The organism is Bradyrhizobium sp. Bra78 (genome assembly GCF_024519855.1).
Lineage (GTDB): Bacteria > Pseudomonadota > Alphaproteobacteria > Rhizobiales > Xanthobacteraceae > Bradyrhizobium > Bradyrhizobium japonicum_G.
In genome coordinates this window covers 1-57,127 of sequence record NZ_JALJRE010000003.1, presented here as the reverse complement: position 1 = coordinate 57,127, position 57,127 = coordinate 1, and the positions used below count along the sequence as shown (strand labels likewise).

The window sequence follows — 57,127 nt, the reverse complement described above, 5'->3', positions numbered from 1 at the left end:
ATAGGCGGCAGCGAGATCAACCGGCTTGGAGATCACGCCATATTTCAGGAAGAAGTCGTGGGCGGTCTTGACCGCGTCGGCGTCGATCCAGAACAGGCCGTTCTTGCCGGCCGCGCCGGCCGTCATCAGGCGCTTCACCTCGGTGAGCATGAATTCCTGCTGCGCACGATCGAGCGTCGGGGCTACAGCCATCACAGTGTCGACGGCGCCCTTGGGATCGGAGAAGGCGTCTTTCCAACCCTTGAGCGAAGCCCGCAGGAACGCCTTGACGAGCTCCGGCTTTTCCTTGGCGATCGCCTCGGCCACGATGAGCGTGTCGCGCGGGAAGGTGATGCCGTAGTCCTCGGCGACGAAGGTCTTCAAGCTGTCCTTCGGCATGCGCGACTGGATAGTGTAGAACTCGTTGTAATAGGTCGCCGTGACCACATCGATGCTGCCGTCGACGAAGGGCGTCACCGAAACCTGCTGCGGCTGGATCTTCAGCTCATCCGGCTTGATGCCTTCCTTGGCCAGCATGCCGGTCAGCACGTGATTGGCGCCGGTGAACCAAGTGGTGACGGTCTTGCCCTTGAAATCCTGGATCGTCTTCACCGGCCCGTCCTTGCGGGCGACGAAGATGAAGGGCGTGATCTGGTGGGACACACCGATGCAGACGATCGGCAGCCCCTTGTCGCGGGCTGCGAACACGCTGTCGGTGCCGCCGGAGAGGCCGAACGTGTCGGCACCGGTCGCGACCAGGTTTTCGGTCAGCAGGTTGGGCCCGCCGGGATTGATGGTGAGGTCGATGCCCTCGGCCTTGTAGTAGCCCTTGGCGGCTGCGACGTAGAAACCGGCGAACTGCGCCTGTGGCAGCCATTTCAGGCGCAGGCTCGCCTTCTGCAACTCGGCGGCGGGCGCAGCCGTGACGAGCGAGCCCGTTGCCAGTGCGATGGCGGAAAGGACGGAGAAGGCGTGGCGTCGGCTCAACATGGTGATGCTCCTGGCGGTGAAAATCAATTGCGGTAGGACGGATCGGTGCGGTCGAGCTGACGCATCAGCGCTGGCCATTCGCGTTCGCCGGGCACGAGGATGTCGCCCTGCAATTCCCAGAACTGGCGCGCGGCCTTCTCGCAGACCTCGGGCGGCGGCGTCACCAGCGTGGCGCCGGCCGCGGCGGCGGCCTGCATCTGGAACTGGATCCGCGCGGCGCGCTCGAAATAGTAGAGCAGCATGAAAGCCTCGCCCGGGGTCCGGCCGACGGTGAGGATGCCGTGGTTGCGCATCAGCATCACCTTGTGCGGGCCGAGATCGCGCACTAGGCGAACCTGCTCGTCCAGGTCGATGGCGACGCCTTCATAGTCGTGGAAGGCCTGCCTGTCGTAGAACCGCATCGCGAACTGGCTGAGCGGCAACAGGCCTTTCTCCTGGCCGGAGACCGCAACGCTCGCGTCGGAATGGGTGTGCAGCACGCAGGCCGCGTCGTGGTTCGAGGTGTGGATCGCGGCATGGATCACGAAGGCCGCGACGTTGACGGCCTGTGGCGTGTCGTCGAGCTTGTTACCCTTGGTGTCGATCTTCACCAGGCTCGATGCCGTGATCTCGTCGAACAGCAGCCCATAGGGATTGATCAGGAACTGGTCGTCGTGGCCGGGCACGCGCAGGGAGATGTGATTGTAGATCAGGTCGTCCATTCCGAGCCTGGCGACCATGCGATAGCAGGCTGCAAGCTTGATGCGCGCGTCCCATTCCGCCGGTTCGATCCCGCGCGGCGCGGGCTCTCTCGCTGACATCGCGTTCATTGCGGCTTCTCCTGCGCGATGGAGGATTGGAACGATTTCATGCTTTCCTCCTCGATTGCGTCGAGCAGCGTGCGCTTGAGGCGCACGAATTCGGGGGAGGTGACGATCTCGGGCCGGCGCGGGCGAGGAAGATCGACGACCTGTTCGAGCTTCACGGAGCCGGGGCGCGCCGTCATGACCAGCACGCGGTCGCCGAGGAAGATCGCCTCGTCGACGTCATGGGTGATGAAGAGAATGGTGCGGCGGTATTTCTGCCAGACATCGAGCAGCCAGCGCTGCATCATGGCCCGCGTCAGCGCATCGAGCGCGCCGAACGGCTCGTCCAGCAGCATCAGGTCGCGCTCGAACAGGAAGGTCCGCATCAAGGCGACGCGCTGGCGCATGCCGCCGGACAATTGATTGGGATATTGCTTCTCGAAGCCGGCCAGCCCGAACTCGGGCAGCATCTTCAGGGCTTTGGCGCGCGCCTGGTCGCGCGGCATGCCCTCGACCTCGAGCGCGAGGATGGCGTTATCCACGACGTTGCGCCAGGGAAACAGCAGGTCGCGCTGCGGCATGAAGGAGACGCGGCCGAGCAGATCGGCGGCATGACAGCTCTTGCCTTCGAAGCGCAGGATGCCGCCGGCGTCCGGCTCCTCGAGCCCTGCGACGATATTGAAAAGAGTGCTCTTGCCGCAGCCGCTGGGACCGACGACGGTGACGAACTCTCCGGGGGCCACGCTCGCCTGAAGTCCCGACAGGGCCGCGACGGGACCGAAGGTTTTGTTGAGCGCGCCAAGATAAAGCAGCGGCTCCGGCCGAGCCTGTGGGGCTTCGGTGGTCGGTCCGGGATTGGGGAGGCGGGCAGCCTGCACCGGGATGTCCTTGTATAATGGCGGCGGCCATTCGCATACGAAAGCGGGCCGCGTCGAAATCTCGTAGCAACTCGTGTGCCAGTGCGATTTTCAGGCAAATCAGGCATAAGACTTGCGAGATCGACAGCGAATAGGTGGGCGCCGCGCGCATCCCTTAGGAAAAACGGGGCGTTTCGCTGGAGAGTGAGTGTCAATATGTATACTTGTATTGGCATTGGAGAAACATGATGGCGAATATTGGTGCACAAGGCGGCGCCGGGCGCGTGAAAAATGGGCAGGAGACCCTCACGGCAGGCTCCGGCATGACGCTCGCCGAGAGTCTGCGCCAGAAGCTCGAAGGCGCGATCGCGGCGGGTCATCTCGAGCCGGGCAGCCGGCTCGACGAGCAGGAGATCGCGCAGCGCTTTGGGGTCTCGCGCACACCGGTGCGGGAGGCGTTCCGCCTGATGGCTGCCAACCATCTGGTCGAGCTGCGCGGGCGGCAGGGGGCAACGGTTCGCAGCATCAAGGCGCAGGCACTGATCGAGATGTTCCAGGTCATGGCCGAGCTCGAAGGGCTTTGCGCAAGGCTTGCCGCGCGGCGTGTCCCGCAGGCCTGGGGGACTGAAATTGGCGAGATTCACCAGCGACTTGTAGCGGCGGGCGAAACCGGCGACATCGACGTCTTCTACGACATCAACCAGGAATTCCACGAGGCGATCTACGAGGCCTCGCGCAACGCCTTCCTGGCCGACCAGACCCGCAAGTTGCGCAACCAGGTGGCGGCGTATCGCCGCCGGGTGACGCGCATGCCGAACCGGATCGCCGACACCATTCGCGAGCATGAGGCGATCATGCAGGCGATCCTGGCCCACGATCCGGAGCGGGCGCACAGTGCCATGCGCGATCACGTCAACCTGCTCGGCGACAACCTGCTGGACTTCCTCGCCGCCTTCGAATGACCTTGGGATCGCTTGGTATGCAAATTGCTAGACATTGTATATCTAGCTTGCATCCTGGAGACCCGGAGTGGACCTGAAGCTGACGAACAAGACCGCCCTGATCACCGGCGCGTCGAAAGGAATTGGACTTGCGGTGGCCGAGCTCTTCGCCGCGGAAGGATGTCATTTGCATCTCGCCGCCCGCAACGGCGAGGCGATGCTCGAGGCCAAGAAACAGCTCGAAGCCCGCCATGGCGTGAAGATCACCATCCACGCGCTCGACCTGTCGAGCACGGCTGCGATGGAGAAGCTCGCGGCCGAGGTCGGCGACATCGACATTCTCATCAACAATGCCGGCGACATCCCGGCCGGTTCACTGGAAATTCTCGATGACGCGGCCTGGCGGCGCGGCTTCGATCTCAAGGTGTTCGGCTACATCACGCTGTCGCGTCTCTATTATCCGCGCATGAAGGGCAAGGACGGCGTCATCATCAACATCATCGGCAATTCCGGCGAGAACTGGGACGCGAGCTACATCGCGGGCTCGACCGGCAACGCGGCGCTGATGTCCTTCACCAAGGCGCTCGGTGGCCGCAGCCTCGATCACGGCGTGCGCGTCGTCGCGGTCAATCCGGGACCGGTTGCCACCGACCGCATGCTCAAGATCATGAAGCGCAAGGCGATCGACATGCTCGGCGACGAAAGCCGCTGGGAGGAACTGTTCGACAAATATCCGGGCAAGCGGCCGGCAACGTCGGAGGAGGTCGCCGATCTCGTCGCCTTCCTGTCCTCGCCGCGGTCCGGCTACATCACCGGCACCGTGGTGACGATCGACGGCGGCATCGCCGCACGCGGCTCGGTGATCTGAGGCGTCGATGTCAGGGACTCAATCCGCGGCGCTGGTCCGCAACCGCTATTTCGACGAGCTCTCGGCGACGCCGGGACTCTATTGGCTCGGCCAGAATACCAACCACGTCGAGAGCCATCCCGCCGTGCGCGAGGCGATGCTGCGCTCGATCGAGGCCGGCGAGTTCAATGCCTATGCTCCCCCGCTCGGCTTCGAGGCGCTGCGCGCCGCGATCGTTGCGGATCTCGGCGCACCCGGTGCGGAGGCGCTGGTGACCGAGGGCGGCGTCAACGCGCTGGCCATGATATGCCGTGCGCGCTGCAAGCCCGGCACCACGCTGGTGACGACCGATCCGACCTGGAAATGGCCGTGCCTGTTCGCGCGCCAGCAGGGCGCCGAGGTGATCGAGATTCCGATCTACGATCCGGCCTGCAACTACCGCCTGACGCCCGAGGCGTTGAAGGCGAATGTCGACGAGCGCACGGCGATCATTTATCTGGTCGATCCCAACAATCCGCTCGGCATCCGCTACACTCGCGAGGAGATCGAGAGCTTTGCGGCGATCGCGCGCGATTGCGGCGCGCTGCTGGTGCATGATTGCACCTATCGTGATTTCGCCGACGGCCACACCCCGGCGCTTCACGTGGCTCCGCAAGGCTCGGTCGTCTCGACCAGCTTTTCGAAATGGCTGGGCCTTGCCGGATTGCGGATCGGCGCTCTCGTTGCCGCGCCTGATCTGTTCGAGGAGTTCGCGCAGACGTCCACGAGCGTGCTCGGCGCGAGCGTCATCGCCCAGCGCGCGGCGCAGGCGGGGCTTTCCGTCAAGGCAGAATGGATGAAGAAGGTCCGCAGCACCGACCGGGCCAACAAGGCGATGATCCAGCAGGCGGCGGCCGCGATCGAAGGGCTGGCGCTGCCGATCATGCCTTCGCACGGAAACTTCCTGGTGCTGGAGACCGTTGCGGCGGGCATCCGCCCCGAGGCGCTGGTCGAATGCTATCGCCGCCAGGGCATCATGATCCGCCAGGGCACCTATCACACCCAGCGTTTCGGCGACCGCTTCGTCAAGATCAGCACCTCCGTGCCGCAAGCGTGGGTCGAAAAGCTCTGCACACTGCTGCCGGAGATGGTCGCGCAGGCGCGCACGCTCAACGACCTGCCGCCGCAATTCTAGGAACGATGCCGATGACGATGATTACAGCGAAGGACGGCGTGAAGCTTCATGTGGAGGAGGCCGGCGAGGGCACGCCGATCCTCTTCATCCATGAATTCGGCGGCAATCACGCTAGCTGGGAGCCGCAGCTCCGCTATTTCAGCAGGCGCCACCGCTGCATCACTTACGCCGCCCGTGGCTATCCGCCGTCGGATGTGCCTGATAGCGTGGAGGCCTATTCCCAGGCGATCGCCGCGGACGATGCGGTCGCCGTGCTCGATGCGCTCCGAATCGAGAAAGCGCACATCGTCGGCCTCTCGATGGGCGGCTTCTGTACGGTGCATTTCGGCCTGCGCACGCCGGAGCGCGCTCTGTCACTCACGGTGGCCGGCGCCGGCTATGGCTGCGAGAAGGAGTTCGAAGAGTATTTTCGCGGCGTCTCGCTGGAAGTCGCAGACAATTTCGAGACGCAGGGCGCGAAGGAGTTCTCCAAAGTCTATGCGCTCGGCGCGAGCCGCGTGCAGTTCCAGAACAAGGACCCGCGCGGCTGGCAGGAATTTGCCGATCGCCTCGCCACCCATTCGGATCGCGGCGCCGCCAACACCATGCGCGGCGTTCAGGCGCGGCGGCCGTCGTTCTACGACCTCGAGGACGGACTGAAGTCGATGATTGTGCCAACGCTGGTGGTCGTGGGCGATGAGGATGATCACTGCCTCCAGCCCGGCATCTTCCTGAAGAAGACGATTCCGGCCTGCGGGCTCTCGGTCTTCCCCAAGACCGGTCACACCCTCAATCTGGAAGAACCGGCGGCGTTCAACGCGCTGCTTGCAGAGTTCATCGCCCAGGTCGAGGCCGGCCGCTGGCTGCCACGTGATCCGCGCGCGCTGCCGGGCCAGATCATGCGCACGAAGTAGTGGATCGATGACCAGCCAGCCCCTGATCAACGCCGATCGGCTCTGGACCCGCTTGATGGCACTCGCCGAGATCGGCGCGACGCCCGCCGGCGGGGTCAACCGTCAGGCGCTGAGCGACGGCGAGATCGCCGCATGGCGCCGCGTCATCGGCTGGGCGCGCGAGGCGGGCTTGACGCCGTCGACGGATGCGGCGGGAAACCTGTTTCTGACACTCGCCGGGCGCGATGGTGCCGCACCGCCGTTCCTGCTCGGCAGTCATCTCGATAGTCAGCCGACCGGCGGCAAATTCGACGGCGCCGCTGGCGTGATGGCGGCACTCGAGGCGGCGATCTCGCTGGCTGAGCGAGGCGACCGGCCGGTGCGCGACGTCATCGTCGTCGCCTGGATGAACGAGGAGGGCTCGCGCTTCGCGCCGGGCATGATGGGTTCGGAGGCCTTTACGGGCGAGCGTGACATGGCGGCGATCCGCACCGCGCGTGATGCTGACGGCGTCAGCGTCGGCGAAGCGCTAGACCGCCTCCATCAGGCTTTCCCTGATGTGCCGCACAGAATGCTCGGCTTTGCCGTCGGATCCTATCTCGAATTGCATATCGAGCAGGGACCGCTGCTGGAGGCGGCCGCCTGCACGATCGGCGTCGTCACCGGCATCCAGGGCAAGAAGACCTTTCAGGTGTTGATCGAGGGAGAGGAAGGACACGCAGGTACGCTCGCGCAGCAGGAGAGGCGGGATGCGCTCGCGGCCTTTGCGCGCATGGCAGCGGCGCTTCACGCCGAGATCGGCGGAATCGATGCCGACATCAAGTTCACGATCGGCCGGGTTGCTGCCGTGCCGAACGCGCCGTCAGTGGTGCCGTCGCGCGTCGTCTTCAGCATCGATCTGCGCCATCCCGACAATGCGGTACTCGATGCGGCCGGCGCTCAGATTTCGGTCCTTTGCCGCGAATACGCCCCACCTTGCGCCGTTACGTTAACGCCGCTCGTCGATGCGCCGTCGAACGCCTTCGATCCGCGCCTGCGGGCGAGCATCGCGGAGGCGTCGCGTCAGCAGGGGCATACCAGCATGGCCATCCTCTCGGCCGCCGGCCACGACGCCCGCCATCTCGCCAAGATTTGTCCAGCGGCAATGATCTTCATTCCTTGCCGGGATGGTGCAAGCCATGTCGAACATGAGTGGGCCGAGCCTGATCATGTTGCCGCCGGCGCGTCCGTCCTGGCTACGGTGCTGCGAGAGGTTGCATTCGAGACGCAGTCCTTTGCTGCAGGCGGTCATGAGAAGGGATGACGGAGATTTTTCGGGAGGCCTATCGCAACGCGACGGCAGGTCCCGACGCCGCGGTCGGCATCGTCAAGCCTTCGAAGGTCAGGACCGGACCGTCGGAGAGACTGGAACGAAAGAAGACAAGCGACTCTGTCTCGCCACGGGCGACCATCAAAGCGCTTGCAGAAATCGTTCCCCCATCGCGGCGGTTCCATCGGTGCGATCCAGGCGCGCTCGGACCTGATCTCGACGGACGTATGGTAGCCGGTCCGGCTGCACGCGCAGCACCAGCCTCCGTCCAGACGCCGGGTCCCGCGCCAGAAACGTCGTGTTCTCGGAATGGCTGAGGAAGGAGACCGTCGATCGTGACGACAGACCCCAGAGCGGCAAGGCCGCGCCGAGCTCGGTCTGCATGCTCTCGATCGAGCTCGGAGTCATCATGAGAGCGGGCCGGCCCTCTCGGAAGTGGCGTCGAGGAGATCGAGAAGGCTCGACACGACACGATCGGGGACGACCCCCGTGGCCGCATTGAACGGGACGTCGCTGGCGAGCAGGACGGAGCGCAGGCCGGCGGCGTTGCCGGCCGCGATATCGGTCGCGAGCTGGTCGCCGATCATGATCGTTTCGTGCTTTGCGGTGCCGAGATGCTCAAGCGCCCGTTCGATCAGGAAGGGCTGCGGCTTGCCGACGACGACCGGCTTCGCACTCGGTACCGCGGCGACCACCGCCGCAGTCATCACGCCGACGCAAGGGTCATATCCATCGTGCCCCGGCGTGAGGACATCGGGATTGGTCGCAACGATCGCCGCTCCCGCGAGGGCGGCTCGTATCGTCGTCCGCAGCTTGGCGTAGTCGAGTGTCGAATCGAATCCGAGCACCACGACCTCCGGGTCCTCGGAGGTCAGATCGTATCCGGCTGCCTCAATGGCTGTGCGCAGCGGCTGCTCGCCGATCGCAAAGACCGGCGTGCCTTGCGGCCAGCGTCTTGCGAGCAGGGACGTCGTCGCCGAGATGGTGTTGAAGACCTGCCGTGCTTCCGCCGGAATGCCGATGCTGGTCAGCTTCGCCGCAAATTGCGCGGCAGATTTCGTCGAGTTATTGGTGACGAACGCATACGGCAGGCCCTGCTCATGCCAGGTGCGAAACGCTCTTACCGAACTCGGGATCGCTGAATCTCCTCGATAGGCCACGCCGTCGAGGTCCGAGATGATGCCGCGAATGATGTGACTGGTCGGAGGCTCCTGTATCTTCAAGGCCGCGATTCCGCTCGTTTCGAAACACGGAAATATAGGCCCATCGTCTCCGAAACGTTGTTCCGAGCGTCCATCATTCCTGTCCTGCACAGCGGAGAGGCGCGGCTGCCTCGGAGTTGGGCGGCGTGCTCTGGCGGTCTGGAGTCGAGCGCGCAATCGGCGCATCCGGGAGTGTCAGCAACGGAATCGTGGAGCAGCAGGAATCGGGCAAGCGTGGCCTTTGGTCTACGCTTTGCAAGTTACGCGAGACGATCGAAACGGCTGAGTGCCCCGCGCCCTCGGCAGCAGTTTCAGCGTTGCCAAAATCATCGAGGGATAGGACATGATCAACCGTAGAGACGTGATGTTAGGGGGGCTTGCCGGTGCCGCAGCGTTCGGCTTCGGACGGGTCAATCCGGACTTCCTGGTAAATTCCGCTTTTGCGGCCGAGGGCAAGGCGCTGCGTTTTCTCGGCGCCGAAGCACTGTCCGGCAATTGGGATCCAACCACGCACACCAATCTGGGTCAGTTGATCGTCGAGGGATTCGTCTTCGGCTATCTGACGCGGGCGCCGATGCGGCCGGACAAGCCGGACGAGCTGATCTTCGAGCTGGCCGAGTCCATGACGCCGATCGATGCTTCCACGATGGAGGTCAAGCTTCGGAAGGGCGTCAAGTTTCATGACGGCACGCCGTTTACGGCAGCCGACGTCAAGGCGACCTACGAGTATGGCTGTCAGCCCGACCGGCCGGCGCAGTGGTATCCGGGTCTCGTCACCATCGACGTCGTCGACGATTTCACCTGCCGCATCAATACCAAGGCGCACGGCTATCCGGCGGCGCTCTACTATTATCTCTCCTCGTTCCTGCCGATCATGTCTGCCAAGGACGTCGCCAACAAGGCGCAGTTGTCGGCTCGCATGAACGGCACCGGGCCGTACAAATACGTCGAGCAGAAGGGCGACACGACCGTTCTCACCGCCAATGCCGACTTCTTCCTCGGCGCGCCGAAGATTCCCGGCGTCGAGTATCATTTCGTCGGCGACACCACGACCCGCACGCTGTCGTTGCTGAATGGTTCGGCGGACATCATCGAGCGGCTGGAGCAGGAGCAGGTCGAGACGATCTCCAAGGATGCTCGCTTCAACATCCACAAGGCGGTCTCGGTCGAGAACAAATATCTGTTCTTTCGCTGCTCCAAGAAGCCGTTCGACGATCCGCGCATCCGGCTGGCGGCCTGCCACTCCATCGACCGCAAGCAGGTGCTGGAGGTGCTTGGCGTCTCGGGGACCTATTCCAAGGCGCATATTTCGCCGGTGAAGTTCGGCTATGCGGAGGTCGCCGAATATCCGGAGTTCGATCCGGCCAGGGCCCAGAAGCTGCTGGCGGAAGCCGGCTTCCCGAAGGGCCAGGGCCTTCCCGAACTCACCTATTACACCTCGGTCGGGTTCTATCCGAAGACCAAGGAATATGCCGAACTGATCACCGGCATGCTCCAGGAGCAGGGCTTCAAGGTCAATCTCCAGACCCTCGAAGTCGCGGCCTGGGGCAACTTGCTCTATGACAAGCCCGGCGGCGGCGAAGGCAACATGATCGACTGCGGCTGGTGCACGGGGTCGCCCGAGCCGGATCTGGTGCTGCGCACCCACTTCCACTCGTCGTCGAAGCGCATTACCGGCATCGTCGACAAGGACATCGACGCGGTGCTCGACAAGGAGCGCAATGCCACCTCCATCGAAGAGCGCAAGAAGATCATCCAGACCGAGACACTGCCGACCATCGCCAAGAAGGCGCCGGCACTCGCGTTGTTCACGTCGGTCTTCATCCACGCCTACAGCAAGAAGCTGGACGGCCTCTACATCTATCCGAACGGCATGCAGGACATGACCAAAGCCACGCTGGCATGATGATTGCTCAAGCAGGTCGGACTTGTCCGATCTGCCTGTTTTCTGAGGTCAGGTGCAGGTCGGACTTGTCCGGCCTGCCGGTCTTCTCGGGTCGGCGGCAGGCCAGACAACCCGGCCTGCCGGAACTCCCGACGAATGCAAGGGTAGCTCTTCCCGATGTTGATTCTGGAATTCCTGGTCAAGCGGATCGCGCAGGGTCTCCTGATCGTCTTCATCACCTCGTTGATCATCTTTACGCTGCTGCGCGTGGTTCCAGGCGATCCTGTCCGTCTGATCGTCGGCGGAATGGCGCCGCCCGATGTGGTCGAAAAGGTGGCGACCAAGATGGGGCTGCGCGACCCCATCATCGTTCAATATGGCCGCTATATGAGCGGTCTGCTCCAGGGCGATCTCGGACAATCCTATCTTCGGCCGCGTAGCGGCATGATTGCGGCCGGTGGGCAATATGTCGATCCGACCAAGTCGGACATGGCGCTGGTGACCGACCTCATTCTCGAACGCTTGCCGTTCACGCTGCAATTGGGCGGTATGGCCTTGTTGTTCGCGCTGCTGATCTCGTTTCCGGTCGGAATTGCCGGCGGTCTGCATCAGCATCGATGGCAGAACGCCCTGGCGTTCGGCATGCAGTCGCTGTTCGTGTCGATCCCGAATTTCTGGCTTGCGATCGTTCTGATCCTGTTTCTGTCGATCAAGCTGAAGCTGCTTCCGGCGCTCGGCTACCAGGGCTTCTCCTATGTCATTCTGCCGGCCCTGGTGCTGGCGGTGGAGATCGCGCCCTTCATCATCAGGACGCTGACGACGTCACTCGGCGAGGTGATGCAGGCGCCGTTCATCGACGAAGCCCGGGTTCGCGGCCTGTCGCGCCGCCGCATCGTCTATTCCCATGCGCTGCGCAATGCCGCGGTGCCGCTGGTCAATTTGCTCGGCATCCAGCTTTCGACCCTGATCGGCGGCGTGCTGGTGATCGAATACATCTTCGATTACCCGGGCCTCGGCAATCTGACCGTCGTCTCCGTGGTCGGGCGTGATTTCCCGGTCATCCAAGGCATCGCCATCACGACCAGCGCGGTGTTTGTCTTCATCAATATCATCGTGGATCTGGTCGCCTATCTCATCGATCCTCGCGTGGAGATCTGACCATGACGGCGACCACGGTCATCGCTGCTGAGCTTGAACCTCGATTGGCCCGTATCCGGTCGGTCAACCGGCGAATCCTGGCCGCGGCCTGGGGCATGTCGAGCTTCAAGATCGGCTTCTTCGTCTTCATCGCACTGCTGCTCGCGTCCGCGATCTATCCCGAAGTGTCCTCGGTCAGCGCCACCAAGATGGTGGTGAAGGACAAGTTCCTGGCGCCGGTCTATCTGGGCGACAAGTGGACCTGGGATCACGTGCTGGGCACGGATCAGCTCGGCCGCGACATCCTGATGCGCAGCCTGATCGGGCTGCGGTATTCGCTGCTGGTCGGCATCGTCACGGTGCTCCTGATCTTCGTCATCGGTTGCGGTCTCGGCCTGTTCGCAGGCTTCAAGGGCAAGTGGTGGGACACCATCATCATGCGGATTACCGACGCTCAGCTGTCGATTCCAATGATCATCCTGGCGATCACCATTCTCGGCGTGTCGCGGCCGACCGTCCCGACGATCATCATCGTGCTGGCGCTGTCCGGCTGGCCGCTCTACGCGCGAGTGGCCCGTAGTGCCGCAGTCGCCGAGCGCGGCAAGGAATATGTGCGCGGTCTGCGCGTGCTTGGGGCCGGGGACTGGCGGATCCTGTTGCTGTTCGCGGCGCCCAACATCCTGCCCCCGATCGCGTTCGTCGCGGTGCTCGATGTCGCCCGCATGATGATCTTCGAAGCGATCCTGGGTTTCCTTGGGCTCGGCATTCAGCCGCCGACCCCAAGCTTTGGCAGCATCATCGCCGATTCCCGCAAATATCTGCTCAACGCCTGGTGGATCGGAACCGTCCCGGGAATCTTCCTTGCCGTCGCGCTCACCTCGATCAATCTCATGGGCTCGGCGCTGGAAAAGGCGCGCAACCGCATCTATGGAGGTCTCTGAGATGGATCTCTCGCTCATTCTCGAAATCGACGATCTGACGGTCGGTGCCACGACACCGGGGGCGGCTCCGATTCTCGATCACATCAGCTTCCGCCTCAGCACGTCGGAGATCTTCGGTATCTACGGCGAGAGCGGTGCGGGCAAGACGGTGCTCAGCCGCGCGCTGGCGAACTGGTTGCCGGAAAGCCTGCAGTATCGGGCCGGACGGGTCGCCTTCGCCGGTCATGACATCCTCGGCGCCGGAGCGCGGGAGGTCCGGGTCGGACGCGATATCGCCTATATCGGCTCCAAGCCGCAGAGCGCGCTTGATCCGACCGTGCCGGTTGGCGTCCAGATCGCGGAGAAGCTGCACAGCGTCAGGCCTGAATGGAATGGCCGCGAATGCCGCGACCGAGTCATGCAGCTCCTCGGCGAGGTCCGAATTCCCTCGCCAAAGGAGCGCTACTGGGACTACCCGTCGAAATTTTCCGGCGGCATGATGCAGCGCGCGATGATCGTGGATGCCATTTGCGCCGAGCCCGCCGTGCTGATCGCAGACAATGTGACCCAGCCGCTCGATGTGACCATTGCCGCGCAGATCGTGGCTTTGCTCCATGACCTCTGTACGCGCCACAAGATGGCGACGATCTACCTGTCCTCCTCCTTACCGACACTTGGCCAGTTCGGAGATCGAACGGCCGTGCTGTACCAGGGCCGCTTCGTCGAGCAACAGCCATTCGACGAGCTATTGGCTTCGCCGCAATCCGATTACACGCGCAAGGCGATCGCGAGCGTGCCGCGAATGTGGGAGACGGCGGAGGGGCCGCTTGCCCGCCGTCAGGCTCAAGGCGAGGCCCCTTTGATGAAGGTGGAGAACGTCCATCGCACCTACCGCGCCCGCAAGCGCGGGACGTTCAACAGCCACAGCAACATACAAGCGGTGCGCGGCGTCACGCTCGACATCATGCCGCGCGAGAATTTCGGCATTGTCGGTGAATCCGGCTGCGGCAAGTCGACCCTGACCCGGCTGCTGGCCTGGCTGGAGACCCCCGACAGCGGCAGCATCGTCTTGAACGGGACTTCGCTGGGCGCGCTGTCATCGCGGGAGCTGATCCGCAAACGCAACGAGTTCCAGCTTCTCTTGCAGGATCCCTACAATGCCTTGCCGCCGCGTACCACGGTCGGCCGCATGATCGAGGAGAGCCTCCTGATCCGCGGGAGTATCAAGCGCGCCGATTTGCGAACGCGGGTGATCGCGGCGATGGCCGAAGTCGGTCTCGCCGCCGAGCTTTACGACCAGCTGCCCAACGCGCTTTCGACCGGCGAGCGGCAGCGCATTTCGATCGCGCGAGCGCTGATTCTCGATCCCAAGCTCCTGATCCTCGACGAGACCTTGTCGGCGCTGGACCAGCGCGAGCAGGGCAGGCTGATCGAGCTGTTCTCGAAATTGCAGGAAAAGAACGATCTCACCTACGTCTTCATTTCGCATGATCTGGCGATGGTGCGGAAGGTCTGCACGCGGATCGCCGTGATGTATCTCGGCGAGATGGTGGAGATTGCCGACAACCACGATCTCTTCTTCGATCCGCAGCATCCCTATACCAAGGCGTTGCTGTCGGCGGCCCCGACGCTGGAGCAGAAGCCGTTCGATCCCTCCGATTTCCTGCTGGAGGGCGAGCCGCCCAGTCCGATCGACATCCCGGCCGGTTGCAGCTTTGCGTCGCGCTGTCCGAAGGCGTTCGGCCGTTGCCGGATGGAGACGCCGGCGCTCGTCGAGCATTCGCCCGGACGTTTCGCCGCCTGCCATCTTCTCGATGGCGATCAGGCGCAGGCGGCGGCGTAGAGATGAGGCCGTGAGCTGCATAAACCCACTGGATGGCAGCTTGTCAGTGCCGGCTATGCTCCGATAGCTGACTTATTGTTGCGTGGCAGCGAAACGACGCTATGGGCCAATCGCAGCAGAAGTCGCCATCCTGCAGAGATCCGAGCGTCCGGTATTGTATCAAACTCGCTTCACACCCGGCGGCTGCCAAGTGCCTTCGCCTGCCGGAAGGATAGAAGGCGGCGTTGTTTTCGGCCAGTAGAGTCGCATCACCAGATAGATCGGACCGTTCGGAGCCGGCAGCCAATTGGCTTCCTTGTCGGCCCCCGGTGATTTGTTCTGGACGAATAGCGTCAGCGACCCATCCGGGTTTGCTTTCATGGCCGGCAGCATCGGTGAGTTGACCAAATACCGGTTGATCGGATTTTCGATCAGTAACTGCGTCTTGCCGTCATACATCGTAAGAGACCAGAAGGCATTTACCGGCGGCTGCTGACCCGGCGGGAATGTCAGCGTGTAATTGTGTTTGCTGCCATCGAGCGTTTGACCCTCGCTGTCGGAGCGGGTCAAAGGATACATCGCCTCCACCGGGTCGTTGCCGTATATGCCAGCCTTGGCGGCGGCGGCGCGCTTCAACCAATCGCCGTTGTAATGGGCGCTGTCACCCGGAAGCCCACTCACCCTCCAGCCATTGATCGCCTTGCCGGCATTGGCCACCGCCTCATCGACTTTTCGTTCGCCTTCTTTCATGCCCAAGCCGATCTCCAGCTTGTCCTCGATCGAGAGGTCCTTGAAGTTGAGCGACTTGCCTGGCCCGATGCCGATACGCGCGAGCTGGGCGCGCATCTCTTTCTCGTTTGCTTCCGCGGGTGCGAACTGCAGAGCAAAGTCGAGGAAATCGAAGAAATTCGTCTTCACGAGTTCCTTGTCGATTTTTGGGAAATCGATGGCCGGCGCGGCGGGCGGCGGCGCCTGCTTCAGATAGCCGGAGAGTGTCTGCACGGTGTAGCCGGCCTGAACCTTCTTGACGTTATCGAGGTCGTCGGGGCTGAAAAGTTGGGTACGATATCCCGCCACCGAAAACTGCGTGCCCGATCGGAAGACTTTCTTGATCCCGTGCGGGGTAGCGCCTTTCCAGTCGGGGCCGACGACCATGTAATCGCCGGCCTCGCTGCCCGTTGCCCGAGTACCGATATAGCCATAGTTGTAGGTGTTACCGTCGCAGAGCATGACCGAGTAGTAGCGCTTAGGGTCCACCGCAGGGACGGAAAGGATGATCGGCTCCGCCCGCAAGTCCATCCAGACGAACGAATAGGGCGTGTCGCTGTTCGGCGTAGGAATGGCCGTGTCCTTGTAGGTGAACACGTTGGGTTCGTTCTTGAGCTGATTGAAGGGCGCCTTGAACTGCCCGGAATTGCGATCAACTGCGTACTCGTACATGACGGCGTAGTTCATCACGATAGGCAGGCCATATATGAAGCCCGCCTCGGCAACGTCTTTTGCTTTCAGGAAGCCGGGGCGGTCGGCAGTTGTCTGCGCCCATACCGGGAGCGACGTCGTCGCAATTGAGACGCCGGTAAATGCCGCGCTGCGTAAGATTTCGCGTTTCGTAAACAAGGGTGCACTCCTTACGGCGTTGGTCCCCCGGTCCGGCAGCGTGCTGAGTTCGCGCGGCATCGAGGCCGTTTGGTCCTTAGACGGATACTGAGTACTTACAGAAACAGAGCAGCAGTTCGTCCGGGTTGACCTAAATCAAGGATGGCCGCTTAGGGTCATTCGCGTTGGTTGGCCGGACCTTGGGCGACTTCCGGTCTGCCCGAGTGAACGGACATTCTCAGGATAGTCGCGCATGTCTCAGAGGGGCCCATGAGCGGACATGAAGTGTTATTCGATGACCTTGTCAGCGCGTATGAGTAACGGCGCACGGCCCTCTTGGGGAGTCCCGAAACAAAAAGGCGGAGATTGATTATCCGACCTGGAGCATCTTGAAAGTAAGCTGCAATGAGTTGATCAGGAAGGATCTACTCCTTCCAGCCGGCCTTACGCAGCCCCTCCAGCAAAGGCGAGTATTCTGCGCTGCAGAATTGTGGCGGTCGCTGCCTAACATACATTTCGAACGAGGACGGCGATATCGCCTGCAAGGTTTGCAGTACCTTCTGCGCTTCGCCTGCACTGCCGAGCTGGCCCAAAGATGCCGCCAGCCAGCGATAGGCAAATGGGTGGCTCGGATAGTGCCGTATGACTTGTCGCGCGGTAAGCGCCGCTTCCTCGTAGCCGCCGTCGATATAAAGCGATGATGCGATCTGCGTAAGCCGGATCGGACGCGCAATATCAAAGGGGTTCAGGCTGAAATACCGCTTGATCGCGTCGCGGCCTTGCTGCCGACGCCCGGCATATCCCAGAGCTGCACCCTTGACTCCCCAGGCGTCTGGGCAACTCTCGCGTACGGAGAGTATCATATCCGCCTCCCGGATAGCACCTTCCAGATCGCCCTTTAGCAGGGCGAGTAGCGCCAGGCGCGAGCGCGCATCCGTATCGTTCTCGTCGAGCCCGATGGCCTTGCGGACCAGGGGGGCGGCCAACTCGCAACTCTCGGCAATGGACATTTCGCTGAAGGCCGATGAGGCGGCCGTGTATGTGAAGGCGATGGCGCCATAGCCCCTGCCAAAATTTGGGTCGAGATCGACGGCACGCTGAAAGAGCGACCGGGCCAACGCGTTGTTGGCAGCATCGGATTTTGACATATGCCAGAGGCCACGCTGGTAAGCCTCCCAAACCTCAAGCTGTTCGGATGACTTGTGTTGGGAGCGCTTCAGGTCGGCGTGGCGGATTGCCGGCAAAATCGCTGAGACGACGGCCTCCGCAAGCTCGTCATGGAAAGCCGGATCACGGCCGCGATCGAGGTCGTAATGCTGGCCCCAGATTTGCGCGGCCGTCGTTGTGTCAATCAGCCGCCCGGTGACACGCACGCGAAATCCCGCCGCGCGCACGCTACCATCCAGCACGTAGCGCGCGCCAAGCGCGCGGCCGATCTCCCGCGCATCGCGTGTTTCGGAGGCAGCGGACCGGGGCTCGCTTGCAATCAGGACGAGCTCACGAAACTTCGACAGTTCGGTCAGCACATCCTCGGTGAAGCCTTCGCCGAAAATTTTAAGGCTGGGGTCGCCGGACAGGTTGTCGAAGGGCAAGACGATGATTGAGGGTCGACCGGAAAAGTCTCCCGCCAATGCCGGCGCCTCGTGAGAGATGTCGGGGGTCGGCGCGCCGGAATGTCCACGCTCCTCCCGCACCGAACCTACGAACCGGAAACCCTTGCGCGGGAACGTCTTCAGGAGACGCTGCTCCCTTCCGTTGTCGCCGATTGCATCCCGGACCACGTTCAGACGGGTGGTCACCGCGTTTTCGGAGACGATGCGGCCGCCCCAAATGGCGGCGATCAGATCATCGCTGCTGACGACGCGATCTCGGTTGCGGATCAAGTAGACGAGAAGGTCGAACGCCTGCGGCGCAGTGGGCAGAACGTCAGCCCCGCGCCGTAGCTCGCGGCCGTCCGTATCCAGGCTGTAGTTCTCAAAGAGATAGCGCATAGTGGCGCTCCCCGGATTGGTTTACGGTTGCCCTTGTCCAGTCTAGCAAAAACCAGCCGTTGGTGAGGAAAATGTGAGCCGGATGTGAAGCGAGCCTGCCGGGGCGCTACTAGGCTCGTGTCATTCGACGCTCCGCACACGGCGGTGATCGAGGCAGGCGCTGGCGGGAGGACAATATGAGAACTCGATATACGGTCTTACTGGCGCTGCTCGCCGGTGTCGCAATCGGTGGCTTGTCGGTCCAAGGGCTGCAGGCGCAAGCCAGGCTGAAAGCCTATAGTATTGGTGAGATCGTCCCGATTGGCGGTGCGACAGTGTCGCCGAGCTACCTCGCTGCTGCCAGGAAGGCGCTGGCCGACGCCGGTGGACGCTCCATGGGCACCTTGAAAGGGAGGATCTTCCACGCAGAGGGCGAGCCGCCCCCCGTTAGCGTAGCCATGACTGAGTGGGACAGTGCAGACGCCGCCAGGGCATTTTTCCAATCCAAAGCCTGGAAGGACCTTGCGCCCGAGGGGGAGAAGACTGCGAAAACGATACGGCGGTACATCGTTGAAGTTGAGCCGTAGTCTCGGATCACCAAAGGTGGTCAAAAGCGTAGGCCGCTTCTTTTGTTGAAGATTGCCCCGGCGTCTGCTGGCGGCGCTGCAGCCACCGGGTGCGTGCTTGAAACCGTTGCGGATGTGCTCCGCGCCATACGAGCGAGCACGAGCGCGGCGACGCTCGCCACCAACGCCGGCACCGCCGCCGCGATGAACAGCGATTGCGCGTCCACGCCGCGGGCGAGCATGATTCCACCGATTAACGGCCCCACGATCGATCCGATCCGGCCAAAGCCGATTGCCCAGCCGACTCCGGTTGAGCGCGATGGTCGGATAATAGGTCGCAGCCAGCGCAATCGCAGCGATATGGCCGCCGACTAAAAAGAACCCTGCACATGAGATCGCGAAGATTGCGAACGCTATCGATTGACCGCAAAAGCCCACTATCGCTATCGCGATGGCCGCGATAAGAAACGCAAGCGAGAGCGCGCGGAACGAGAAGCGGTCGATGAATCGCCCGAGCGTCAAAGTACCAACTATGCCGCCCACTTGCAGCATGGCGCCGACGACCGCGGCCACCGAGACTGAGGCCCCGAGATCGTTCAGCACAGTGGGAAGCCAGTTCAACAATAGATAGAGGTCAAGCAGGCTCATAAAGAAAACTGCCCACAACACGAGCGTCGCCAAGGCGCGCCCCCCGTTGAAGAGATAGGCGATGGGCAGGCCCACGAGCGTCGCCTCACGGACTCTAAAGCGCATCGCGGACGGGAAGCGCACGGATGGCGCGACCTGCGTTAGGAGCTCGGCAACGCGCACGTCTGCTCGGCCGGAGAGCGCGAGGAAACGGACGGACTCGGGCAGGCGGGCGGCAAGGAACGGAACCATGAGAAGCGGCGCAATACCGCCGATCAAAAAGACGGATCGCCAGCCGAAGATCGGGATCAGCGCCGCTGCGATTAGCCCGCTGAGCGCAGAACCAACAGAAAATCCGACGAACATTGCCATGACCATCGTCGCGCGCCGGCGATCTGGGCTGAATTCCGAAACGAGCGCGATCGCGTTTGGTAGGGCGGCGCCAAGGCCAAGACCGGTGAGAAAGCGGATGAGGAGAAGGCCGGCGATGTCCTGAGCGAAGACTGTGGCAAGCGTGCCTAGGCCGAAGACGGCGGTGCTGAGGACGATGATGCGCTTGCGCCCGATGCGGTCGGCGAGTGGACCAAAGAGAAGTGTGCCGACCATATTCCCCACGAGGCCAGCGCTGAAGACTGGGCCTAGTCCGCCGCGCGCGAGGTTCCAGTCGTGGGCAAGCTCCGGTGCGACATAGCCGATCCCCTGTGTGTCGAAGCCGTCGAGTAGAAGCACGGCGGCGCAGGCGAGCAACAGCCGAATTTGAAAGCTGCCAATCGGCTGCTCGTCGACGAATGCGGTAACGTCGGTCATACTGGGCGCACACTGGTAAGCCTCTGTCATGCCTCCACTCACTGCAATGCTTTTAACATGCGCCCGGGCAACTGCCCCACGGTCACATTTTGCCGTGAATTCGGAGCGTTATTCAACAGACAAGAATCGATAACGATGTCCGTTGTGGGTCATTCGCGACCGGGGCGAACCGGAGGCAAGTCTGGCCATGTCCGTTATTGCACGGAAAGCGGATATGAATTCAGAGCGCTAGAGACGCCGCCGCGCACCACCAAAAGTTTGTAGATGCTGGAGGAAGCCATGATTCAATCTCTGAAACAGCAGCCTCAAATCATGCGCGACGGCCATACGGCCGATGCTGCCGAACAAGCCTCGTTGCGTCGGCGGGGCAATGATCGCCGCGTGTGAATGGCATCGTTCGGGCGCTCCGTTCGATGCGCCATGGCGTGACCTCCCGGCAGCCTATGGTCACCGCACTACTTGCTCGCCAGCAAGGAGCATGGGTGAACATTCCCACCAAACGAAATTTAAAACTGTGATGATGGTACTCTACCAGTGTTTTGCCCGACGCGTCAAATCGATTTCGTAAAATCCGTAGGGCGCGTTGAGATTTCTACTGTGCATGGGGTTGTTTTCGATGTTTTTGTTGTCCGGCCGTGGAAGCCTCAGGGCCTTGGCTTGAACGGCCAGTCCATCTTGACGGCCCGCAGATCTTCCAGCGCCTTGGTCACCTGCAGCACGCCAAGATCGTCGAAGCGATGGCCGATGACCTGGACGCCGATCGGCAGATGCCGGGAATCAAACGCCATGTTGACCGTTGAGGCGGGCTGGCAGGTCTGGTTGAACATTGCGGTGAACAGCGTGTGCTCGAGTGGCATCTCACGGGAGACACCCGGTTCTTCCGCCGGAAAGTTCACCACCGGCAACACCGGTGAGATGACATAGTCCCAGCCTTCGAATGCTCCCAGCAGCGCCGCTTTCATCTTGGCGATCCGGCCCAGGGCCCGATAGAGGTCGGCGCCTGAGTGCCTGGCTCCCCCCAGGCTCCACGCGCGAACATAGGGATTGATGTCGCTTGGAGCGTCGCTGTGTTGCGGCAGGGACGTGTATTCGAGATAGCCGCGGACCTGCAGGAACAGGTCGATCGCTTCGTAGGCGTCGTGGTCGAGCGGCGAGACGAACGGTTCGACAATGGCGCCGGCTCCGGCGAGCAGCTTTCCGGCGGCCTCGACGGTCTCGCGCACGACCGCCTCGGGCTTCATGCCAAAGCCCATGTCGGTGAGGACGCCGATCTTCAATCCCTTCATATCCCGCTGGAGGCGCTCGTGATAGCGCACGCCGTCGGCGGGCAGGCTCCAGGTGTCGCGCTCGTCCTGCCGCGTCAGCACGGTCAGCAGGCGGGCGATGTCATCGACGCTGCGGCCCATGGGGCCGGCCATGCGCATGGTATCGGCAGGCAGATGCGGCACGCGTCCGTGGGTGGGCTTCAGTCCGGCGAGGCCGCAATGTGCGGCCGGAAGGCGGACGGAGCCCGCGATGTCCGTGCCGACCGAGACATATCCGGCGCCGGCCGCAACGGAAGCGCCGGCGCCGGCCGAGGAGCCGCCGGTGTTCCAGGCGAGCCCCCACGGGTTGCGGGTAATGCCGTGCAGCGAGCTGATGCCTGACGCCATCAGGCCGCAATCCGGCATCGTGGTTTTTGCAAAGATCACCGCACCGGCTTCCCGCAGCGCGATTGCCGGCGGTGAGTCGTAATTTGACGGCGGCAGGCCGCGGTTGGCCCCGATGCCGTGAAGGTAAGGCCAGCCGACCATGGCGACGCTGTCCTTGACGGTCATCGGCACGCCGTCGAGCGGACCCAGCGCAGCTCCGGCCTTCCATCGCGCTTCCGAGCGTTGCGCGCCAGCCATGGCCTGCTCCGGACGGAAGCAGAACAGGGCGTTGATGGCGCCATTGACGCTCTCGGAATGGCTGAGCGTGGCTCGCAGCACGTCCACCGGCGATAGCGCGCGCGAGGCGTAGGCCTCCGTCAACTCGGCAAGGCTCATCCCGATCGATTCTGCAGCTGACATGGTGGGCCTCGATGGGTGGCGTCCCGGATCACTGTCCGGATAGCGAAAATAGCCAGCGTTGGGGTAGAGCCGCTGCTCCAACGGCATGATTTGGTGGAGCGCGAGGCATCCCTTTTGCATCTGTCCTGATCAAAATCTGTCTTGATCAAATTTGGCGGACATGAAGGTCGGCTGAACGGCAACCGCAAGAGATCAGAAGTCGCCATGAGTCAATCTGGAACGCGTCAATCTGGAACGGAACTGGCCACCATCCGCAATTGCGTTGCCGAGCTCCCCGGATGGGGGTCCGGCGACATCGTGATCGAACCTGCTATCCCGATCCTGGCGTCGCCAAGCTGGCGCGGCGTCGACGGCTTTCCCTGGCGCGCCACCAGGAAGGGCGGTGGCGAGAGCATCTTCATCAAGAATATGGATCGCGATGCGGAGCTCTATATCGACGTGGCGTGTGCCTTCGAGGCGGCGCAGCGTGCATCTGATCTCGGCATCGGCCCGAAGGTGCTCAAGGCCGACCCGCAGGCAGGCCTGCTGGTGATGAAGGATCTCAACCAGGGCTGGCGGGTCGGCACATTGGAGCGGATGCTCGAACCCGACATCGTCGATGCCGTCATTGCGGCGATGCGCCTGTTTCAATCCGGACCACCGTTGCCACGCCGCAAAAGTGTCTTCGATGAGATCGAGCATTTCTATGCCGCGGCGGCGGCCGCGAAAGCCCAGTTGCCGCAGGATGCCGAATGGCTGGTCAAGGAGCTGCGCTTTGCAGCCGACGCCTTTCGGCAGCTGGATATCAAAGCGGTGCCGATCCACGGTGACGGCAATGTCTCGAACATCCTGATCAGCGACGCAGGCGAGGTTCGTCTGATCGACTGGGATCGCGCGACGACGGCCGACCCGTTGGAGGACATTGGCAGCTTCCTCGTCGAGGCCTTTGCGCAGGAGCCTGAGGCGCGCGACGCTTTCACCCGCAGCACGGGGACGTTCGAGGAGGGTGCATTCAACCGGGCGCGCATCTATGGCGTGGCGGATGATCTGCGCTGGGGATTGATCGGCGCGCTGCTCGCCGCCAAATCGGCGCGCAATACGCTGGAGTTCTACAAATTTGCCAGTTGGCGCTTCGTGCGTTGCCGCATGGCGGTCCGGGAGCCCCGCTTTGGCGAGATGCTTCGGAGGATCGCATGACCGTTCGCAGAAAAGTTGGTGAGGCGACCACGCTTCACGAACGCAACGTCGAAGCTGCGATCGCTCGCGTCCCGCAATGGCGCGGCAAGGAGGGCGCCTATGCGCCGTTGGTCGGCGGCTTGTCGAACCAGAACTGGCTGGTCGAGATTTCCGGCGACGGGCGCCGCTATTTCGTCAAGGTGCCGGGCGAGGGCTCGGAAATGTTCATCAACCGCGTCACCGCCAACGAGGCCGCGCGCAATGCCCATGCCATGGGTGTCGGGCCGGAGGTCATCTTCTTCGACGCGGCGGACGGGCTGGAGATCAGTGAATTTCTGGAGGGCTATCGCGCCTGCACCAACGCGGATTTCGGCGATTCCGCCATCCAGTCCGACGTTCTCGATCTCTATCGCCGTCTGCATGGCGGCCCCAAGCTCGGCCAGACCAAGACGATCTTCGACATGATCGAGGAACATATCGCGCAGGGCAAGGAACTGGGGGCGCATTTCCCGCAGGACATGCCCTGGCTGATGCACCGCTACAATCAGGCCAAGTCAGCCTTCCTGGCGTCGGGCCTCGATCTCGTGCCGTGTTTCAACGACCCCATGCCAGGAAATTTCCTCATTCCGGCCGAGACCGGCGCCCCCAGGCCGATGAAGCTGATCGACTACGAATTTGCGTCCAACAATGAGCGCAGCTACGAACTCGGCGTGCTGTTTGCCGAGATGTTCTTTGATGAAAAACTGACAGAAACTCTCATCGAGCAATATCTGGGCGAGGTTCGTCCGCAGATGACCGCACGCGTCATTCTCAACCGTGCGCTCGCGGATATGAAATGGGCCTCATGGGCGGTCGTCAACCGCAAGCTCAATAGCTGGGATTTCGACTACCAGAAGTATGGTGTCTGGAAGTACATGCGTGCGCACGACGTGATGTACGACCCACGCTGGGATAGCTGGTTGCGGCTGGTGTGAGCCGGCTGCCTCTCGCGACTACTGTTTCAGGATGGCCAGGGCCTGCTCGAGCAGGCTTTCGTTCGCCGCGGCGATCACGCGTCCGTCGGAGTCCGGTGTGAGCGGCTGCCCGTCCCAGTCGCGAATAATTCCGCCGGCGCCCTCGACCACGGGAATCAATGCCATGAAGTCGAACGACTTGAGCGACGTCTCTACGACGAGATCGCAGTGGCCGGATGCCAGCAGCCCATACTGATAGCAATCGCCGCCAAATCGTCGGAACATGGCCTTCCTGCTCAACACGTCGTAACGAGCCCAATCCTGCGACGTAAAGAAGTCCGGCGAGGATGTATAGATCTGTGCGTCTTCCAATTTCGCCGTGCGGCTCACCCTGGCGGGCTCTCCGTTGAACGTGACGCCGCGCGGCGTCCCGTACCACCGTTCAGCCAGGGCCGGCATGTCGATCATGCCGGCGACCACCGTATTTTTCCGCTCGTCGGTGAGTGCGACAAGCGTGCCGAACAACGGCATTCCGGAAATGAAGCTCTTCGTTCCGTCGATCGGATCGAGATACCAGGTGTAACGACCGCCGAGGGTTGATCCCATCTCCTCTCCGAGGATGCCGTGATCGGGGAAACGCGCGCTGATCAAGCGCCGCAATTCGACCTCGATAGTGCGATCAGCAATCGTTACCGGCGTCAGATCCTGCTTGCGTTCGAAATCGGTGCTTGAACGGAAGTACGTCAACGCGATCCGGCCGGCCACGTCGGCGAGCTCATGGAAGAAAGAAGCGAGTTCGTTCGCAGAAATCTTGTCTTGAATGTCGTCCAATGCTTGCTCCATGGGGAAAGCACGTCGCGCGTGAACGGCGCAACGGCCGGCCTTGGAAATTTGGCTCTAAACCGTCTCGCGAAGCTCTTGCTTGTGGACGTCCCAATAGGGCGAACCAAAGGCTTTGCGCGAGGGGGCCAGTCGGGGCGAGGGCGATCCCTTCGCCTGCGTAGGGCGGACGCCTGTGCCTGGTTGCGCTGCGGCTGCCCGGGCCTGACGAACGTCGCGCGGTGCCACCTTGAAATGGCGGCTGAAGCAGCGCGAGAAATGCGAGACGTTCTTGAAACCGACTTCGTAGGCAACCTCGGACACGGTACGATGGCCTTTCGGGTCGGCAACCAGAATTTCGTAGGCCCGCTGCAACCGCTTCGTCTGGACGAACTGGCTGACCGTCGTCTCGTTGTCGGTGAAGAGACTGTAGAGATAGCTCAGCGAGATCCTGCTGCTGGCCGCAATCTTCTTCGGTGACAGGGACTGGTCGCCGAGATGGCTTTCAATGAAATCAACGATCCGGCGGCGCAGATGATAGCGCGAATTGCGAACATCCGTGGCGGCGCCCCGGTCTTCCGAGCCGATCGTGAGCACCACGAAGCTGACGACTTCGGTCGCGAGCGCCTCTGGATTCGGCGGCGGGGACTCAATGAACAGCTCAGCCACGTTTCCGATCATTCCGGCCAGCAGGCGGGTCATCTGCTCGTTCGGCTTGAAACGTCGGCTGACGTGATCTTCGATCGAGACGAGACGTCCACGCAACTCCGCGGCCGGGATCCGAAGCACCAGAAAGCGCGCGGTCTTGTCGGACGACAATTCGTAGAAGGCGAGTTCGCTGAGCAGGACATATTCGCCGGCTCGGGCAGTACCAACGCGGCCGTCCTGGCTGAACGCCACACATCCCCCAAGAGGAAATACAAGCACGTAGGAAGCGTCGTGGATGCTAGAGATACGTTTGCAACTGCAGCTGAACGCTCGATGCGGCTCGACAAGTTCGAGGTCCAGGCGTCCGATCCTGGTTCGGTGATGCAGTGCAGGACCCTTGTCTCCATCACCATCAAGGCCGGTAAACTCCTCGCGAGACGCAAGAGATGTGAGGCTTGCCATGGTTGGGTCTTTCTCAGGGTTGGGCAACAATCAACTCCGTACCGGCTTCGCGGAGTGCCGTCGCGAGAGATCCTTCCGGTTGCCGGTCGGTAACCAGACGGTCGATATCGGTCCATTGCGCAAACACGGTCAGAGCGCGCTGGTCGAACTTGCTGTGATCGGCGACAAGGATCGCTTCCGCAGCGCGCTTCACCATCGCGCCATAGATCGCGCCGGCTTCGTCATCCGCATCGTTCGCGCCCCGGGCGCTGATGCCTGTCGCACTCACGATGGCGCGATTGGCCTCGTAGCTGTTGATGCTGGCGATTGTCTGCGTACCGAACACGTAGCCTTCGGTCGGGTGATAGCGGCCCGGGCAGCACAGAACCCTGATGGATGAGTTGACCGCGAGCGCCTCCGCAATCGCATAGTCGTGCGTGATGACAGTGATGTCGCGCGCGCGCGAAGCCAATCGTCTCGCGATGTGAAACGTCGTGGCGCCGGCGGCCAGCATCAGAACTTCGTTTGGTAGAACGAGGTCGGCGATCACGGCGGCGATCGCCTCGCGTTCGGCGATCATGAGCGCCTTGCGATCAGTGAGAGCCGGTTCGAGCGCAAACGGGCGGGAAGCGCCCCCATAGGTTCGGTTGATGAGCTTCTGTTCCTGAAGCTCGACGAGGTCTCGGCGTATGGTCTCACCGGATACACCAAGTGCTGCCGCAATCTCGGAGGCTCGCAGGGTAGGAGCGGCGGTGAGTTGTGCGATGATGTGCTTGTGCCGCGCCAGCTTCGAGAAGCGATCGCCATCGGTCTTTCGTGGCCGCTTGTCGGCCACGGAGGCGTCGCTGGTGTGTAGCGGCTTGCTCGTCATTGACGTGTCCTCACCTGCGTCAGCCGTCGGGACAAGGAAGTCTTTCTCACGGAGACGTGGAAAGATACACTAATTATGTGGCAAGTCCCTCAAATTTTGGGCAGCCTGGTGCCCAGTATCTCTGCAAGTGACGATCCTCATTTATCTAAACCATTGATACTAGTATAGTAAGTTCTGGAATGCGGCGTTGTGTGTCTCAGGCTCTGATCTCTTTTGCCTCCTGCCAGCTTGTCGTTGTGGGAATTCGCACATTTCTCCAAGCTGATCGTGGAATGGCTGCGGCGCGATCGCCTCGGCGATCGCTTTGATTTGTGCAAGGCGCGGTCAGAGAGGCGTGTGGTGCAGCGGGAAAGAGAAATTCTGGCGTTGAACGCCTTCGACCAGAGCCGTGCGTCCGCGATGGACGCCGAACTCGGGGAGTCGGTGCAACGACGCCTGCGGTCCTTCGGCAAGGCTTCGGTCCTGTTTTACCAGGAGCCGATCCGAATGGAGCGGGCCGAAGGCGTCTACATGTTCGACGTCGAGGGCCGCCGATATCTCGATCTCTATAACAACGTCCCGTCGATCGGGCATTCACACCCTCGCGTCGTCGAGGCCGTCCGTAGCCAGGTCGGCGTGCTCAACACCCACACGCGCTACCTCAACGACGTGGTGGATGCCTATGCCGAGCGCCTTCTGGAGACATTCCCGCCCGAGATCGATCATCTGGTGCTGACGTGCACCGGTAGCGAGGCTAACGATCTGGCGCTGCGGATCGCGAAGGTCGCGACCGGCCGGGCCGGCTTCATCGTCACGGAGGCGGCGTATCACGGCAACACTGCGGCCGTGACCGACGTATCGCCGTCGTCACGTCCCGGTCAACCATTGCCATCCCATGTGCGGGTGGTGCCGGCACCCGAGATGTTCCGCAATCCTGTCGGCGATCCCGGTCGGCGTTTCGCCGACGGTGTTGCTGCGGCAATTGCCGATCTCGAGCGAAGTGGTGTCGGGTTTGCAGGGCTGCTGGTGGACACGATCTTTTCGAGCGACGGCGTCTTTGCCGAACCGGCCGGCTTTCTGGCACCGACCATAAGGCTCGTCCGCGAACGCCGGGGGTTGTTCATCGCCGACGAGGTGCAGCCCGGTTTCGGACGCACCGGTGCAGCCATGTGGGGCTTCGCGCGCCATGGTGTTGTCCCTGACATCGTGACCATGGGCAAGCCCATGGGCAATGGGTTTCCTATGGGAGGCGTCGCTCTGCGTGCGCCGCTGCTCGACAGTTTTGCGGCGGAAGTGAAGTACTTCAACACGTTCGGCGGCAATCCAGTCGCGGCCGCAGCTGGGCTTGCGGTGCTTGACGTGATCAAGGATGAGGGCCTGTTGCAGAATGCGCGCGAGGTCGGACGTCATCTGATGGACGGATTGCGCGAGATCGGCAATCGCCACATCCAGATCGGGGACGTTCGCGGCGCCGGTCTGTTCATCGGCCTCGAGCTTGTGCTTGATCGCGACAGCAAGGAGCCGGCACCGGAGCACGCAATCATGCTGATCAACCGCCTGCGCCAGCGCGGCTTCCTGATCGGTGCTGCCGGGCCATTCGGCAGCACGCTCAAGATTCGTCCACCGCTGTGTTTCGGCACGGATCACGCGGATATGTTCATCACCGCCTGCGACGAAGAGTTGCGCGCGATCTCGCTGGCCTGAGGGGCTCGTTCAAAGTTCATGGATGCAAGAAACGTAAAAACCGCCGCCGATGCCAAAGCTCTGGTCGAAGAACGGGGTCTGTCCCACATCAAGCTCGGGGTCGTCGATCTCGATGGTGTCATTCGTGGAAAATATCTCGCGCGTGACAAGTTCTTTGGCGCACTGGAGAGCGGCCTCAGCTTCTGCGACATCGTCTTCGGTTGGGACTCCAACGACCAGATGTACGATGCCGGCAAGTTTACCGGGTGGCACACGGCCTTTCCGGACGCCATTGCTCGCATCGATCCTGCGACCTGTCGCGATATCCCGATGGAAGGGAACATGCTGTTCTTCCTCGGCGAGTTCGAGGGCGAGGCGGAAAAGCTGTGCCCGCGGCGGTTACTTCGCAGGGTGATCGATCGCGCTGAAAATATGGGCTTTGCCCCATCAGTCGCTGCCGAGTTCGAATTCTTCGTGTTCGACGAAACCCCTCACAGCGTGCGGGAAAAGGGTTATCGCGAGCTGAAGAATCTCACGCCGGGCTGGTTCGGCTATTCCATGCTGCGCGCCTCCGTGGAATCGGACTTCCATCGCTCGCTCCTCAAGCTGTGCAGCGAGATGGATATGCCGATCGAGGGCCTGCATACCGAGACGGGCCCCGGCGTCCTGGAGGCGGCGATCCAGTACACCGATGCGCTCGCAGCTGCCGATCGCGCGGTGCTGTTCAAGACGTTTTCAAAGGTCTGGGCCGAGCGTCAGGGCAAGATGCTCACCTTCATGGCCAAATGGTCGAACGCGTATCCCGGCCAATCCGGGCATCTGCATCTTTCGCTGCGAGACGAGGACGGCAAGCCGGTATTTTACGAGGCCGGGCGTCCTGGCGACATGTCCGACACCATGCGCTGGTTTGTCGGCGGCCAGCAGGCATTGCTGCCGGAGCTGCTCGCGATGGTCGCGTCAACCGTGAACAGCTATTCGCGTCTGGTGCCGGGCTTCTGGGCGCCGACCGATGCGACTTGGGGAATCGAGAATCGCACCTGTGCGCTGCGGGTCATCCCCGGCAAGCCAGCGAGCCAGCGTGTGGAATACCGGGTCGCTGCCGCCGATATCAATCCGTACCTTGCGATCGCGGCAGCACTGGGATCGGGGCTGTGGGGAATCGAGAACAAGATCGAACCGAGCGAACCGATCACCGGAAATGCCTATGAGCGAACGCACGCACCCGAGCGTGCGTTTCCGCGCACGCTATCGGAAGCTGCCGAGCGGTTGATTGCTTCGCAGGCGGCCCGCAACCTGTTTGGCGACGCCTTCGTCGATCACTACGCCATGACGCGGCAGTGGGAGGAGCGCGAGTTCCGCAAGGCCATCACCGATTGGGAACTTGCTCGCTATTTCGAGATCATCTGATCCCGTTGTTCCTTCTCTCAAATGAGTGACATCCCGTGAACGACATTGTGTGCATTTCACCGGTTGACGGCAGCGAGGTTGCCCGGCGCCCCATCGCAACTGACGCGGAGATTGTGACGGTCCTCGAACAGGCGCGACAGGCCCAGCAGGAATGGTCGACGGTCCCGCTCGCGGAGCGTAAGGCCAAGATGCTTGCCTTCCTTGACGTGATGCGACTGCAGAACGGCGAGGTCGTCCCGGAACTCGCCATGCAGATGGGGCGCCCTGTACGCTACGGCGGCGAGCTGCGCAGCCTTGAGGAGCGCGTTCGCGGGCTGGTAGAACTCAGCGACGACGCGCTAGCGCCGGTCGTGCCGACCGAGCGCTCCGGCTTTCGTCGCATGGTCAAGCGGGTGCCCGCGGGCATTGTGCTGGTGATCGCACCCTGGAACTATCCTTACCTGACGGCTGTCAACGCGATCGTCCCGGCGCTGCTGGCCGGCAACGCTGTGATCTTGAAGCATGCCGCGCAGACCTTGCTCGTCGGCGAACGCTTCCAGTCGGCCATGGATCGGATCGGCTTGCCGACCGGACTGTTCAGGACATTGACTCTCGACCATGCTGCGACCGAAAGGCTGATTTCATCCCGTTCGGTCAATCATGTGAACTTCACGGGATCGGTTGGCGGCGGGCGGGCGGTCGAACGGGCGGCGGCGGGGACCTTTGTCAGTCTCGGGCTGGAATTGGGCGGGAAGGACCCCGCCTATGTGCGCCCCGACGCCGACTTTGATTTTTCGGTCGAGCAACTCGTGGACGGCGCCTTTTACAATTCCGGCCAATGCTGTTGCGGCATCGAGCGCGTTTATGTGCACGAACAGATCTACGGTCGCTTCGTCGACGCCTTTGCGGATCTGACCTCCCGCTATCAGCTCGGCAATCCGCTGTCGCAGGAGACGACACTCGGTCCCATGGCGGCAATACGTTTCGCCGACACAGTTCGCGCGCACATCGACGAGGCCATCTCCAGGAATGCCCGCCCGCTGATCGATCCGAAGCAATTCTCCGCCGACAGGACAGGGACGGCGTATCTGATGCCCCAGGTTCTCATCGATGTCGATCATTCCATGCGGGTGATGATGGAAGAGAGCTTCGGGCCTGTGGTCGGCATCATGAGGGTTTCGTCCGACCAGGAGGCCGTCTCGCTCATGAACGACAGCCCCTACGGGCTGACAGCGTCGATTTGGACCGAAGATGCCGTCGCAACCGAACTCATCGGCGATGCCATCGCCACGGGCACCGTGTTCATGAACCGCTGCGACTATGTCGATCCCTCGCTCGCTTGGACCGGCGTCAAGGACACCGGACGCGGCGCCGGCATGTCGCGCTTCGGCTTCGAGGCGCTGACCCGGCCGAAATCATTCCACCTTCGCATCGAGCATTGAAAGCTGCACATGGACGTTAAAATCACCGGAGCCTGGAACTTTCCGACGCGCGTCATCACCGGTCCGGGCCGCATCGCCGAACTTCCCGAGGCCTGCCGAACCTACGGTCTTGTCCGGCCTTTGCTGGTCACTGACCACGGTCTCGCCAAGACCGATCTCATCGCCGGCATCATCAATCGCGTTCGCGAGGCGGGCATACCACTCGGCGTATTTTCCGACGTGAAGACAAATCCGACCGAAGCGAACCTCACCGCAGGGGTGAGCGCGTTCAAGGCCGGCGGCCACGACAGCGTGATTGCGGTCGGAGGAGGCTCGGCGCTGGACGTCGGAAAATGTGTGGCGCTCATGGTTGCGCAAACTCGGCCGGTGTGGGATTTCGAGGATGTCGGCGATTGGTGGACCCGCGCCAACACGGACGGCATTGCGCCGATCATCGCGGTGCCGACGACCGCCGGCACGGGGTCCGAAGTTGGCCGCGCCGGCGTGATCACGCGCGAAGACACCCATGAGAAGAAGATCATCTTCCATCCCATGATGATGCCGAAGATGGCGATCGAGGATCCCGAGCTTGCGGTTGGCCTCCCGCCATTTCTCACGATGGCGACCGGCATGGATGCGCTGTCCCACTGCTTCGAGGCCTATTGTGTCAGGGCATTTCATCCGCTCGCCGACGGCATTGCCCTTGAGGGGATGAAGATCGTCGACGTCTACCTGCCGCGCGCGGTCGAGAATGGTCGGGATCTCGAAGCCCGATCCTACATGTTCGCGGCGGCGTCGATGGGAGCTACCGCGTTCCAGAAGGGACTGGGCGCGATCCATTCCGTGTCCCATCCGGTCGGTGCGCGCTACGACACTCATCATGGGCTGACGAATGGCGTGGTCTTTCCCTACGTCGTCGTTTGCAACAAGGATGCGATCGCCGACAAGATTCCGCAAATTGCTCGCGCGCTAAATCTGCCAAGCCATGATTTCGACGCGGTGCTGTCCTGGATCCTGGGCTTGCGAAAGAAGCTTGGCGTGCCGCATACCTTGGCCGAGCTCGGTGTGAAGGAGAGCGACGCCCGGACAATTGCCTCCGATGCGGTGAAGGATCCGACCGCGGGCGCCAATCCCCGGCAGTTGACCGAAGCGGACTTCGAGCGACTGACACTTGCAGCCATTCGCGGCGATCTCGGAACATGACCGTCTTGCACGATCTCATCGCAAGTTTCGCGGCGATTGGCGCCACTGACGACGGCGGCGTTTGCAGGCTTGCGGCAACGGTGCTCGACAAGGAGGCGCGAGACCTCTATTTGCGCGAGATAGGTAACCGCGCCCTCGTCCCGAGGATCGATGCGATCGGTAACATGTTCGGCGTCGCAATTCTTGCACCTGCGTCGGACGACGTTGTGATCACCGGCTCGCACCTCGATTCTCAGCCGACGGGCGGCCGATACGATGGGGCCTATGGGGTGTTGGCGGGACTCCTTGCGGTTGAAGCGGTTCGCGAGCGCTGTCTTGCCAACCCCGGTACTGCACGACGCAACCTGGCGGTCGCGAACTGGACCAACGAGGAAGGAGCCCGTTTTCAGCCCAGCCTGAGCGGCAGCTCCGTTTTCGCCGGTAGCTTGAGCTTGCAGGATGCCTATGCCTGCGCGGACGGCGACGGCGTTACGCTCGGCGCGGCGCTGGCCGCGATCGGCTATTGCGGTGTGACGCCGCTGGAATACCGCCCAGCACGTTATGTGGAACTGCACGTCGAGCAGGGCGATCGGCTCGAGCAGGTCGCAGGGGACATTGCCGCAGTTTCCGGTGCCTGGATGACTCGCAAGATATCGGTCGTCTTCGAGGGAGATTACTCGCATACGGGACCGATGCCGATGCCTCTGCGCCGCGACGCGTTGCGCGCGGCGGCTCGCGCGATCGAAGCCCTCTACGTCGAAGTCGCGCGCGAAAACGCCGGCGCGCACGCGTCCGCGGCGCGCATCAGTGTTTACCCGAATTCACCGAATGTGGTGGCAGGCCGTGTCAGAGTCTGGTTCGAGATCCGACATGAAGACGAAGCCATGGTTGTCGCCATCACCGACCGCTTTCTGAAGCGGATCGACCGCGAGGCTCGCGAGATCGGAGTCGGCATCTCGATCGCCGCCGACGAGAAGAGATCCGCGCCTTCGCTGGATCCGCACGGAGCCGAATTGGTCCGTTCCGCGGCGAGGGATCTCGGCCTCAAAGTCACGACCTTCAAAACCATCACCGGCCACGACGCACTGGCGATCCAAAAGCGTATTCCGGCTTCGCTTATATTTGTGCCGAGCCAGGGAGGTCTCAGCCACAATCCGCGTGAATTCACGGCACCAGATGCGCTCGACAAGGGCTATGCCGTGCTGGCGGAGACGTTGTGGCGCATGGTCACGGCGCAAGATTGATGTAGTTGCGGCCTTGCGGTGTCGTACCGCTCATTCCAAAGCCGCCGCTGTCATTTGCAATTCAGGGTTTCCCGACGGTGAGACGAAAGTGGATGCGAAGAGGTGGGGTCACCGAGCAATTCCGAGAGCAGGGTTGTCAAAGCTGCAGCATCTGATGCGCCCAGCCTGTCCAGGATGTCCCGCTCGATGGACGAGATCAGGGGAGCAATGTCATCGAAATGTGCTGCTCCTCTGCGCGAGACGAAGATCAGAACCCTGCGTCGGTCATTCGGATCAGGGCCACGATAGACCTCGGCCGATTCAACCATCCTGTCGATAATCTTTGTGAGTGTTGGGCCGTCGACAAAGAGGCGAATGGCCAGTTCGCCCATCGGCAATCCGTTCCGTTCAGTCAGGGCCTCGAGCACACGATACTGGTGAAGAGACATGCCCCTGGGCTTGAGCTGCGCGTCGAGCGTCTGCTCGAGTCGGCGGTTCACGCCTCGGATGAGGTCGGGCAGATGCACCTTGTTGGCCCCCCGGCGAGATTACTTGATATTTCAACCTTTGCCTTGGAATATAAAATGGAGCAAGGAGAAAACGAATTCGTTCCAAATTGCCCAATGAAGGGGCTGATCGGGCGACCGGCGCCAGAAAAAACGGCAACCTGCCGGCCGGACTGAGCGGTTTTGCCGCAAACGGACCTTGCCGGGACCGGGATCGCCGTTGGCACGATTCGTGAGTGGTCCGTCTGGAAGTGCGGAGACACCACCGTTGCGTAGTATTCGAATATGCCTGCTCATCCCGCAGAGTGGCGCGGCGGGACTATGGGCCCCCTCAGCTGAGGCCTGCGGCCGCTTGGCTGTCGAGGAAATCAATCGGATTTACGGCATCCTGCGCCGTCCGGTTGAACTGTGCATCGTGAACGCCGGAGAAACAGGCGCGACCGCCGGCCGGGCGGCGCGTGACGCGATCGAAATTGACGGCGTCGACGGCATCGTCGGGATGTTACCCAGTTTTGCGCGCGACTTCGTGGCGCGCGCCGCCCGCGGCCGCGTTCCATTCATATACACCCCGCAGTTCGAGGGCCGCTCGACCCCCGACGTCATCGCGACTGGCGAAACCGCCGAAGAGCTTCTGGTTCCGGCGATCCAATGGCTTTCGGAATCAAGGCGGGCGCGCCGCTATTTCCTCTGCGGCAATGACTACATATGGCCGCGCTCATCCCTTCAGATTGCACGAGCATTGATCACCCGCTTTGGCGGAACCGTGACTGGCGAGAGCTATCTACCTGTCGGCCAGCATGACTTCGACGAGATGCTGGACCGGATCAAAGTCTCGCGTTCGGACGTCGTCCTTCCCTATTTCCTCGGGGGCGACTGCATCGCATTCAATCGGGCCTTCTGCGCTGCGGGATTGAGTTCGCGCGTGCTGCGTTTTTCCTCGGCGATCGACGAGACCGTCGCGTACGGACTTGATGTGAACGAGACCGAAAACCTCTACGCCGCCTCAAGCTATTATGCGTCGATCCGCTCGCGCAACAATGGCGCCTTCCTGGAGCGTTACCATACGGCGTTCGGCGATAGTCCGCCGCCCGTGAATGCCTTTGGTCAATCCTGCTACGAGGGCATCTATTCGCTCGCAGCCCTTATTGAGGAAGCCGCGAGCCTCGATGCGCGCAAGTTGACGCGCCTTTACGGCCGAACATTCCAGCGGCGTACCGCGCGAGGCGATCAAGCCCAATCCGTGGTGGGAGGCCGGCACCCCATCTATCTCGCCCAAGTCGACGGCTACGACTTCTCGATCATCGAGCGTCGATAAATAGCTTGCTTTTTCAAATATTGTATTCTTAATATTTTCCGTATCAATAAACCTATGGGGACGTCTATGTCTTTCTCCCGTCGCCGCTTCCTGCGGCACTCGGCCCTAGCTACGACGACGCTGATCGCAGCGCCGGCTGTCTTCCGCTCCGGTGCGTTCGGCGCTGAAAACCCGATTGTCGTCGGCAGCCTGCACGACCAGTCCGGTCCGATCGCGGCCTCCGGCACGCCCATGGTCTACGCGCTGCAACTTGCCGTGGATGAGATCAACGCCGGCGGCGGACTTCTCGGCCGTCCGCTGAAGGTCATCCACTATGACACCCAGTCCAACATCCAGATGTATTCGCAGTTCGCTCAGCAGCTCGCGGTGAAGGACAAGGTCGACGTCGTTCACGGCGGCATCACCTCGGCCTCGCGCGAGGCGGTGCGTCCAACCTTCGATCGCTTCAAGGTGCTGTACTTCTACAACGTGCTTTACGAAGGCGGCGTCTGCGATCGCAATACTTTCTGCACCGGCACCACGCCCGCGCAGACCGTGGAGAAGCTGGTGCCGAGCGCGATGAAGAAGGCAGGCAAGAAGGCCTACATCATCGCCGCCGATTACAATTACGGTCAGATCACCGCGAAGTGGATGACGAAATACGTCAAGGACAATGGCGGCGAGGTGCTGTCGACCGACTTCTTCCCGCTCGACGTCACCAATTTTGGCACGACCATCTCGAAGATCCAGGCGGCGAAGCCCGACCTTATTCTTTCGGCGCTCGTTGGCGGCAATCATACCGCCTTCTACCGTCAGTGGACCGCGGCCGGCATGAAGGGAAAGATTCCGATCGCGTCGACGACCTTCGGCCTCGTCAACGAACCGAGCACGCTGGATGCCGCGGAGAGCGACGCCATTCTCGGCGCATACGGCTATTTCGAGGAGCTGACCACGCCGGCTTCGAAGAGCTTTGTCGAGAAGATCAAGAAGGCGCATCCGGACTCGCCCTACATCAGTGAGCTCGCCGCCTGCACCTACGAGGGCGTCATGCTCTGGGCCGCGGGCGTCAAGAAAGCTGCCAGCATTGACCGCATGAAAGTGGTTGCAGCGCTGGAAGACTCCATCGCGTTCGACGGGCCGAGCGGCAAGGTCTCGCTCGACAAGGCGACGCATCACACGACCCGCAACGCGTTCCTTGCGGAAGTGAAGGACCGCAAATGGTCGGTGCTGGAGAGCTACTCCGACGTCAAGCCGGCCGATACGGCCAGTGTGTGCGATCTCGTCAAGAATCCGGCCGATACCAAGCAGTACATCATCAATCTCTGACGTAGACCGGGCTCCGCCTACGGGCGGGGCCCACTGCATCGACGGCCTGAGAGAATCTGAAGAATGGCGATCTACCTAATCGTCGCGCTGGACGTCCTGAACGGAATAGCGTCGCTGTTTCTGTTGTGCCTCGGACTTGCGATCATCTTCGGCATGATGAAGATCATCAATCTCGCCCATGGCGAGTTCATCATGCTCGGCGCCTACGCGACTGTCATATCGGCCAATGCCGGCGTCAATATCTGGATCGCGATGCTGGTCGTCGCGCCGCTTTTCGTCGGTATCGTCGGGCTGGTCATCGAGCGCTGCCTCATCCGCTTTCTCTACGGGCGTCTGGTGGATTCGATGCTGGCGACCTGGGGGTTGAGCCTCCTGATCATCGGCATCGTCACAACGATCTACGGCAATACCCAACAAGGCGTTCCGACGCCACTCGGCGGCTTCTCGATCGGCTCCTATCAGTCGAGCTACTACACGCTGTTCCTGGCCGGCATGGCCATCGTGACGATGGCGCTGGTCTACGGCGTTATGAGCTACACGCGCCTCGGCCTGATCGCCCGCGCCACGATGCAGAATCCGGCGATGGCTGCCACGCTCGGCGTAAATCCGGCGCGAGTCTATATGAGCACGTTCGCGGTGGGCGCCGCGGTCACCGGTCTCGCCGGTGGCCTGCTGGCGCCGGTTTCCGGCATCACGCCCGGCATGGGCGGTGCCTACGTCGCGAAAGCCTTCATGACTGTCGTCGGCGGCGGCGCCGCCATCCTGTCGGGCACGATGTCGGCAGCGAGCCTGTTCGGCGCCGTCAATCAGGTCGGCGCTTATTTCACGACGCCGGTCTACGGCGAGGTTCTCGTGTTCACGGCGGCGATCGTCTTGATCCGGCTCCTTCCGCAAGGCATCTCGGGCCGCTTCTTCAAGGGGAATTTGTAATGCCGATCCGCTTTCGCCTCGCGGCTCAGGCGGTTGCCGTCGTTCTCGCGATCGTTGCGATCGCGCTGATTCCCAGCACGATCGAGCTGTTCGCGATGATGCAGCTGACGCTGTTTGCCGCGATGGCGGTGCTGGCGCTCAGCCTTGCTTTTATCTGGGGCTTTGGCGGAATTCTATCGTTCGGCCAGACCGCTTTCTTCGGCCTCGGCGGCTATGCCTACGCGATCGCCGCGGTCAATTTCCAGGACTCGACGCCGTCGATCCTGCTCGCCATCGTCGTTCCGTCGGTGTTCGCCGCGATCCTCGGCTATTTCATCTTCTTCGGCCGCATCTCCGACGTCTATCTCGGCGTGATCACACTGACCGTGACGCTGATCCTGTTCAATTGCGTCAACTCGACCTCCGGCGACGAGTACAGGATCGGCAAGGCGCTGCTCGGCGGCTTCAACGGCATGCCGGCGGTGCCGACTTTCAACGTGCCGTTCTATCCGGACCAGGTGCTGTCGCCGGAACAATCCTGGTGGGTGACGGGCGGGGCATTGCTTGGGGTCTTCCTGCTGCTGCGCCTTCTGCTGTCTCTCCCGGCCGGCCGCATCGTGGTGGCCGTGCGCGAGAACGAGGTTCGTGTATCGTTGCTCGGCTATGACCCGCGCAAGGTCAAGCTGCTCACCTTCATTCTGAGCGGTGCGATTGCCGGACTCGCCGGCGCGCTCTACGTCAACTGGGGCGCGTTTGTCGGACCGACCATCTTCAGCCTGTCGCTGTCGGCCGAGATCATCATCTGGATCACGGTAGGCGGGCTCGGCACCTTGCTCGGGCCTGTCGTCGGCTGTGTTCTGATCGAATACATCGTCGCTTATATCGGTTCGCAGCAAGCCATGAATTCGAACCTCGTGCTCGGCGCCGTGTTGATCGTGTTCGTGCTGCTGCTGCCCAAGGGCCTGGTGCCGACGGCGCGCGATCTTCTGATGCGGCTTGTGCCCGCGCCAGGACCGAAGGCGCAGCTTGCAGAGGAGCGAGTGCCGCCATCGGCGGCGGCGTCGCACATGGCAGGAGCGGAATGACCATGGCGGACCTTGTCCCTCTGCTCAAGGCCGAGCACCTCACCATGCGTTTTGGTGGCGTGGTCGCCAATGATGACATCACCTTCACGTTGGAGGAGATGGAGCTGCGTTGCCTGATTGGCCCGAACGGCGCCGGCAAGAGCACCTTCTTCAAGACTCTGACCGGACAGCTCGTTCCGACTTCGGGCGCGATTGCGTTCCGTGGGCATCCGATCGCCGGCAAGCTGCCGCACGAGATCGCCCGCATGGGGATCGGTATCAAGACACAGGTGCCCAATGTCTTTAACGGTCTCTCGGTTCGAGAGAACATCTGGCTTGCCGTCCGTCGCAAGGCGACGCCGCGCGCCCAAGGGCCCGCGGTCGATGCCGTACTGGAGATGATACGACTGACCGATCATGCCGACCGCATCGCTGCGACGCTGTCGCATGGCCAGCGTCAGTGGGTGGAGATCGGCATGGTGCTTGCGGCCGAGCCGGAATTGATCCTGCTCGATGAACCTGCCGCCGGCATGACCGACGAAGAGACCGGCCACACTGCCGCAATCATTCGCGAGATCAATCAGACGCGGGCAATCATCGTTGTCGAGCACGACATGGAGTTCATCAGGCAGATCGCCAAGAAGGTGACGGTGTTTCATCAAGGGCGTGTGCTGGTCGAAGACACCGTGGACAAGGTTATGGCGGATCAGCGCGTGCGCGACGTCTATCTCGGCAAGAAGGTGGCGGCATGAGCCCGCTCCTCGAGGTCAAGGACTTGCGATCCGGCTACGGCCGTATTCCGATCCTGTTCGGCATCGACATGACGGTGCGGGACGGCGAGTATCTCGGTATTCTCGGCCACAATGGCATGGGCAAGACCACGACCTTGCGTGCGCTGATGGGGCATCTGCCGACGACCGGCGGCTCGGTCGTCTTCGCCGGCAAGACAATCACCCATCTCAAGCCGCACGAGCGTTCCCGGCTTGGAATCGGACTTGTGCCACAGGGCAGGGAGATCTTTCCAGACCTGAGCGTCCACGAGAACCTTCGGATGGGCCTCGCGGCGGCTCCGAAGGAGGACCGCTCGGTGATCGATACCGTGCTGCAAGACTTTCCGCGCCTGGTGCGGCTGCTCGACCGGCGCGGCGGCGCCCTGTCGGGCGGTGAGCAGCAATTGCTGGCGTTGGCACGCTGCCTGTGCACGAAGCCCCGGCTGATCCTTCTGGACGAACCGACCGAGGGCATCCAGCCATCGATCATCGAAGAGATTATCGAGACCCTGCTCGCGCTGAAGAAGCGCTGGAACATGTCGCTGATCGTGGTCGAGCAGAATCTCGAATTCATCACGTCGCTGTCTGACCGCGTCCTCAATATCCAGAAGGGACGCATCACAGAAGAGCTCGACCGGGAAAGCCTTTTGGCACGGGACGCCGCCATGCATCCAACCTAGGTTCAAATTCCGACGCGGTTACGCCGCGCCGTCGCGATCGCTGATTTCTGTTGCCACCAGCTTGTCCTCACAAGAAAGGATGACTCATGTCCATCAAACGCCCGAATGCCGAAGACGTCGCCGAGCTCGCTGCGAGCCTGCACATGAACATGTCGGTCGAGGAGGCCGGAGAATATCTGTCACTGATGGGTGGAATGTTCGACGCCTATGACGTCGTCGACGAGCTGCCTAACCCGCTGCCGCCGGTCAAATATCCGCGCACGCCGGGCGCCAAGCCGATGCCGAAGGACAACAAGTACAACGCCTGGGCGATCAAGACCGAGGTCAAGGGCGCGTCGAGCGGCAAGCTCGCTGGCCGAACCGTCGTGCTGAAGGACAACGTCGCGCTGGCCGGCGTCCCCATGATGAACGGTTCGACGACATTGGAAGGCTTCATTCCCGTCGCCGACGCGACCATCGTCACCCGCATTCTCGACGCCGGCGGCACCATCGTCGGCAAGGCCGTATGTGAGCATTTCTGCCTGTCGGGCGGCAGCCATACCTCCCATCCTGCACCGGTCCACAACCCACTCAAGATGGGTTATTCGGCCGGCGGTTCGTCCTCGGGAAGCGCTGCACTGGTTGCGGCCGGCGAGGTCGACATGTCGATCGGCGGCGACCAGGGCGGCTCGATCCGCATCCCCGCGTCCTATTGCGGCATTTACGGTATGAAGGCGACGCACGGACTCGTGCCCTATACGGGCGTGATGCCGATCGAGTCCACCATCGACCACACTGGTCCGATGACGGCCAACGTCGCCGACAATGCGCTGCTGCTGGAGGTGCTCGCCGGGCCCGACGGATTTGACCCACGCCAGTATGCGCCGAAAGTCACGAGCTACACGGAAATGCTCCGCAAGGGCGTCAAGGGCCTGAAGATCGGTATCCTCAAGGAGGGCTTCGCCGTGTCGAACATGCAGGAGGGCGTCGTCGAGAAGGTCAAGGCGGGCGCAGAACGATTCGCCAAGCTCGGCGCGAGCGTGTCGGAGGTTTCGATACCGGAGCATTTGCACGCGCTCGCCGCCTGGAACCCGATCACGCTGGAAGGTTTCCTGGTCCAGATGATGATCGGCAACGGCATGGGCTTCAATTGGAAGGGGCTCTATGACGTCGGTCTGCTCGACGCCCATTCCAGCTGGCGCAACCGCGCCGACGATCTGTCGGAGACGCTCAAGCTCACCATGCTGGTCGGGCAGTGGGGCGTCAGCCATTATCGCGGCCGCTATTACGCCAAGTCGCGCAACATCGCGATCGCCGCCAAGGCTGCCTATGACGCCGTGTTCGGATCCTACGATCTGTTGCTGATGCCGACCCTGCCGTGTGTTGCGACACCGATTCCGGCCAAGGGCGCGCCACTCGCCGAGATCGTCCAGCGCGCCTTCGAGATGACGGCCACGACCAGTCCGTTCGATGTCACCGGCCATCCGGCGATGAGCATCCCCTGCGGCCTTTCGGATGGCCTGCCGGTCGGCTTGATGCTGATTGCGAAGGATTACGACGAGGCAACCATCTATCAGGCGGCGAGCGCGTTTGAAGCCGATGGCGACTGGAAGAAATTCTGATGATCACGATCACTGCCGTCATCAGGGCAAAGTCCGGACATGACGTCGTGATGCGCGATGCGCTTGTCGCCGTCGCGACGCATGTCGCCGCCAACGAGCCAGAGACGATCGGTTTCTTTATCTCGCAGAGCGAGGAAGATCCGTGCGTTTTCACGACCTATGAACGCTTCGCCGACAAGGCCGCGATGGATCGCCACAACGGCTCGGCCGTCGTCGCGACCTTCTTCGGGATCGCCAAGCCCATCCTGGATGGCGAGGTCATACTTGTGACGTCGAAGGAGGTGTCGGCGACGGTCCGGTAGGCGAGCGCCAGGTCAATTGCGGGCGAACATCGTGAACGTTACGGCTTCACGGCATCATCGGCAGTTCCAACGACGCGGACTAGGCGCGCCGTCTCCACCACATCGAGCATCGTGGCGGGATCGAATTGCTGTTCGTGCCCGTCCGACGTCGGTCGCAAGCGGTTCCGCCTCACCACCGATCGCGGAACCGACTGCGCATCTGCTGGCCGGCGTGGGAGGAGAGGGCTGGCTGGAAGGTGATGCGAATAATGAACCGTTGCGCGATCTGTTTTGTGGCCCGATCACCAATGTGAGCGGAGGCACGGTTGAATTGGACCAGACACGGGAGCTCGGAATAATGCCTGATCTTTCATGTATCGAGTATTATCGCAGCATCTAGGCTTGCGGAGGAACTGTTGGCTTCTCACCAGGTCCCATCCCCAGGCGGCTTCGAGCGGTCCGACGTCTTCGCCGTCAGCAGAAAAAGCTGGGCGTTCGTAGGGAGGGGCGTCCACGATCTCGGCATGCAGGTCCGCACAAAGGCTGGCGAGGCTGACGAACTTGTTCTGAAACACGAAGTACTAAACGTGTGCAATTTCGGCTAGTTTGGAGTGCACATGTTTCGGGTTGATCCTATTGAGGATATAAGGTTAAATAATTGAAATCAAAAGACTATCTCTTTTCCGTGGCGCCCATGATGGACTGGACCGACCGGCATTGTCGGGTGTTCCATCGTCATCTGACGCGGCGGGCGCTGCTCTATACGGAGATGCTGACGACGGGCGCCATTCTCCACGGCGACCGGGAGCGGCTGCTTGGCTTCGACGCGACGGAGCATCCGGTCGCGCTGCAGCTCGGCGGCTCGGATCCACGCGATCTCGCTGAGGCCTCGCGGATCGGCGAGGCCTGTGGCTATGACGAGATCAATCTCAATGTCGGCTGCCCCTCCGATCGTGTGAAGGATGGCCGCTTCGGCGCTTGTCTCATGGCGGAGCCTGATCTCGTGGCGAGGTGCGTCGAGGCGATGAAACGTACGGTTGCCGTGCCCGTCACCGTGAAGTGCCGCATTGGCATCGACGACCAGGATCCGGAAGTCGCGCTCGATACGCTTGCGCGCGCGGTGGTCGCCTCCGGCTGCGACGCGCTGATCGTCCATGCACGGAAAGCGTGGCTCAACGGCCTGTCGCCGAAGGAGAACCGCGACATCCCGCCGCTGGACTACGATCGCGTGTATCGCCTCAAGCGCACGATGCCCGGGGTTCCTGTCATCATCAACGGTGGTATCCCGGGCATCGACGAGGCCAAAGCGCATCTCGAGCATGTCGACGGCGTGATGCTCGGCCGCGCCGCCTATCAGGAGCCATGGCGTCTTCTCTCCGTGGATCAAGACATCTTCGGCGAGGCGGCACCGCATGCGAGCATGCAAGACGCGCTCGAGGCGATGATGCCCTATATCGAGCAACAGCTCGCCCGCGGCACGCGGCTGCACTCCGTGACGCGCCATTTCGTCGGTGCATTCCACGCCGTGCCGGGCGCGCGCGCCTTTCGCCGCCATCTTGCCGAGCAGGGGGTGAAGCCGGGCGCCGGCCTCGAGGTGCTTCGCGATGCGATCTCGCGTGTCGGTGCGCGTGCGCCGGCTGAGGCCGCGGCCTAGCCGCAATCACGTGAAGAGTCGGATAGAAATCCGGCTCTTCGCGATCCGTCTCAGCGGAACAGGTCGAAGTGATAGTTCACTCCGACGCGGAAGCTGTGGAATTTGGCGGCGTTCCAGTCCGGCAAATCGTCGTGCTTGAACGCGGTGTAGAGATACTCGGCCTTGGCCGACCATTTCGGCAGGAACGCCCATTCGACGCCGCCGCCCGCGGTCCAGCCCATCTTCATCTTGTTGATCGGGCCGTCCTTCAATTCACCGGCGGCAAGACCCGCGGTCCCGAACAACAACAGGCGTGAATCCATCGTCGCAATGCCGGCGCGGGCGCGGCCGGTCATGTACCAGGGCAGGCTGACCGCGGCGCTGTCGAGCGCGTCGTGGTTCTTGATGTCTCCGCCCTCGAAGTCGTTCTCGATGCCGACCACAAACATCGGCGAGAACTGGTAGTTGTAGCCGATCTGCACGCCGCCCACGGCGCCCTTGACCTTGCCGCCGCTGGTGCCGACGAGATTGTTGAAGGCGTCGTCGCCGCTCTCGGCATAGCCGGCGTTGAGGCCCGCATAGAGACCTGTCCAGGAATAGACCGGCTGCGGCGCAGTGTAGGAGGCGGATGGCGCTGCATAGCGCGGTGACAGGTCCGCAGCGCAGGCGCTGCCTGCGGCGAACGCCGTCGCAAACGGCAGGGCGCAGATCGTGCGGCGTAAGGCGGCTCTCGCAATCATATTTCTCGATCTCCCACTCGGCCGCATCCTCAAGGGAGCAGCACTCATCCAACCCTGATCCGGGAATACGCCCGTTATAAACCGACTAGACGGTTTGTAAATAGCGCGAATGCCACACTTGCTTGCTTTCGCAGCGCACTGCCCGATGCCTGGAGGCAGGATCGAGTCCTCGTGACGGATTAGTCGACCGCGATGCGCGAGCGGCGGCGGCTGCCTTGGAGTTCCGGATAGCCTGTGAGCATCAGCTTGTCGGCGCGCACGCCCCAGCTCTCTAGGCGGTCGAGAAAGCTCATGCCGAGCAGATTGGTCTTCATCTGCCCGCGCTGCACGACGAGGGCCGGCACGGATTTCTCGACGAGATGGCCGACGGAGAGACGGTCGAGCGTCAGGCGGGCCGCCTTGGTGTGGCCGCCCGCCGTTTCGAGATCGACGTCGTATTCGAGCATCTCGAGCGGCAGTCCGATCGCTTTCGCGGTCTCCCAGGTCAGCACCACGGAGGTCGCACCGGTGTCGATCACCATCGGTGCGGCGACGCCGTTGATTTTCGCACGCAGCGCGAACTCGCCGCCCTGGCCGCGCTGGATCTGCACGGCTGGGGCCGGGGAAGCGATTTGCGCGCGAAACAGGTGCGAGACCTTGTTGCTCGCGCGCGCGATCTGATCGGGATCGCCATAGGCGACGACGGCACCTGCCGTGCAGGCGAGCATGATGAGAACGAGCAGGAAGCGGATCATCGAACGCCTCCGAAGTCACGCAGGCCGGTCAGGCGCGCTTCGGCGATCCCACGATCGGCGCAAGTCCGGCGTCCGTCATGCGCGCCGGCAACAGCGCCATGAGCGCCAGCCGTTCCGCGCTTTCCATGGCGTGCCAGCGCGCGATCTCCGGCAAGGTCCGGCCGCAACCGAAGCACAGCCTGGTCTTGGGATCGATCATGCAGACGGCGACGCACGGCGTTTCTTTGCTCATTTGGACATAGTGAAGGATCGTCGGGCATGTCTGCAAGCATGTGTTTAAGAGCCCGTACCTGCGCTCATGATCGGCCGATGGCGCGGCCGTCGCTTCTCGTCGGCTACCGCGGAACTCTCCGGCTGGAGCGGTGGAGAATCATCCGACATCGGCGCCAGCGCGCTCATCACGCGCTCCGGCGGGAAGGTGACGATCACTTCGGTGCCGATGCGCAGCTTCGATTTCAGCGTGAACGTGCCGCCATGCAGGTCGATCAGGTTCTTTGCGATCGGCAGACCCAGGCCTGCGCCCTGTTCGGCCGATTTGATCGAGTTGGAGCCCTGGCCGAACGAGGCGAGCACGACCGGGATTTCATCCTCGGGGATGCCGGAGCCGGAATCCTTCACCGACAGATATTGTCCGCCTGAGGCGGTCCAGCCGGCCTTGAGCCAGATCTCGCCGCCCTGCGGGGTGAACTTGATCGAGTTGGAGAGCAGGTTGAGCACGACCTGTCGGATCGCGCGCTCGTCGGCCCAGAGCCGCGGCATGGCCTGCTCGAACACCTCGTGGATGGTGATGCCGCGGCTCGATGCGCGCAGCTTCATCAAATGATGGCAGTCAGCGACGATGCCGACCAGCGACACCGCTTCCTCGTTGAGTTCGTAACGGCCGGCCTCGATCCTTGAAAGATCGAGGATCTCGTTGATGAGGTTGAGCAGGTGCACGCCGGAATTGTGGATGTCCGCCGAGTACTCCTTGTAGACCGGCACTGCATGTGCGCCAAAAATCTCGCTTTTCATCACCTCGGAGAAACCGAGGATCGCGTTCAGCGGCGTGCGCAACTCGTGGCTCATCTGCGCGAGGAAGCGCGATTTGGCGACGTTGGCGGATTCGGCACGGTGACGCGCTTCGTCCGAGATCGCCTTGGCCTGTTCGAGTTCGCCGATCAATGCGTCCTTCTCGGCGCGCGCCTCGAGCGTGGCGAAGGTCGAGGAATGCAGGCGGTGCGCCAGCAGCACGAAATAGCCTTCAGCCGCGAGCGCGAGCGCCGCCAGGATGTAATTGTCCAGCGAACCGGTCATCAGGAAGCTGAGGGCCATCGCGACCGCCACCGGTGCAGTGGCGGCGAGGGCCGCGATCGGAAGATTGGCGGCCAGCATGCTCGATACCGCGATCACCAGCAGCATCAGGAACATCATCAGCGTTTCCGTGACCATGTCGAGCACGGGATGGATCAGGATGGCCATCCAGCACAGGCCATAGAGCAGGTCGAGCACGACGAAGCGCGTCCGCCATGCGCGCGTTGCCGCGGGCGAGGCGGGCTCGGCCAGAAAGCGGTGGCAGCTGCGGATCATCGCGGCGTGGATGCAGAGCATGCCGGCGGTCCAGGCCGCGGCCGGGATCGGCTGCATCCACAGCCCGAACAGCACGCCGGTGGCAACCACCAGCAGCATCACGACGTAGGAGGCCGACAGCCGCGTCTGGGCGTATTGGCGCAGCATATCGGCGTCGAAGGCCGGCCGGGTTCCGCTGGTCGACGTTAACTTGTCGCGGGCCTCGCGCACCCGTTGCGCCGCAGCCCTTCGGCTGCTCGCCGATGGAGCGCCTATCGGCTCGGCCGGAAGCTGCACTACCTCAGGCTTTTCAGCGGGGTTACTCATCAAGCAACACGATTCCTGCCCACGCCGGACGCGGGCCTTCTGCATTGTCTATCTCTGGCAAGAAATCCTTAAGAGGTGACTTAAGGAGCTAAAGAATTACGTTAACCCGGCGTTAATTTGGGGCCGGCCAGCGCCGTTCAATGCAGCGCCGCGTGCTGCGCGATGTACACCACGGCTCCCGCCAGATAGCCGGCGAGCGCGGGAACGGCGATGCGGCGGGCGTACCAGAGGAACTCGATGCGCTCGAGTCCCATGGCGGCGACGCCGGCGGCCGAGCCGATGATCAGGATCGAACCACCGGTGCCGGCGCAATAGGCGATGAACTCCCAGATGAAGCTGTCGGGCGGATAATGCGCGAGGTCGTACATGCCCATGGTCGCGGCGACCAGTGGCACGTTGTCGATGATAGCGCTGAGCAGGCCGAGCACGATGACGATGATGTCCTGGCGGCCGAGCGTGGCGTCGAGCCATTTGGCCAGCATGGACAGCAGGCCGGCATGCTCGAGGCAGGCGACCGCGAGCAGGATGCCGACGAAGAACACGACCGAGCTCATGTCGATCCGTGCCAGCGCGTGCACGAGCGTGAGGGGCTGGCGCACATGCTCCTCCTTGTGCCGGTGCACGATCTCGCCGACCAGCCAGAGCACGCCGAGCCCGAACAGGATACCCATGAACGGCGCCAGATGCGTGACCGCCTTGAACGCCGGCACCGCGATCAGCGTGCCGAGCCCGAGATAGAACATCAAATTGCGCTCGAACCGATCGACGGCGAGCAGTCCGGTGTCCTTCGTCGGCGGCGCGATGGTCTTGCCCCTGAGCGAAAAACTGACGAACACGAGCGGCACGAGCAGGTTGAGAAGCGAGGGCAGGAATACCGCGCCCATGATCTTCACCGGCGAGATCTGCCCGCCGATCCACAGCATGGTCGTGGTGACGTCGCCGATCACGGTCCACGCGCCGCCCGCATTGGCGGCGATGACGATGAGGGAGGCGAACAGCAGGCGGTCGTCGCGGCGGGCGATCAGCTTCTGGATCAGCGAGATCATGACGATGGTGGTCGTCAGATTGTCCAGGATCGCGCTCAGGAAGAACGTCACGAAGCCGATCAGCCAGATCAGCGCCACCTGGCTGGTGGTGCGAATCAGCGAGGTGATGACCTCGAAACCGTCATGGGCGTCGATCACCTCGACGATGGTCATGGCGCCGATCAGGAAGAACACGATCTGCGCGGTGGAGCCGACGGACTCGTCGAGTTGGCGGCCGACCAGGGCGTGGTCGCCGGTCGCGATCGCGTAGACACTCCAGAGCAGGCCCGCACCGAGCAGTGCGGACGCGCTCTTGTTGACCCCGATCGGGTGCTCGAGCGCGATCGCCGCATAGGCGAGGACGAAAATGGCGGCGATCGCGATCAACAAGGCAGGGCCAAATCGTCAGGGGTCAGCGATTAAGGCGCGCGAGCAGGCTCGACGTATCCCAGCGCTTGCCGCCCATCTTTTCGACCTCGGCGTAGAACTGGTCGACCAGCGCGGTCACCGGCAGATTGGCGCCGTTGCGACGGGCTTCGGCCAGCGAGATCGAGAGATCCTTGCGCATCCATTCGACGGCGAAGCCGAAATCGTACTTGTCCTCGTTCATGGTCTTGTAGCGGTTCTCCATCTGCCAGGACTGCGCGGCGCCCTTTGAGATGGTTTCGATCACGGCCGCGACGTCGAGGCCACTCCTCTTGGCGAAGTGAATACCCTCGGACAGGCCCTGCACGAGGCCGGCGATGCAGATCTGGTTGACCATCTTGGTCAGCTGGCCGGAGCCCGCGGGTCCGAGCAATTTGCACATCCGCGCATAGGCGCCTGTGATGATCGGCTCGGCGCCGGCATAGGCGTCCTGCGCACCGCCGCACATCACCGTCAGCACGCCGTTCTCGGCGCCGGCCTGGCCGCCGGAGACCGGGGCGTCTATGAACTTGAAGCCGGCCTTGGCCGCGGCTGCATCGAGTTCGCGAGCGACCTCGGCGGACGCGGTGGTGTGGTCGACGAAGGTCGCACCCTTCTTCATGCCGGCGAACGCACCGTCGGCGCCGATCGTGACGGCGCGCAGATCGTTGTCGTTGCCGACGCAGCACATCACGAAATCCTGGCCCTCGGCGGCGGCCTTCGGGGTCGCCGCGGTCTTGCCGCCGAACTTGTCCGCCCATTCCTTCGCCTTGGCCGCGGTGCGGTTGTAGACGGTGACCTCATGGCCCCCTTTTTTCACGAGGTGTCCGGCCATGGGGAAGCCCATCACGCCGAGACCGAGGAAAGCGACTTTAGCCATGTGTGGTACCTTGTCCGTAGTTTGGGTTTTACGGTTTTGGCCGGGCGAGAGGCGCCAGGCGGTATCTTTTGGGGTTCCGCCACGGGGCGGATCGGGCGCACCATAAACGCTTGAGCCCGGAGGGCAACGGCTTCGTTGAAGGGCCCCCTGTGCTAGGATGACGGACCCAAGGACTTCAAAAAAGGGAGCGAAAGCATGGGCAAGGGTTTGGGCGGCGTGAGCGTCGGCGTGCTCGATCATTTCAACATCCGGACCCGGAATCTGGCCGAGACCGTCCGCTTCTACGAGGACGTGCTGGGGCTGGAAAAAGGCGCCCGGCCGAATTTCGCCTTCCCGGGCGCCTGGATGTACAGCGAGGGCAAGCCGGTGGTGCACCTCGTCGATATTTCGCCGACCGCCGAGCCACAAAAGCCGGATTCCGGCGTTGTCCACCATGTCGCCTTCGTCAGCCGCGGCTTCGACGGGATGAAGCAGCGTCTGGCCTCCAAGGGCATGAAGTTCGACTCGCGCCAGGTGCCCGGCGGCGACCTCTGGCAGATCTTCGTCCACGACCCCAACGGGGTCATGATCGAGCTCAACTATGAGGCAGCCCGGGAGCAGGGCGGGGCGCCCGCCGAGATGGCTGACGATATCGGCAGGCAGTAGCCTTTTGGCCGTTTCCGCTCTAATGGGGCATCCTAAAGCCTTGAGCATGATCTGGTCGGAAAACCGCTCCACACTTTTCCGGATCATGCTCTGTTCAGGAGATGCGCTTTGAGCGTGACGCAGCAACAGGTTCTCGACAGCCTCGCCAGGATCAAGTCGCCCCGCGGGGTCGCGCTCGCCAACGCCAATGTGCTGAGCGCGATCAGCGCCGCCGACGGCAAGGTGTTCTTCTCGATCAATGTCGATGCCGCCGAGGCGCGGGCCTGGGAATCGGTCCGGGCCGAAGCCGAGGCCGCGGTGCGCGCCATTCCCGGCGTCACCACCGTGATGGTGGCGCTGACCGCCGAGCGTAAGGTCGGCGCCGCGCCACCACCGCCGCCAACGCCAAGCCGGGGCACGCCGGGCGTGCAGCCGGTCCATGCCCACAAACCGCCGCAGGGCGGCGGGTCGCCGATGGCGCGCCAGTCCGAGATTCCGGGCGTCGCCGCGGTCATCGCGGTCGCCTCGGGCAAGGGTGGCGTCGGCAAGTCGACCACCGCGCTCAATCTGGCGCTGGGCCTGCGCGACCTCGGCCTCAAGGTCGGGCTGCTCGATGCCGACATCTACGGCCCGTCGGTGCCGCGGCTGACCGGCCTGCACGCCAAGCCGGAGTTGAACGCCGAGCGCAAGATGATTCCGCTCCGCCGTTTCGGCCTCGCCATCATGTCGATCGGCTTCCTGGTGGAGGAAGAGACCGCGATGATCTGGCGCGGTCCGATGGTGATGTCGGCGGTGACGCAGATGCTGCGCGACGTCGAATGGGGCCAGCTCGATGTGCTGGTGGTGGACATGCCGCCGGGCACCGGCGATGCCCAGCTCACGCTGGCGCAGAACGTGCCCCTGAAGGGCGCCGTGATCGTCTCGACCCCGCAGGACTTGTCCCTGATCGATGCAAGGCGGGGGCTTGCCATGTTCAAGAAGGTCAACGTCCCCGTGCTCGGCATCGTCGAGAACATGAGCTACTTCCAGTGCCCGCATTGCGGCACGAAATCGGATATTTTCGGCCATGGCGGCGCGCACCACGAGGCCGAAAAGCTTGGGGTACCTTTCCTGGGCGAGATCCCCCTGCATATGGCGATTCGCGCCACCTCGGATGCCGGCACCCCCGTCGTCGACAGCGAGCCGGACGGTCCCCATGCGGCGATCTATCGCGCCATTGCGGGACAGGTCCGGGACCAGCTCAAGGGCGTCATCGCCGCGGCCTGAGCCGGCGGCTCCGGCCATCCGTTGGAGACATGCGACTTTCGTAGAGCCCCGTCATGCCAATGTCGCGTTTCGAAAGCGGGGCGTCCGTGTTAAAGGCCCACCGCAGTCAAGCCCCTTCGGTTCGACGCGACCCAAACGCGTCGCCGGAATGAGCGGCGGCAAAGAGGAAGTTAGGGGAAACGCCCCAACAAGGAGAGACCTGAAGATGAAGCGTCGTGATTTCCTGAAAGTGTCGGCAGCAGGCGCGGCGGCGACCGCCGCGGTGGCCTCGCCGGCGATCGCGCAGTCCTCGCCCGAGGTGAAGTGGCGCCTGACGTCGAGCTTCCCGAAGTCGCTCGACACGATCTATGGAGGCGCCGAGCAATTGGCGAAGTACGTCGCCGAGATGACCGACAACAAGTTCCAGATCCAGGTCTTCCAGGCGGGTGAAATCGTTCCCGGTTTGCAGGCGCTGGATGCGACGCAGAAGGGCACGGTCGAGATGTGCCACACCGTGTCATACTACTACGTCGGCAAGGACCCGACGTTCGCGATCTTCGCGTCGGTGCCCTTCGGCCTCAACGCGCGTCAGCAGAATTCCTGGCTTTATCAGGGCGGCGGCAACGAGCTCGCCAACGAGTTCTTCAAGAAATCGAACGTCGTCGGGTTCCCCTGCGGCAACACCGGCACCCAGATGGGCGGCTGGTTTCGCAAGGAGATCAAGACCGTTGCCGATCTCTCCGGCCTGAAGATGCGCATCGGCGGCATTGCCGGCCAGGTCCTCCAGAAGGTCGGCGTGGTGCCGCAGCAGCTCGCGGGCGGCGACATCTATCCCTCGCTCGAGAAGGGCACCATCGACGCCGCCGAATGGGTCGGCCCCTACGATGACGAGAAGCTCGGCTTCGCCAAGGTCGCCAAGTACTACTATTATCCCGGTTTCTGGGAGGGCGGTCCGACCGTCCACGCCTTCGCCAACATCGACAAGTGGAACGAGCTGCCGAAGAGCTACCAGGCGATTCTCACCAACGCGACCGTCAACACCAACACCTGGATGGCCGCGCGCTACGACATGGTGAACCCCGCGGCGCTCAAGCGTCTGGTGGCCGGCGGCACCCAGCTTCGTCCCTTCACCAACGAAGTGCTCGAAGCCTGCCTCAAGGCGACCAACGAATTGTGGGGCGAGATCTCGGCCAAGAACCCCGACTTCAAGAAGTCGATCGACGCCATGCAGGCCTACCGCTCCGACGAGTATCTGTGGTGGCAGGTCGCCGAATACACCTACGACAGCTTCATGATCCGCTCGCGCACCCGCGGCTGATCGCCCTTAGACCAAAGTCGAGAATGGCAAAGCCCGACCTCCTCAGGAGGCCGGGCTTTTTCTTTGCCGCAGTGCGATCACGATGGAAATCGGCAACGCAATGTTCCATGCTGGACCCCAGGCCTCGACAAGAAGGCCCAAATCGCAATCCATCAGGGTAGGACATCATGAAAAGAAGAGACTTCATTAAAGTCACGGGACTTGGTGCGGCTGGCGCCGCGACGTTTGCCGCGCCGGCAATCGCGCAGTCGATGCCGGAGATCAAATGGCGCATGCCGACGAGCTGGCCGAAATCGCTCGACACGCTCTATGGCGGTGCCGAGATGATGGCCAAGATGGTGGCGGAAGCGACCGACAACAAATTTCAAATTCAGACCTTCGCCGGCGGTGAAATCGTGCCGGGCCTCCAGGTGCTCGATGCCGTGCAGAACGGCACCTGCGAAATCGGTCACACCGCGTCCTATTATTATTTCGGCAAGGATCCGACTTTTACTTTCGGCTCGGCCGTGCCGTTCGGACCGAACATGCGCATCAATCAGGCCTGGTACATGTTGGGAGGCGGCAGGGAAATCCTCAACGAGTTCTACAAGAAGTACAACGTCGTCTCGCTGCTCGCCGGCAACACCGGCTGTCAGATGGGCGGCTGGTTTCGCAAGGAAGTCAAAGTACCTCAGGACTTCAACGGCCTGAAGTTTCGCATCGGCGGCTTTGCGGGGCGCGTGCTGCAGAAGCTCGGCGCGGTGCCGCAGCAGATCGCCGGCGGCGACATCTACCCGGCGCTCGAGAAGGGCACCATCGACGCTGCCGAATGGGTCGGACCGTACGACGACGAGAAGCTCGGTTTCGTCAAGGTGGCGCCGCAGTACTACTTCCCGGGCTGGTGGGAAGGCGGGCCGATGCTGCTCGCGTTCGTCAACCAGGACAAATGGAATGCGCTGCCAAAGCACTATCAGAGCGTCCTCGAGCAGGCGGGGCACTTTGCCAACAACTGGATGATGGCGAAGTACGATCAGTCCAACCCGCCCGCGCTGCGCCGCTTGCTCGCCGCCGGCGCCAAGCTGCATCCGTTCTCGCCCGAGATCATGCAGGCCTGCTTCAAGGCGGCAAAGGAGTTGCACACCGAGGTCTCGTCGACCAACGCGGACTTCAAGAAGGTGTACGATTCGCTGACGTCCTTCTCGAACAACGGCTACCAGTGGTTCCAGGTCGCCGAGGTCGGCTACGACAATTTCATGGCGCGCAACTCGCAGAGCTGATCGCCTCACATCGCACATGCAAGGCCCCGGAGCGAAAGCCCGGGGCCTTTGGTTTTGCGACCGCGCTCGGGGGCTCACAAGAAATCTGGAAAACAACCCCATGCACAGTAGACGGGGGCGAGGGCATCGAACGCCGTGAGGGCGGCTAACGGCTTGATGCGTCGGGGATAGTCGGCGGAAAGGCATGATCGACGCGCAATCGGGGGCAACTCCGCATTCGGGGGCCGGATCAAGCGCACGAAGACCGTCGTGGTAGGAAACCGGCCGAGCGAAGGGTTTCGCTTCCGCCGTCGCCGTCGGCGGCATGCCGCTATTCCATCTTGCCAGCAACGAAGCCGTTTGACTCGTCGGGCAAAACAGTGGCAAACGGTGATAATCGTATAATCCGAAATTTTCGACCTTTGCATGGACCCCGAGGGGGGCGATGAGCTTCGACCCTGACGAAGCAAGACCCTCCATTCCTCGAGCGCGGTTCTGCTTACACAAAGCTGACAGGAACAGGTCGACCGGGCCGACGGGTGCTTTTTCGCTGGCCGAGGCGGCCGGAATGGTGGAAGAGATCGGACAAGCGGCGCGAGCCGCGCGGCGAGACCCGCAAAATCCGGCGGACATGCGATGCGGCTTCTGATCGTCGAAGACAATGCCGAGCTGTCACGGCTCGTTGCCGGCGGGCTGGCGGCGGCCGGCTACGAGAGCGACATCGTCGGCAGCGCGGCCGAAGCGCGCGAGGCGGTGAGCAGCGTCAGCTATGCGGCGATGATCCTCGACCTGGGCCTTCCCGACGGCGACGGCCTGTCGGTGCTGCGCGAGCTGCGCCGGCAGATGGAGCCGCTGCCGGTGCTGGTGCTGACTGCGCGCGGCGGCCTGCAGGACCGCGTCAACGGCCTGCGCAGCGGTGCCGACGACTATCTCGCAAAGCCGTTTGCGATGGAGGAACTGGTGGCGCGGCTGGAGGCGATCCTGCGCCGGCCGGGCCAGCTGCTCGGCCGCTCGCTCAGTCTCGCCAACCTCGTCTACGACACCGAAAGCCGCCAGATCTTCGTCGACGACCAGCCGCGGATCATCTCCGCGCGCGAGACATCGGTGCTCGAGATCCTGCTGCGCCGGCAGGGGCGGGTGGTACCGAAGAAGAACGTCGAGGACCACATCTTCGGGCTCGAAGGCGAGGTCGCCTCCAACGCGGTCGAGGTCTACGTCTCGCGGCTGCGCAAGCAGCTCACCGAGCACGGCGCCAAGGTCGTGATCCACACCATCCGCGGCGTCGGCTATCTCATGGCCGAGGAGAAATAGCGTGGTCCAGATCGGATCCCTCGCCGGATTCCGCGCCATGATCTCTGCCAGATCGCCGACGTTCAAATCGCTTATCTGGCGCATCGTGTTCCTGCACATCGTGGCGGTTGCGGTGGTCGCGATCTTCCTGCCGCTGCTGCTGTTCTGGCTGCTCAATTCGGAGATCGACCAGCTGCACCGTGATGCCATGCGCGCGCAGGCGGAGGTGCTGGCCGAGCGCATCGTCGCCCAGCCGGACGGCCTGCTGACGTTCAATCTCCCGGACAGCCTCAGGGGGCTCTATTCCGAAGCCTATGGCCGCTACCAGTACGACATTCGCGATGCCGAGGGTCATTTGCTGTTCTCCTCGCGCCGCAAGGCCGGCGCCGCGCCGCCGCGTCTGTCGGATACGATCTCCGGCGCCGGCGTCACCCGGACCATCGACGGCAAGACCGTGCGCATCCGGGTTGCCGAGGACCTCGCGCATCGCGACGTCATCATCGACGACATCGTCTCGAATTTCTTCAGGCGCGTCGGGTGGACCACCATTCCGATCCTGCTGATCCTGCTCGCCACCGACATCATCATCTTCCGCCGCGCGGTCGCCCCGCTGTGGAAGGCCTCCGAGGAGGCCAGCAATATCGGCCCGTCGCGAACCCACGTTCGCCTGCCGACCGAGCAGATCCCGCGCGAGATCATGCCGCTGGTCACTGCCGTCAACCAGGCGCTCGACCGCCTCGAGGACGGCTTTCGGGTTCAGCGGCAGTTCACGGCGGACGCCGCGCATCAGTTGCGCACGCCGCTCGCGATCCTGCGCACGCGGATCGAGACGCTCGGCGACGGCGCGGCAAGAGAGGCGCTGCATGCCGACATCGAAGCCATGAGCCGCATCGTCGCCCAACTGCTGGAGATCGCCGAGCTCGACACGCTGGTGCTCGATCCCGGCGAGACCGCCGACCTGCGCGCGGTCTGCACCGAGGTGGTCGGTTCGATCGCGCCGTTTGCGATCGCGCAGCACAAGGACATCGCACTGAGGGGCACCGACGCGCCGGTGCTGATCCACGGCAATTCCGTGATGCTGCAGCGCGCGATCTTCAACCTCGCGGAAAACGCCATCAAGTTTACGGCAAAGGACACTTCCGTCGACGTCGAGGTGTGCGAGGACGGTGCGGTGCGTGTGCGCGATTGCGGCCCCGGCATCGCGGAGGCCGAGCGCGATCTGATCTTCCAGCGTTTCTGGCGCGCCGACCGTCAGCGCAGCGACGGCGCCGGCCTCGGGCTCTCGATCGTGCGCGGCGTGGCGGACGATCATGCGGCGACGGTTGTGGTGGAGAATCTTCCCGGCGGCGGCGCGGAGTTCACGCTGCGGTTCAGGCTGGCGGAGGCAGCAAAGGTCGCTGGAAAGGACTGGCGCAGCACTGACGCTGCACCCTCTCCCCTTGTGGGGTAGGGCTATCGCATATGAAGAAAAGCGTGGCGGGCAGCTTGCCTGCGGCCCATCCTTCGAGACGCCCGCCTACGGCGGGCCCTCAGGATGAGGTCGCGTTTTGCGGTGAGATATCAGACCCTCAGGGTGAGGAGCCCGCCAAAGCGGGCG

50 protein-coding genes and 2 pseudogenes (1 of these 52 cut by a window edge) are annotated in these 57,127 nt (G+C 62.7%); 33 read left to right on the top strand and 19 right to left on the bottom strand.

What is annotated here, in order from left to right; genetic code table 11:
• The 3 genes in view from OC450_RS07755 to OC450_RS07745 are tightly spaced (at most 23 nt apart) and all read right to left on the bottom strand, a layout consistent with a single transcriptional unit that may run on beyond the window.
• Positions 1 to 969 carry the 5' portion of an ABC transporter substrate-binding protein gene (locus OC450_RS07755; RefSeq protein ID WP_262047598.1) on the bottom strand. It extends 48 nt beyond the left edge of the window, so the window shows 969 of its 1,017 coding nt (coding positions 1-969); its start codon is at positions 967 to 969; its stop codon lies off the left edge, out of view.
• Positions 970 to 992: 23 nt separating this feature from the next.
• On the bottom strand, positions 993 to 1,778 hold the full coding sequence (locus OC450_RS07750; RefSeq protein ID WP_262047597.1) for a class II aldolase/adducin family protein: 786 nt from the start codon (positions 1,776 to 1,778) through the stop codon (positions 993 to 995).
• Complete coding sequence (locus tag OC450_RS07745) at positions 1,775 to 2,632, bottom strand: ABC transporter ATP-binding protein (protein WP_262047596.1); 858 nt, start codon at positions 2,630 to 2,632, stop codon at positions 1,775 to 1,777. Before OC450_RS07745 ends, OC450_RS07750 begins: the two co-directional genes overlap by 4 nt.
• A 227-nt stretch (positions 2,633 to 2,859) precedes the next feature.
• On the opposite strand from OC450_RS07745, the gene OC450_RS07740 reads away from it, so the two are divergent.
• The 5 genes from OC450_RS07740 to OC450_RS07720 all read left to right on the top strand — a co-directional run bounded on the left by OC450_RS07740 (position 2,860) and on the right by OC450_RS07720 (position 7,748).
• Positions 2,860 to 3,573 carry a GntR family transcriptional regulator gene (locus OC450_RS07740; protein ID WP_262047595.1) on the top strand — a complete coding sequence of 238 codons (714 nt, stop codon included), beginning with the start codon at positions 2,860 to 2,862 and terminating at the stop codon, positions 3,571 to 3,573.
• A 67-nt stretch (positions 3,574 to 3,640) separates the two neighbouring features.
• Entirely contained in the window at positions 3,641 to 4,420 is a 780-nt protein-coding gene (locus tag OC450_RS07735) for an SDR family oxidoreductase (RefSeq protein ID WP_063708464.1), read from the top strand.
• Between the two features lie 7 nt (positions 4,421 to 4,427).
• On the top strand, positions 4,428 to 5,573 hold the full coding sequence (locus OC450_RS07730; RefSeq protein ID WP_211383247.1) for a pyridoxal phosphate-dependent aminotransferase: 1,146 nt from the start codon (positions 4,428 to 4,430) through the stop codon (positions 5,571 to 5,573).
• Positions 5,574 to 5,584: 11 nt separating this feature from the next.
• Positions 5,585 to 6,466: an alpha/beta fold hydrolase gene (locus OC450_RS07725; RefSeq protein ID WP_262047594.1), complete on the top strand. Its 882-nt coding sequence runs from the start codon at positions 5,585 to 5,587 to the stop codon at positions 6,464 to 6,466.
• A 7-nt stretch (positions 6,467 to 6,473) separates the two neighbouring features.
• The gene (locus tag OC450_RS07720; RefSeq protein WP_262047593.1) at positions 6,474 to 7,748 is read left to right on the top strand and encodes a Zn-dependent hydrolase; all 1,275 of its coding nucleotides are present in this window, start codon (positions 6,474 to 6,476) and stop codon (positions 7,746 to 7,748) included.
• Between the two features lie 147 nt (positions 7,749 to 7,895).
• Here the strand turns inward: OC450_RS07720 and OC450_RS07715 are convergent, their stop codons facing one another.
• Together OC450_RS07715 and OC450_RS07710 are read right to left on the bottom strand one after the other, a co-directional pair.
• A complete protein-coding gene (locus tag OC450_RS07715) occupies positions 7,896 to 8,138 on the bottom strand; it encodes a hypothetical protein (protein ID WP_262047592.1) in 243 nt (80 codons plus the stop codon).
• Positions 8,139 to 8,161: 23 nt separating this feature from the next.
• A complete protein-coding gene (locus OC450_RS07710; RefSeq protein ID WP_262047591.1) occupies positions 8,162 to 8,977 on the bottom strand; it encodes an HAD-IIA family hydrolase in 816 nt (271 codons plus the stop codon).
• A 322-nt stretch (positions 8,978 to 9,299) separates the two neighbouring features.
• Here OC450_RS07710 and OC450_RS07705 point away from each other — a divergent pair, with 322 nt between their 5' ends.
• From OC450_RS07705 to OC450_RS07690, 4 genes are all read left to right on the top strand, one after another.
• A complete protein-coding gene (locus OC450_RS07705; protein WP_211383250.1) occupies positions 9,300 to 10,862 on the top strand; it encodes an ABC transporter substrate-binding protein in 1,563 nt (520 codons plus the stop codon).
• A 156-nt stretch (positions 10,863 to 11,018) separates the two neighbouring features.
• Complete coding sequence (locus tag OC450_RS07700; RefSeq protein WP_211383251.1) at positions 11,019 to 11,999, top strand: ABC transporter permease; 981 nt, start codon at positions 11,019 to 11,021, stop codon at positions 11,997 to 11,999.
• Positions 12,000 to 12,001: 2 nt separating this feature from the next.
• Entirely contained in the window at positions 12,002 to 12,919 is a 918-nt protein-coding gene (locus OC450_RS07695; protein WP_211383252.1) for an ABC transporter permease, read from the top strand.
• 1 nt (position 12,920) lies between these two features.
• On the top strand, positions 12,921 to 14,741 hold the full coding sequence (locus tag OC450_RS07690) for an ABC transporter ATP-binding protein (protein ID WP_262047590.1): 1,821 nt from the start codon (positions 12,921 to 12,923) through the stop codon (positions 14,739 to 14,741).
• A gap of 159 nt (positions 14,742 to 14,900) precedes the next feature.
• Here OC450_RS07690 and OC450_RS07685 read toward each other — a convergent pair whose 3' ends face one another.
• The gene (locus tag OC450_RS07685; RefSeq protein ID WP_262047823.1) at positions 14,901 to 16,337 is read right to left on the bottom strand and encodes a DUF1254 domain-containing protein; all 1,437 of its coding nucleotides are present in this window, start codon (positions 16,335 to 16,337) and stop codon (positions 14,901 to 14,903) included.
• A 404-nt stretch (positions 16,338 to 16,741) separates the two neighbouring features.
• Positions 16,742 to 18,307 (bottom strand): winged helix-turn-helix domain-containing protein, encoded by a 1,566-nt coding sequence (locus OC450_RS07680; protein ID WP_211383254.1) that lies wholly within the window; start codon positions 18,305 to 18,307, stop codon positions 16,742 to 16,744.
• A gap of 176 nt (positions 18,308 to 18,483) precedes the next feature.
• On the opposite strand from OC450_RS07680, the gene OC450_RS34405 reads away from it, so the two are divergent.
• Positions 18,484 to 18,873, top strand: coding sequence for a DUF1330 domain-containing protein (locus OC450_RS34405; protein WP_410050506.1), 390 nt, complete (start codon positions 18,484 to 18,486; stop codon positions 18,871 to 18,873).
• A 363-nt stretch (positions 18,874 to 19,236) separates the two neighbouring features.
• On the opposite strand, the pseudogene OC450_RS34400 reads toward OC450_RS34405, so the two are convergent.
• Positions 19,237 to 20,286, bottom strand: a pseudogene (locus OC450_RS34400) (MFS transporter); the annotation flags it as partial.
• Positions 20,287 to 20,620: 334 nt separating this feature from the next.
• Here OC450_RS34400 and OC450_RS34395 point away from each other — a divergent pair.
• A pseudogene (locus tag OC450_RS34395) lies at positions 20,621 to 20,749 on the top strand (transposase); the annotation flags it as partial.
• 181 nt (positions 20,750 to 20,930) lie between these two features.
• Here the strand turns inward: OC450_RS34395 and OC450_RS07665 are convergent.
• Positions 20,931 to 22,337, bottom strand: coding sequence for an amidase (locus tag OC450_RS07665; protein ID WP_262047587.1), 1,407 nt, complete (start codon positions 22,335 to 22,337; stop codon positions 20,931 to 20,933).
• A 141-nt stretch (positions 22,338 to 22,478) separates the two neighbouring features.
• On the opposite strand from OC450_RS07665, the gene OC450_RS07660 reads away from it, so the two are divergent.
• Entirely contained in the window at positions 22,479 to 23,513 is a 1,035-nt protein-coding gene (locus tag OC450_RS07660) for an aminoglycoside phosphotransferase family protein (protein WP_249128961.1), read from the top strand.
• Positions 23,510 to 24,466: a choline/ethanolamine kinase family protein gene (locus tag OC450_RS07655; RefSeq protein ID WP_211383258.1), complete on the top strand. Its 957-nt coding sequence runs from the start codon at positions 23,510 to 23,512 to the stop codon at positions 24,464 to 24,466. Before OC450_RS07660 ends, OC450_RS07655 begins: the two co-directional genes overlap by 4 nt.
• 18 nt (positions 24,467 to 24,484) lie before the next feature.
• Here the strand turns inward: OC450_RS07655 and hisN are convergent, their stop codons facing one another.
• From hisN to OC450_RS07640, 3 genes are read right to left on the bottom strand one after another with little or no spacing between them, the layout of a single operon-like run.
• Positions 24,485 to 25,288, bottom strand: a complete 804-nt coding sequence (hisN, locus tag OC450_RS07650; protein WP_262047586.1) for a histidinol-phosphatase — start codon at positions 25,286 to 25,288, stop codon at positions 24,485 to 24,487.
• A gap of 54 nt (positions 25,289 to 25,342) precedes the next feature.
• The gene (locus tag OC450_RS07645) at positions 25,343 to 26,374 is read right to left on the bottom strand and encodes a helix-turn-helix domain-containing protein (RefSeq protein WP_262047585.1); all 1,032 of its coding nucleotides are present in this window, start codon (positions 26,372 to 26,374) and stop codon (positions 25,343 to 25,345) included.
• 13 nt (positions 26,375 to 26,387) lie between these two features.
• Entirely contained in the window at positions 26,388 to 27,224 is an 837-nt protein-coding gene (locus OC450_RS07640) for a DeoR/GlpR family DNA-binding transcription regulator (RefSeq protein ID WP_211383261.1), read from the bottom strand.
• Positions 27,225 to 27,623: 399 nt separating this feature from the next.
• On the opposite strand from OC450_RS07640, the gene OC450_RS07635 reads away from it, so the two are divergent.
• Genes OC450_RS07635 through OC450_RS07615 form a run of 5 tightly spaced genes read left to right on the top strand, consistent with a single transcriptional unit; the run spans position 27,624 to position 34,119 of the window.
• Positions 27,624 to 28,907 (top strand): aspartate aminotransferase family protein, encoded by a 1,284-nt coding sequence (locus OC450_RS07635; protein WP_249129048.1) that lies wholly within the window; start codon positions 27,624 to 27,626, stop codon positions 28,905 to 28,907.
• Positions 28,908 to 28,925: 18 nt separating this feature from the next.
• Positions 28,926 to 30,293, top strand: a complete 1,368-nt coding sequence (locus OC450_RS07630; protein ID WP_211383262.1) for a glutamine synthetase family protein — start codon at positions 28,926 to 28,928, stop codon at positions 30,291 to 30,293.
• A 35-nt stretch (positions 30,294 to 30,328) separates the two neighbouring features.
• The gene (locus OC450_RS07625) at positions 30,329 to 31,714 is read left to right on the top strand and encodes an aldehyde dehydrogenase family protein (protein ID WP_211383263.1); all 1,386 of its coding nucleotides are present in this window, start codon (positions 30,329 to 30,331) and stop codon (positions 31,712 to 31,714) included.
• A 9-nt stretch (positions 31,715 to 31,723) separates the two neighbouring features.
• Complete coding sequence (locus OC450_RS07620) at positions 31,724 to 32,896, top strand: iron-containing alcohol dehydrogenase (RefSeq protein ID WP_211383264.1); 1,173 nt, start codon at positions 31,724 to 31,726, stop codon at positions 32,894 to 32,896.
• Positions 32,893 to 34,119, top strand: coding sequence for an allantoate amidohydrolase (locus OC450_RS07615; protein WP_262047584.1), 1,227 nt, complete (start codon positions 32,893 to 32,895; stop codon positions 34,117 to 34,119). Before OC450_RS07620 ends, OC450_RS07615 begins: the two co-directional genes overlap by 4 nt.
• A 50-nt stretch (positions 34,120 to 34,169) precedes the next feature.
• Here OC450_RS07615 and OC450_RS07610 read toward each other — a convergent pair whose 3' ends face one another.
• On the bottom strand, positions 34,170 to 34,625 hold the full coding sequence (locus OC450_RS07610) for a MarR family winged helix-turn-helix transcriptional regulator (RefSeq protein ID WP_211383266.1): 456 nt from the start codon (positions 34,623 to 34,625) through the stop codon (positions 34,170 to 34,172).
• Between the two features lie 247 nt (positions 34,626 to 34,872).
• Here OC450_RS07610 and OC450_RS07605 point away from each other — a divergent pair, with 247 nt between their 5' ends.
• The 9 genes from OC450_RS07605 (at position 34,873) to dusA (ending at position 44,183) form a co-directional block, all read left to right on the top strand.
• Positions 34,873 to 35,919, top strand: a complete 1,047-nt coding sequence (locus tag OC450_RS07605) for a substrate-binding domain-containing protein (protein WP_256806224.1) — start codon at positions 34,873 to 34,875, stop codon at positions 35,917 to 35,919.
• A gap of 66 nt (positions 35,920 to 35,985) precedes the next feature.
• The gene (locus tag OC450_RS07600; protein WP_211383268.1) at positions 35,986 to 37,224 is read left to right on the top strand and encodes an ABC transporter substrate-binding protein; all 1,239 of its coding nucleotides are present in this window, start codon (positions 35,986 to 35,988) and stop codon (positions 37,222 to 37,224) included.
• 63 nt (positions 37,225 to 37,287) lie between these two features.
• Positions 37,288 to 38,154, top strand: coding sequence for a branched-chain amino acid ABC transporter permease (locus OC450_RS07595; RefSeq protein WP_211383269.1), 867 nt, complete (start codon positions 37,288 to 37,290; stop codon positions 38,152 to 38,154).
• Positions 38,154 to 39,218 carry a branched-chain amino acid ABC transporter permease gene (locus OC450_RS07590; RefSeq protein WP_262047583.1) on the top strand — a complete coding sequence of 355 codons (1,065 nt, stop codon included), beginning with the start codon at positions 38,154 to 38,156 and terminating at the stop codon, positions 39,216 to 39,218. Before OC450_RS07595 ends, OC450_RS07590 begins: the two co-directional genes overlap by 1 nt.
• A gap of 2 nt (positions 39,219 to 39,220) precedes the next feature.
• Positions 39,221 to 39,949 carry an ATP-binding cassette domain-containing protein gene (locus OC450_RS07585; RefSeq protein WP_211383271.1) on the top strand — a complete coding sequence of 243 codons (729 nt, stop codon included), beginning with the start codon at positions 39,221 to 39,223 and terminating at the stop codon, positions 39,947 to 39,949.
• The gene (locus tag OC450_RS07580) at positions 39,946 to 40,647 is read left to right on the top strand and encodes an ABC transporter ATP-binding protein (RefSeq protein ID WP_211383272.1); all 702 of its coding nucleotides are present in this window, start codon (positions 39,946 to 39,948) and stop codon (positions 40,645 to 40,647) included. Before OC450_RS07585 ends, OC450_RS07580 begins: the two co-directional genes overlap by 4 nt.
• 86 nt (positions 40,648 to 40,733) lie before the next feature.
• On the top strand, positions 40,734 to 42,248 hold the full coding sequence (locus OC450_RS07575) for an amidase (protein WP_262047582.1): 1,515 nt from the start codon (positions 40,734 to 40,736) through the stop codon (positions 42,246 to 42,248).
• A complete protein-coding gene (locus OC450_RS07570; RefSeq protein WP_211383274.1) occupies positions 42,248 to 42,550 on the top strand; it encodes a putative quinol monooxygenase in 303 nt (100 codons plus the stop codon). Before OC450_RS07575 ends, OC450_RS07570 begins: the two co-directional genes overlap by 1 nt.
• A gap of 637 nt (positions 42,551 to 43,187) precedes the next feature.
• Positions 43,188 to 44,183: a tRNA dihydrouridine(20/20a) synthase DusA gene (gene dusA, locus OC450_RS07565; RefSeq protein ID WP_211383275.1), complete on the top strand. Its 996-nt coding sequence runs from the start codon at positions 43,188 to 43,190 to the stop codon at positions 44,181 to 44,183.
• Between the two features lie 50 nt (positions 44,184 to 44,233).
• Here dusA and OC450_RS07560 read toward each other — a convergent pair whose 3' ends face one another.
• The 6 genes from OC450_RS07560 to OC450_RS07535 all read right to left on the bottom strand — a co-directional run bounded on the left by OC450_RS07560 (position 44,234) and on the right by OC450_RS07535 (position 49,818).
• Positions 44,234 to 44,902: an outer membrane protein gene (locus tag OC450_RS07560; protein WP_262047581.1), complete on the bottom strand. Its 669-nt coding sequence runs from the start codon at positions 44,900 to 44,902 to the stop codon at positions 44,234 to 44,236.
• 179 nt (positions 44,903 to 45,081) lie between these two features.
• Positions 45,082 to 45,636, bottom strand: a complete 555-nt coding sequence (locus tag OC450_RS07555; protein ID WP_211383277.1) for a TIGR02281 family clan AA aspartic protease — start codon at positions 45,634 to 45,636, stop codon at positions 45,082 to 45,084.
• Positions 45,637 to 45,664: 28 nt separating this feature from the next.
• On the bottom strand, positions 45,665 to 45,868 hold the full coding sequence (locus OC450_RS07550; RefSeq protein WP_262047580.1) for a DUF1289 domain-containing protein: 204 nt from the start codon (positions 45,866 to 45,868) through the stop codon (positions 45,665 to 45,667).
• A 44-nt stretch (positions 45,869 to 45,912) separates the two neighbouring features.
• A complete protein-coding gene (locus OC450_RS07545; RefSeq protein ID WP_262047579.1) occupies positions 45,913 to 47,508 on the bottom strand; it encodes a sensor histidine kinase in 1,596 nt (531 codons plus the stop codon).
• 137 nt (positions 47,509 to 47,645) lie between these two features.
• Positions 47,646 to 48,923 (bottom strand): sodium:proton antiporter NhaD, encoded by a 1,278-nt coding sequence (gene nhaD / locus OC450_RS07540; protein ID WP_211383280.1) that lies wholly within the window; start codon positions 48,921 to 48,923, stop codon positions 47,646 to 47,648.
• A gap of 22 nt (positions 48,924 to 48,945) precedes the next feature.
• Positions 48,946 to 49,818 (bottom strand): NAD(P)-dependent oxidoreductase, encoded by an 873-nt coding sequence (locus OC450_RS07535; RefSeq protein WP_211383281.1) that lies wholly within the window; start codon positions 49,816 to 49,818, stop codon positions 48,946 to 48,948.
• 195 nt (positions 49,819 to 50,013) lie between these two features.
• Here OC450_RS07535 and OC450_RS07530 point away from each other — a divergent pair, with 195 nt between their 5' ends.
• The 6 genes from OC450_RS07530 to OC450_RS07505 all read left to right on the top strand — a co-directional run bounded on the left by OC450_RS07530 (position 50,014) and on the right by OC450_RS07505 (position 56,980).
• Complete coding sequence (locus tag OC450_RS07530) at positions 50,014 to 50,463, top strand: VOC family protein (protein ID WP_249128962.1); 450 nt, start codon at positions 50,014 to 50,016, stop codon at positions 50,461 to 50,463.
• A gap of 108 nt (positions 50,464 to 50,571) precedes the next feature.
• Entirely contained in the window at positions 50,572 to 51,708 is a 1,137-nt protein-coding gene (locus OC450_RS07525) for an Mrp/NBP35 family ATP-binding protein (protein WP_262047578.1), read from the top strand.
• Positions 51,709 to 51,913: 205 nt separating this feature from the next.
• Entirely contained in the window at positions 51,914 to 53,005 is a 1,092-nt protein-coding gene (locus OC450_RS07520; RefSeq protein ID WP_211383283.1) for a TRAP transporter substrate-binding protein, read from the top strand.
• A gap of 167 nt (positions 53,006 to 53,172) precedes the next feature.
• On the top strand, positions 53,173 to 54,261 hold the full coding sequence (locus OC450_RS07515; protein WP_211383284.1) for a TRAP transporter substrate-binding protein: 1,089 nt from the start codon (positions 53,173 to 53,175) through the stop codon (positions 54,259 to 54,261).
• Positions 54,262 to 54,876: 615 nt separating this feature from the next.
• A complete protein-coding gene (locus OC450_RS07510; RefSeq protein ID WP_211383285.1) occupies positions 54,877 to 55,551 on the top strand; it encodes a response regulator transcription factor in 675 nt (224 codons plus the stop codon).
• Positions 55,552 to 55,588: 37 nt separating this feature from the next.
• Complete coding sequence (locus tag OC450_RS07505; RefSeq protein ID WP_249128963.1) at positions 55,589 to 56,980, top strand: sensor histidine kinase; 1,392 nt, start codon at positions 55,589 to 55,591, stop codon at positions 56,978 to 56,980.
• Positions 56,981 to 57,127 lie beyond the last annotated feature (147 nt).

What these genes read in the sequence shown, in the direction of transcription:
- OC450_RS07680 (WP_211383254.1), bottom strand. Translation starts at nt 18,307, where the DNA reads ATGCGCTATCTCTTTGAGAACTACAGCCTGGATACGGACGGCCGCGAG.
- OC450_RS07740 (WP_262047595.1), top strand. Translation starts at nt 2,860, where the DNA reads ATGGCGAATATTGGTGCACAAGGCGGCGCCGGGCGCGTGAAAAATGGG.
- OC450_RS07560 (WP_262047581.1), bottom strand. Translation starts at nt 44,902, where the DNA reads ATGATTGCGAGAGCCGCCTTACGCCGCACGATCTGCGCCCTGCCGTTT.
- OC450_RS07530 (WP_249128962.1), top strand. Translation starts at nt 50,014, where the DNA reads ATGGGCAAGGGTTTGGGCGGCGTGAGCGTCGGCGTGCTCGATCATTTC.
- OC450_RS07640 (WP_211383261.1), bottom strand. Translation starts at nt 27,224, where the DNA reads ATGACGAGCAAGCCGCTACACACCAGCGACGCCTCCGTGGCCGACAAG.
- OC450_RS07585 (WP_211383271.1), top strand. Translation starts at nt 39,221, where the DNA reads ATGGCGGACCTTGTCCCTCTGCTCAAGGCCGAGCACCTCACCATGCGT.
- OC450_RS07630 (WP_211383262.1), top strand. Translation starts at nt 28,926, where the DNA reads ATGGATGCAAGAAACGTAAAAACCGCCGCCGATGCCAAAGCTCTGGTC.
- OC450_RS07590 (WP_262047583.1), top strand. Translation starts at nt 38,154, where the DNA reads ATGCCGATCCGCTTTCGCCTCGCGGCTCAGGCGGTTGCCGTCGTTCTC.
- OC450_RS07750 (WP_262047597.1), bottom strand. Translation starts at nt 1,778, where the DNA reads ATGAACGCGATGTCAGCGAGAGAGCCCGCGCCGCGCGGGATCGAACCG.
- OC450_RS07545 (WP_262047579.1), bottom strand. Translation starts at nt 47,508, where the DNA reads ATGAGTAACCCCGCTGAAAAGCCTGAGGTAGTGCAGCTTCCGGCCGAG.
- OC450_RS07580 (WP_211383272.1), top strand. Translation starts at nt 39,946, where the DNA reads ATGAGCCCGCTCCTCGAGGTCAAGGACTTGCGATCCGGCTACGGCCGT.
- OC450_RS07720 (WP_262047593.1), top strand. Translation starts at nt 6,474, where the DNA reads ATGACCAGCCAGCCCCTGATCAACGCCGATCGGCTCTGGACCCGCTTG.
- OC450_RS07645 (WP_262047585.1), bottom strand. Translation starts at nt 26,374, where the DNA reads ATGGCAAGCCTCACATCTCTTGCGTCTCGCGAGGAGTTTACCGGCCTT.
- OC450_RS07730 (WP_211383247.1), top strand. Translation starts at nt 4,428, where the DNA reads ATGTCAGGGACTCAATCCGCGGCGCTGGTCCGCAACCGCTATTTCGAC.
- OC450_RS07550 (WP_262047580.1), bottom strand. Translation starts at nt 45,868, where the DNA reads ATGAGCAAAGAAACGCCGTGCGTCGCCGTCTGCATGATCGATCCCAAG.
- OC450_RS07555 (WP_211383277.1), bottom strand. Translation starts at nt 45,636, where the DNA reads ATGATCCGCTTCCTGCTCGTTCTCATCATGCTCGCCTGCACGGCAGGT.
- OC450_RS07635 (WP_249129048.1), top strand. Translation starts at nt 27,624, where the DNA reads ATGGACGCCGAACTCGGGGAGTCGGTGCAACGACGCCTGCGGTCCTTC.
- OC450_RS07705 (WP_211383250.1), top strand. Translation starts at nt 9,300, where the DNA reads ATGATCAACCGTAGAGACGTGATGTTAGGGGGGCTTGCCGGTGCCGCA.
- OC450_RS07725 (WP_262047594.1), top strand. Translation starts at nt 5,585, where the DNA reads ATGACGATGATTACAGCGAAGGACGGCGTGAAGCTTCATGTGGAGGAG.
- OC450_RS07515 (WP_211383284.1), top strand. Translation starts at nt 53,173, where the DNA reads ATGAAAAGAAGAGACTTCATTAAAGTCACGGGACTTGGTGCGGCTGGC.
- OC450_RS07575 (WP_262047582.1), top strand. Translation starts at nt 40,734, where the DNA reads ATGTCCATCAAACGCCCGAATGCCGAAGACGTCGCCGAGCTCGCTGCG.
- OC450_RS07505 (WP_249128963.1), top strand. Translation starts at nt 55,589, where the DNA reads ATGATCTCTGCCAGATCGCCGACGTTCAAATCGCTTATCTGGCGCATC.
- OC450_RS07695 (WP_211383252.1), top strand. Translation starts at nt 12,002, where the DNA reads ATGACGGCGACCACGGTCATCGCTGCTGAGCTTGAACCTCGATTGGCC.
- hisN (WP_262047586.1), bottom strand. Translation starts at nt 25,288, where the DNA reads ATGGAGCAAGCATTGGACGACATTCAAGACAAGATTTCTGCGAACGAA.
- OC450_RS07655 (WP_211383258.1), top strand. Translation starts at nt 23,510, where the DNA reads ATGACCGTTCGCAGAAAAGTTGGTGAGGCGACCACGCTTCACGAACGC.
- OC450_RS07520 (WP_211383283.1), top strand. Translation starts at nt 51,914, where the DNA reads ATGAAGCGTCGTGATTTCCTGAAAGTGTCGGCAGCAGGCGCGGCGGCG.
- OC450_RS07715 (WP_262047592.1), bottom strand. Translation starts at nt 8,138, where the DNA reads ATGCAGACCGAGCTCGGCGCGGCCTTGCCGCTCTGGGGTCTGTCGTCA.
- OC450_RS07665 (WP_262047587.1), bottom strand. Translation starts at nt 22,337, where the DNA reads ATGTCAGCTGCAGAATCGATCGGGATGAGCCTTGCCGAGTTGACGGAG.
- OC450_RS07510 (WP_211383285.1), top strand. Translation starts at nt 54,877, where the DNA reads ATGCGGCTTCTGATCGTCGAAGACAATGCCGAGCTGTCACGGCTCGTT.
- OC450_RS07620 (WP_211383264.1), top strand. Translation starts at nt 31,724, where the DNA reads ATGGACGTTAAAATCACCGGAGCCTGGAACTTTCCGACGCGCGTCATC.
- OC450_RS07700 (WP_211383251.1), top strand. Translation starts at nt 11,019, where the DNA reads ATGTTGATTCTGGAATTCCTGGTCAAGCGGATCGCGCAGGGTCTCCTG.
- OC450_RS07690 (WP_262047590.1), top strand. Translation starts at nt 12,921, where the DNA reads ATGGATCTCTCGCTCATTCTCGAAATCGACGATCTGACGGTCGGTGCC.
- OC450_RS07570 (WP_211383274.1), top strand. Translation starts at nt 42,248, where the DNA reads ATGATCACGATCACTGCCGTCATCAGGGCAAAGTCCGGACATGACGTC.
- OC450_RS07600 (WP_211383268.1), top strand. Translation starts at nt 35,986, where the DNA reads ATGTCTTTCTCCCGTCGCCGCTTCCTGCGGCACTCGGCCCTAGCTACG.
- OC450_RS07615 (WP_262047584.1), top strand. Translation starts at nt 32,893, where the DNA reads ATGACCGTCTTGCACGATCTCATCGCAAGTTTCGCGGCGATTGGCGCC.
- OC450_RS07595 (WP_211383269.1), top strand. Translation starts at nt 37,288, where the DNA reads ATGGCGATCTACCTAATCGTCGCGCTGGACGTCCTGAACGGAATAGCG.
- OC450_RS07535 (WP_211383281.1), bottom strand. Translation starts at nt 49,818, where the DNA reads ATGGCTAAAGTCGCTTTCCTCGGTCTCGGCGTGATGGGCTTCCCCATG.
- OC450_RS34405 (WP_410050506.1), top strand. Translation starts at nt 18,484, where the DNA reads ATGAGAACTCGATATACGGTCTTACTGGCGCTGCTCGCCGGTGTCGCA.